Genomic DNA, 57,671 nt, shown 5'->3' on the forward strand with positions numbered 1-57,671 from the left:
CCGACGCCTCGACGACGAACTCAACCAGAAGTAGCCCTCCAGTTACCCAACACTCTCTGAGGGGCCGATGCCGTGCAGCTCCATCAGGGTAGAGCCGCAGGCGGCCACCAGCTCCTTGAGGTCCTTCTCCGCCGCCTTGATCTTCTTGTCGATCCCCTCGAGTTCACTGATCAGCTCGACGGCGAGGCGGCGTTTGGTCTTGCCCACGATGTCGCGGGGTTTGACCGTGGCGATCAACGCGCGGGCCTGTAGCGCGGACAGGAACTTCTTCGCCCCGCCGGGCAACAGTCTCCGATGCGATGTCAGTCCCACCAGCTCCACCAGTTCTCGGGCGCGGGCTCGGCCGCCACTTCGGGTGATGAGCAGTGTCGCGCCACGCCAAGGTCGCCGCTCGCAGCGCAGTTGCGGAACGGCCCGTCGTCGCCGTACAGGATGGGCAGCTGGTGGTCGAGCTCTCGCAGCCAGGGCAGCATGCCGGTCATCTGCAGGCGGGCCTGTTCCCAGCCGTACCAGAGGGCGGTCAGCCGGGTGACCGCTTCGTCGTGGCGCCACCACTGCTCGCACCAGTGCCAGCGAGTCATGCCGACCTCACCGACCGCGCGCGGGAAGGTCGGCAGCAGGTACATGCCCAGCCACTCCTCGACCGTCGAGTACAGCGGCGGCTGGTCGCCGCCGTTACCAGCGTGGCCGCGTTCGGCTTGAGCCTGCTGGAGGTCGGCAACCTGCTTCGTCAGTCTTGCCAACTCAGCGGCAAGCTCGCCGAGTTGGGTTGCCGCGTCGTTGGGGACCTGATGAGACGTGGCGGCGGTCATCGCGCTCTGCCGCGCATCTGCACTGTGGTGGCCGCTGCGGGTCGCTTGGCGGCGACGGCCGCGTCGACCTTGGGCACGCGAAGCTTCGGGAAGGCCTGCGTCCAGGCGGGTGCCGCGACCACCTCAGCGTGGTGGACTGAGGCGGTGACGGTGTTGTGGTCAGCGTTGTCGTCGTGCACCACGCTCGCCGTCTGCCCGATCGCGTGTGCCTCGGCCGACGTACGCGGATTGTCCAGCGTCCCGCCGTTCCGGACTCCCTCACCGCGCTCAGCGGCAGCTCTGCCTTGTATGACGCGGGCAAGGGCTTCCTCCACGTGACTGTGCGCGACGCGGATCCCTTCGACGGGCCGTCCGTCCGTGTCGCCGGTCCTGATGGCCTGGCTCATCTCCGTCGCGAGGTCGCGAAGGAGCTGCACGGGTTCACCGGCGGGGAGTTTGCCAGTGGCACGCCACTGGCGCTGTAGCTCGTCGAGAGTTTCGGGCCGTACGTGTTCCGCCAGCGTCATGGCCTCCTGCCGGACAGCGGCGTCGAAGTCGTCGACCTGCCCGTGGCCGCCCGATAGCAGGGCGGCGGGCCCTTCAGGCGTGATCCCCGCCCGGCCGGGCGTACCTCGGTGGGCGCGAGCGCCGTGCTGGCGGTAGCCCGAGCGGGCGTCGTTCTCCCACACCTCCCGGGCGGCGGCGCGCATGGCTTCAGGGATCGCGCTGCCGGCTTGCCTGTGGCGTGCGTAGGCGGCCATCAGGTCCGGGCGGAACTGGCGTAGCCTTTGCTCGGCGAACTCTGCTGCCCGCCGGGCCACAGGGTCGGTGCTGGCGTGGATCGTCGCGGTCCGCCAGACGGCGGCGGCCTCGGCAAAGGTGGCCTTGTTGACCACCCAGCCGCCGTCGAGCGCCGCTGCCATTCGCTCGCGGTCCACGCGCACCTTGGCGGCCAGTCGGTCGGCCTCACGGCGGGCTGCCGCGGCGGCCTGGTCGCGTTGGGCCTGGCGTTCGCGATCCGCTGCCTTCTTCTGGATGCCGACGGCTGCCCAGCGGGCGCCAGCTTCGCCGACGGTTGCCATGGTGGCCAGCCCTTGCAGGAACTGCTGGCGGGTCTCGGCCATCGGGTCCTCGTGTTGCTGCGGGTGCGGCACGTGCACCTCCTCGCCTGCTCAGCGGCCACGTCCAGCGCGTCGGCCGCCTCCCACTGTCGGTTCGGGTCTGGGCGTGGCAGTTAGCGGTAGCGTTACCGTCGGTTGCCGGCCACCCGCTACCATTCGCAGGGCATCGGCGGCGGCTCGGGCGGCCTCGGCCTGGTGGAGCCGCTGCTGGGCCTTCCGCAGCTGCTCGAGAGTGTCGGCCAGGCGGGCCAGGTCCATCACCAGCGCGAGCGCGGCGATGGTGTCGTCGTCGCCGGAGAGGCGGCCCATCAGCGCCACCAGCCGCGACATGGCGCGCATCTCCTGGCAGCGGCTGGTGGACCGAGGGACCCGCCGGTACAGATCCCGGGCCGCCCGGTCGAAAACCTCGGCTGCCCGGTGCAGCGGCCCGCGCCGGTCACCCTCCATCACGTACGCCAGGCTGGTGAGCAGGTCCGCCGCGGCGACCGCGGTGGCCTGCGCCCGTTCAGGCTCGGTACGGGCGGCACGGCGGATGTCGTCGGCGGCCGCAGTGGCCACCTTGGCGGCTTGACGCATCGCCTCGACACGCTCGCTGCGGCCGACCGTCGGTGTCGCCGGCGGCGGTACCGAAATTTCCCAGCGCAGCCGCAGCTTGGGCAAGGTCATGTCGGGCGCCAACCGGCCCCCGCCGAAGTACACGGGCCGTCCGCTGGCGGTGCCGGCGCCGGGAAGGGCAACCGCGTACCCGGTAATCATCTGGGCGTCGGTGCTGCTGCGTCGAAGTCGGACTAGCACCCCTGCCTCACGTAGCCCGACGAAGAACTCCTCCTCCGAGCCGGCTGCAGCCACTGCCCTACGTACGCGACGGCGTAGCTCGTCCCGTGGCGTTTGGGGGCGGCCGGTACGACGGGCCTTGCTGACCTCGACCGGGTGGGCACGGCGGTGAGCGGTACGGTCAGCCGGCGGGACCCGGCGGTGCAGGTCATAGCGGCGGGCGACGTTGTAGGTGGCCTTGACGCAGCGCGGATAGTCGTTGCGCATCCAGTTGGTGCGGCCGTCCTCCCGCACCAGCGTGGCGACGATGTGCACGTGATCGTCGGCATGTCGCATGGCGATCCACCGCAGTCCCAGATCGGTGGCGGCGGTGGCAACGCCGACCTCGGAGAGCATCTGCTCCGCCATGCTCGCCCAGGTCGAGTCGCTGATAGTGCGGCGCCGGTCCTCGGCGCGAGCCGCATGCTGGCGTGCCAGACGAACTTGCTCGGCGGCCGGTCACCCGCGCGGACCGGTTGCTCCAGCAATGCCGTCAGCGCGCGCAAGTCCCGCTTGCCGCCGGCGGTGACCTTCGGCTCCAAGTCGATCAGAGGACCCGCGCCGTCCCAGGCTGCCACCAGGCGGGGGCTCACATGTTCCTCCGCCTTGCCCGGGCCCCAGAGGTAGCGCAGCAGCCCGCCGACCCGCGAGCCGCGCCGGTGCACCCGGGTAATCACCGCAGCTTCCTGTCAACCAGAGAGATCACCTCGTCGAGCCGGGCCACGGCGCCCGCACACAGCCGGACGGCGTCAGCAGCCCAGTCGGGCAGCTGGCCGGTGGCGTTGAACGTCGCCGCGGCCTGATTGACGTTGTTGCCGAACATCGCTACCGCCCGACGGGCGGCGAACAGCTCGTGTTGCAGGTCGCGCAGGTCACCATTCACGCCATTGGGCACCTGGCCGGCGGACGCGGCGGCGACGGCCGCCTTCGCCGCGTAGCCCGTTGGAGTCAGCTGTGCGGCCGCAGCCGCATCCTCGATCGCGGCCTTCTCCTCATCGGATAGCCGGAGCAACACCGCGTGCGGGCGGGCCGGCCGACGATGGGCACGGTGTCGTACCTTGCTGGGCCGTGCCGGCTGATTGCTGTTCATCGCCGCCACTGTGCACCCTGGGTGTTGCCGATGGCGCGAGCATCCGGGGCTACCAGCGCCGGCCGGGCTGTCGGCGTACGGGTTTCGCATGCCCAGTCGCGTACGAAGGAGCGCGCCCAGTCCGCCGAACCGGCCCACGCCCATCGGGACATTAGGAAGACTTCGACATGGATCAGTTGGGGCGAGGTCTGCCGTCGTGGCCTGGGGAGGCCAAGCTGGCGCTCAAGCGACTTGCCGGCGTCGATGCGGTTCTCGGCGAGCGCGGCGGTAGTGGTTCGGGACCAAGCCGACCCGCACCGCAGCCGCGCAGCGGCGAGGAGCGGAAGCGGCGCGGTAGTAGGGGTAGTCCGGCTGCCTTCACGCCGACGATGCGCGCCGGGCTGAGTCTTGGGTGGGGAGGAGGCTGGCCTCGTTCATCCGTAACTACCTGGCCACGCTCAACCGTACGCCGACACGGCCGACGCGGTGGGCGCGGCCTCGCCTTCATTGCCAATCTGCGACCGCGCCCGGTCGCAGATCGATAAGCAATGGCCATATCTTGCTTCAGCAGTGCGGGTTCGGTCCGATGCAGCACGCCGCGTTCAGCTCTCATGTCAGGGCCAGCGGTGCCGGCTTGCATGGACGCCCGATAGAGGTTTGGAGCTGCGGGTCTCCACGAGTAGTCGCGCTGTCCGTCTCGCGCACGCTGCTTGCCACCACCGTCGGCGTGGCTCGCAGCGCACCAGTCAAATTCAGGTGGCCCTGCCGCCAAGAATACGGGCACGCCCGCACTACACCCGAACAGCGGCAGACCAGCGCACGCGCTGGCAGAGGTCAGACAGCCTAAGCTTGCTCCAGTCCGTCCATCGCCGCATAGGCTTCTCGAAGCCGGTTAGTCACGTCGACTGCTCCATCAAGGCCAGCACGGATCTGACCCACTGTGATCCGGTGGCCCGCGACCCACGGGCTCGCTTGCGCATCGCCCTAACGTGGTCGTCAGGAACCTCGACCGCCTGCTCGATGTCGTAGGTGACGCTGTTCAGTATGACAAAGACGCAGGCGTGGAAGCTCCAGCTCCGAAATGGCGAGTAGACGTGCGTACGCCGGCTGCCGGGCTCGATGACGCGGCACTTCACCTGTAGCAGAGTGCCGTCTGCCGCACGAACGTCCCAGCTCTTCTCCGACTGTGGCGCAAGGCGGCCTCCGTAGGCTATTGCAACGACGGACTCGGCCAGGTCACCAGCAGGGGCGTTGCGCGACCTAACAACGCCACGCTGGATCAGCTCAGTGAGGATCCGAGAGTAGAGCCCGAGCAGTTGCCGGACTCTCATCGAGCCGAGATCAGGGTCGGTAGCCGCTTGCACGGCGCGACGGTACACCCGTGCTGCATACGAGCACACGTCTGAACCCGCTCGGCGGCAAATGAGTGAGCCGGGCACGGAATCAGAGATACGTGAGGCTGGCGCGTCTTCAGGCGCTTGCCCACATGAACGAGGGTAGACCCGTTCGCTCGACGGAGGGATCGCTCGTCGCGCTCGTGTGCCTTATCGAGCTAATGACTGATCACCTGTCCAGCGCGGGGGCTCGCGTCAGATGCGCTGCAACCGGCCCAGGGCCATGCCGAGACCGGCAAGCCGGCGCATGACATTGGACGGGGCGTCCGCCAAACGGTAATGCGGCCCGTCCTGGACGGCGCCGCGGACGAGGTCGTGCGTCAGCAGCTGGAGGCACTCGTCGATCGCGGCTTTTGTGGGTCGGGGGTTCATCGACCTGAGGGCGTACGAGATGTTCTCCCGGCTGATCGCGCCGCCCTTGAGCGGTTCCTCGTCGTTGGCCTCCTTGTACAACAGCTCCATCAGACAGGTAATGAGATCGCTCGATCGTTCGGCGCCGTTGTACTGCTCCTCGATGTCGGTGAGGTCGTCACCGGTCCGCTCGAACAGCACGCGGAGTTCGGTTAGGGTGAGTGGACTGATCTGGTGCCGACTGAGCAGGGCTGCGAGGTCGTCGACGGTCAGCAGCGTGAAGCCGTTGTTGACTGCCCAGTCTCGGATGCGGCCGCCGAAGCCGGGACCGACGACCAACCCGTAGTCGGCGAGGTGCTTACGCTGGTGGTCCTTGAGCGCGTCAAACTTGATGCTGTTTTCCGCGACCATCCCGGCGGCCGAGGACTTCACCTCGACGATGGCTTGGTACCGCTCGGCTGCGGCGAGCTCGGCTGTCAACAGCACGTCCGTCCGGCCGCTGCCGCCGAGATGCTCCGCGCGGAACCCGAGGAAGCGGAACGCGGTCGCCACGGCTGCCTCGAACTCCTCGCTCGCGTCGCTGCGGTAGGCGCATGCGCGTAGTTGACCCGCGAGCGTCTCCGCGGTGGCGGGCGGGTCGTCGGCGTTGACGGCTTCCTCGTCGGGGGCTCCGTCGGCGCGTTCGCCGAGCGGCTCCAACAGTGGCAGCTCAGCGGCCAGCAAGCGACCCAACTCGGTGGTGCGGTATCGCATCCAGTCGATCCGCTCGACTAGGCCCGCGTCACTTAGGAAACCCAGTCGGGTCCGCACCTCGGCGTCGGACAGGGGTTGTCCGTACTGCTCCTTGGCGATGCGGACCAGCTCACCAACCGGCGTCGCGGCGTCGGCGTGGCCGAGCATCTCGGCGACGAACGCGTAGCGGGTGTGCAGGTAGCGGACCAGATCGATCTCGTTGCCCAGCTCGAGGAGGCCGGAGAACTCGGCGGAGACGCCGTAGCGTTGGAACGCGACGAGGTCGATGGCACCGAGATGCCGGAAGCTGTGCAGCGTAGAGCTGAACGAGCTCTTCTTCATCCCGAGCCTGGCGTTGCAGCGTTCGAAGAACTCCTCGGCGGTGGCACCGCCGCCGAGGATGTCGCACACTGCCTTGACCGACTCGATGAGCGACTGGCCGGCGCCCGCTTCGTCGCGGCCCCGAGCGTTGCGTCCGCGCGGGATATATCCGATAAGCGACTTGCGCCCTCGCAGGGCCAAGGGAGTCAGTTCGCGGATCCGCCGGGCGACCCAGTCGGCTGGCTCCGGCAGCTCGGCCTCGTCGAGCCGGGTGAAGGGCGGAGTCTTCGCAGCTTCGTCGGGAGGCGTCAGGATGGCCTCGCCGAGGAACGCTTCGCCGGAGGTGGTCAGCACGTATCTGTTTCCCCAGCGCTCGACCAGCCCGAGGGCGGTGAGCCAGGTAATCCGCCGATGAATTTGATCGGGGCTGGTCCAGAACAGGCCGAAAGATTTCGCCTTTTCGAGCAGATCAGCCCGCGCATGGGTCTCCGGCAGCGCTTGGAGCAGCTCGCCGAAGAATTTCACCCGGCCCTGCAGATAGACCGCGAGCGACCGGGAGGATTCGTCAGCCAGCCATGACGAGGCGGCCGCCGCGGGCACCCAGACGCCGTCCCCACGTCGCGACACCAGGCCCATGGCGGACAGCTGGCGCTTGCAGACCTCATCGAGATCTGCGTCGACGCTCGCTCCGTTCGCCCGCACGAGGCTGACCTGCGTACCGGGACCGGCGGGAAGGCTTTCAAGGACGACGCGGAGAGCGGCGAGGAGGTTGTCGCGCTTGCCCGGCAGTGCGCCGATGGTTTGTGAACGCTCGGCCCACGGCTTCCGCTCCGACGACACGGGATCCATGGGCACGAAGCGTACGGCTGGGGTACGACACAGGGCCGTGTGGTCAGCCGGTCCGAGCATCGGTCAGCACACCGTCCAGCTCTAGCCCTCCCGGCCCGTCCAGACCAGGTTTCCATCGGCTCGCCAGCGGCGTCGCGCAACTCGGCCTCGTCGCCACTGGGCGTGTCGGCTCACCGTCGGCCGGGATGCCCGATGGGCCGCAGATCCGGATGGCCGCCAGTCGGCACAGCAGCCCCTGGAGCAGCTGCGCCGCCAGCCCAGCGGGCAGGAAGCACCAGACCACCCTGCAAGATTTCAGCACTGCTACGAAGTAGCTCCCGCTGGTGGGCCTGAACGTCACAGCCCAGGCCCACCCGCCAGTCGGTACTGGCTCAGGCCAGGGGATGAGGCTCGTTGGTCAAAGCCGCTAGCGCGGCGGCGACCTCCTGCAGACTGGCCCGGACGTACGTTGTGGTGGTGCCGGCATCGCTACCGCTGTCTGTATGCCCGGCGTACGCACGCGCGACGGCGTAGCCGAAGTTCCGCTCGACCCACGTCAGCGTCGTGTGCCGCAGCCAGTGGGTGCTGATCTGCTGGACGTACACCCACGGCAGGTGCTCACCGATGCGCATTCACAGATGGTCGTAGCGCCGGTACGTGATCGGCTGCCCGTTGCGGTAACGCAGCAGCTGCCCCGTTCCCGCCGCCTGGCGTTCCTCGGCATGCTGCTGAAGATGCCTCATCAGCGTCGGTGACACCGGCTGCCACCGCACCGTGTCGCCCTTCTCCCGCAGCAGGATCAGGCACTGGTCCGGGTCCAGGTCGACCGGCCGCAGGGCCAGCGCACCGCCCCGGCGGCACGCCGTCTCGGTGTGCAGCCGCAGCAGCAGGCTGTCCAGCGCCGGGTCGTCGCCCGTGCTGGCGGCGGCGGCGTTGATCTCCGCCAACCTGCTGTCGGCCACCGCTCGCCTGGTGCTCGGGAGGCGCCGCGGCTTGGCCACCTTGAGTGCGGGGTTGTCCGCCGCGGCGACGTACCCGTCGGCCACGGCCCGCTTGTACAGGCACCGCAGTGCGGCGATCAGATGCTCCGCCGCACTTCGTCCGCCCCGCGCGTTACGCCGGGCCATGACGTGCGTCTTGGTGTACTCGGCGAGCTGCTCGATCTCCGACGGTGTCGGCTCGTCGAGCCGCCGCTGCCCCCAGTGCTCCAGGACTCGCTTCCAATACGAGCCGTACGCTCGTCGCGTACCGTCGCTAACCGCCGCCGAGACGACCGGCACGTACTCGGCGAACGTCGGCGCTGGTGGACGGTCCGACGCCGCGTCGACGAGATCGGCCGGCGAGATCCCCATCCGCGCCAGCAACAACCGCGCGGCGTCCAGCTCCGCTCGGCCGACGATGGTGTCACTCATGCCTCACCACCGCGCAGCAGGTCTGCGTGAACCGCCACGACCATCGCGTCGAGGGCGGCAGGTGGATACACCACGAGCAGGCCGTCGACGGGGTTGGCGGACAGGAACACGCGGTCGCCGGCGGTGAGCCCGCACCAGTGCCGGGCAGGCGCCGGTAGGTGGAGATGGCCTTGTCCCGTGACAGTGAAGACGCCCTGCCGGTCCAGCCGCACGACGATGACTCCGGAGCCCTCGCGGATGTGAAGCCGCGTGCCCGGCCCCCATCCGAGGGCCCGAATGATCGCGCGGTCGGCGATCCGGCCACTGTTGTCGAGAGCAGCCAGGCCGTACACCATCCTGCCGGCGCGTGGCGTCGGTAGCACCGGCAGGGGCAATGGCGGGCGGCGAGTGGCTCCACCACGTGGCCGATGCGGGCTCTGCTCCCGATCCGACAGCCTCACGGGAGGGATGACGGGAGCCACAGAACGATCAACCACGACAACCGCCCCCGATCGAGACAGGCTCGGTCGAGGGCGTCGCTGAGATGAGATTTGCGTGGTCAAGCGTGCTTGACCACCAGTACGCGAAACACAGCATGGATGCTGCAATTTGGTGTCCGAGGGGGGACTTGAACCCCCACGCCCTATACGGGCACTAGCACCTCAAGCTAGCGCGTCTGCCATTCCGCCACCCGGACCTACTCGTTCAGCCTACCTCGCCGACCTGGGTGATCTTTCCACCCGTTGGCCGGCCCGGCGGGCCGCACGGGGAGTTACTGTACACGCCGCTGGTGGATCATGCACATCGCCTTCCGGCGCCGCCGCGAAGACGGCAGAGCCCCTGCTCAGGCCGGCTCCGGAGCACCCGGGTGGCTCCGACAGCGGGTGTGTCTGGGTAGCGGCCAACGGCCATCGGACGGCAGCATTGCCACGTGCCCCATCCCTCTCCCCTGGCAGCCGTCCAGCACCGGGCCCTCGCCCTGCGTACCGCGGGCGACCTCACCGCCGCCCGGCAGCTGCTCACGGAGGCCGTCGGATCCGCCCGCCCTCCCTACGGCGCGGATCATCCGGAGGTGCTGCACACCGCACACCTGCTCGCCCGCCTGCACCGCGAGGCGGACGATCCACTCGCCGCCCGGCGGGTGCTCGAGGAGGCTTTCACCGCGGGTGAGCGGCGCTGGGAGCACGCCAACCCGGTAATGCTCGCCATCGCCTTCGAGCTCGCCGAGGTGGCCGAGGAGCTGGGCAACCGGCACGAGGCCCGCCGCAACTACACCCGCGTCGCCACCACCGGGCCCGCCGCGCTCGGCGCGCAACACCCGGCGGTACGCGCCGCACGCCGCTACCTCGGCTACGCCGCTTCCGGCGCGGACGGGCCGGAAGCGCAGCACGGCACCCCCTCGGGTCGAGACACGCGCACCGCCGGGTCCGGCCCGAGGGATGCGGCACCGGCCGTGCAGTCAGCGCTGTCCGGGCCGACGCTTTCCCTGTCGACCCTGGCCGCGATGCGGCCGTCGTCGGACGGGTCACCCCCGGCGGCGTCGCCGTGGGCTCCGCAGGCGCCGGCCGCACCCGTGCCACCCCCTCCCGAGGTACGCCCACCCGCCGCGCCGCCGCCGCCTGCCGTGGACGCCTCGACGGCGCCCGGCCTCTCCCCCGGTGCGCGGACGGCGCAGGCTCAGTCGGTGCCGCCGGCGGCACCGGTGGCGCGACCGCTGCCCGGGCCGCCCGTACCGCCTCGTCGGCGGAGCGGCGGTCAGCCGGCGGACCTGACCCGACCTCCGGCGGGCCCGGCCGGGCCGCCGCGTCAGCGCACGGACGCCGAGCCCGGGGGCCCGTTCCAGTCGGCCGCTGACGCGCCCCCGGTTCCGCCTGCTCCGCAGCGCGCTCCCGCACCGCAGACGTCGGCTCCGCGATGGGACGACCCCACCATTCAGGTGCAGCAGATCGAACCTCTGCTGGCCGAGGAGGCGGCTCGATCCAGGGCCAGCACGGCGGGCCGGACCGGTCCGGCGACGCCGGGCGGTCCGTCGGTGACGGACACCGCGAGCGGTCCGGCGCACCCGGTCGGCGGCCCGCCCCAGCCTGTCAGCGCCCCGCCGGGTCCTGTCCACCCCGTGTCCGCTCCACCGGGCTACCCCGGGTCCGTTCCGGTGCGGCCCGGCCACCCCGAGCCAGTCTCCGGACCACCCAGCCACCTCCAACCCGTCTCCGGCCCGCCCGGCTACCAACAGCCGATCTCAGCGCCCCCCGGCCACACCCAGCCCGTCTCCGGACCACCGGGCTACGGACCACCCGTCTCCGGGCCGCCGGTCGTTCCGCCGCCGGTGAGCGCGCCGCCCGGGCATTCCTGGTACCCGGTGAGCGGTCCACCGGGCACCTTCCCGCCGGTCAGCGGTCCGCCCGGCCCACCGCTGCCGGTCAGCGCGCCGCCGGTCATTCCGCCGCCGATCAGCGCTCCGCCCGTACCCCCGTGGGGGTTGACGGCTCCGCCGTGGAGCAGAACGGCGCCGCCGCGGCCGCTACCGGTCGCGGACCAGGCCGCTGGCGACGAACCGGCGAGCCCGCCGCAGGTCGGCCCCCGACCCGACCGGAACGCCGGGCTCGACGTCGTCGACGCCACGCCGGCGCCGCTTCCAGCCGTGGGCGGGCAGGGCAGCGGCCCGGTGCCGCCCGGTCCCGCCGGCCGGTTGCCGCTCGGCGCGCAGCCGGACGTCGGCTCGGCCCAGCCGGATCAGGCCACGACGACGTTCCCGCCGGTTCGCGAGCCGGCCGCGGATCCGGCTCGCGCGAACCACGCCGGGCCGGTTCCGGGTCCTCGACAGCCGGCCGACAACGCGGCACCGGCCCCGGTCGAGCCGGCGGTGCCGCCCACCTGGCGGCCTGGTGCCGACCCGGCGCCGGCCGGACCACCTCGGGCCGACGCGTACCCGGCGTCGACCGGGGAGGGTAAGGTCGGCCGACAGCCGAATGGGCCCGCCGGGTCGGACCCGTACGGCCCGGGGGTCGGTGTGCCGGTGGTGTACCCGCCGGTCGCTGCGATGCCGGCCGCGCCGGATCCGTACCCCGGTCGGCAGTCGTACCAGCCGTACCCGGCCCAGGTGTATCCGGGCCAGGAGGCGCACCCGCAGGCGTCGGCACCGCCGTACGGGGAGGCGGCTGAGTCACGGTCGGCGGGTCGGAACCGGGCGGCGGTGCTCGGCGCGGTCGCGGCGGCCGGGGTGGCGGTGGTCGCGGTGGCGGGGCTGGGCGTGGTGGTGCTGAACCGCGACGATTCGCCGCCGCCGGCCCCGGCGTCGACCCTCGCCGTGCCGTCGGCCCCGGTGACTGCGGCGGGACCTCCGCCGGGTGACCTGAGGCTGCGGGACGACGCGGCCACGATCACGCTGACCTGGACCGATCCGACCGGAGGGGCGGTGCCGTTCATGGTCGCCGGTGGTCGGGCCGGTCAGGCGCTCGGGGTGATCGCCACGGTGGACCCGGGCCGGACCAGCCACACGGTGAATGGATTGAACTCGCGTGTGGACTACTGCTTCACGGTGCTGGCGGTGTACTCCACCGACAGTTTCGCCACCTCGGGGCAGGTCTGCACCGAGCGGGAACGGGCCACGCCGCCGAGCTGACCTGGGCGTCCACAACGCACACGCTCGGTATCCACAGGGGTGACCGTGCGGGTTTCCCCGCCACTGGGCGGGCCATATGATGGCACCCGGCTCAGGGGAGGGGTCGCCGCCAGGCGTGCCACCTGCCACGACTCAGGGGAGGCAGCCGGCTGTGGCCAGCATCGACGACGCCGTGGGGACTGGCACTCCCCGTTCCCGCTCCCGGTGGCGCGGCGGGCTGGTGACGGTCGGCACGGTTACCGCGCTGCTGGCCGCGATGGGCCTGACCGTCCTCGGCCTGGGCGCCGCGGACAACGCGGTGGCCAACTACGACGCGAGTTCCTGGTTGTGGAGCGCGGCGCGCAGCGAGCTGGCCCGGGTCAACGGCGTCACCGCGCGGGTCGACACCCGCACCGAGGTTCCCGGCGCCCGCCGGCACCCGATGCAGGTAACCCAGACCGACCGTCTTCTCATCCTGCGGGACCTGCAGACCGGGCAGGTCAGCTCGCTCGACCTGGCCACCCTCCAGCTCACCGCGACCACCCGGACCACCCCCGGTCTCGGTGTGAGTGTCGCCCTGCACGAGGACGCCGCGTTCGTCGTGGACGCCGTGCAGGGCATCGTGCGGCAGCTCGACCCCCGCTCGTTGGCCCCGGTCGGCGAGCCGGTCCGCTACCCGCCGGGCATCACCGGGGGCACCTTCGACGGCGAGGGTCGGCTCTGGATCGCGGTGCCCAGCGAGGGCACCGTCTCGGCGGTGACCGCAGCGCGGCTGCCGTCCGCGCCGGCGTCGGCCGCTCCCGCCGGTGGTGGGCTCAGCCCCGAGCGGGTCGAGACGTACGACGTCGCCGAGGCCAGCCACGAGCTGGTCGTCTCCAGTCTGGACGACGGGGTGGCCGTACTCGACCGCACCGCCGGGACGTTGGTGCGGGTGCAGCGGGGCCAGGTCCTCACCACGCCGCTGAGGCTGACCGGCCCGGGCGCGCTGCCGGCTCGCACCAGCGGGCCGCGGGTGCCGGTGACGGTTCCCGGCGAGCGACGGGTGCTGGTGGTGGGTGCCGCCGGCGAGGAGCGGACGTTCACCGTGCCGGGCGACGGCGACCGGCTCAGCCCGGCGGTGGCCTGGGCGGACCGGTTCTACTGCGCCGACGAGGCGACGGGCACCATCTACTCCTTCGACGCCGGTGGTCAACTGGTCGACACCATCCGCGGCAGGGCGAACGGGCCGCTGGAGCTGGAGGTCCGGGAGAACCACCTGTTCATCAACTCGCCCGACGCGGCGACCGCGCGGGTGGTGGACGACAAGCACCAGGTGCGCGAGGTCGACAAGTACGCCAACGACGTGCTCGGCGGCGACCCACCGCCTGCTCCCCCGCCGCCGCCCCCGCCGAAGAAGCCCCGGGTGGGCAAGCCCAGCGCGCCGCGCAGCGTCACCGCCGCCGCCGGCAACGCGCAGGCCCGGGTGAGCTGGCGACCGGCGTCCCCGAACGGCGCCGAGATCATGAAATACGTGGTGGAGGGCGCCGGTCAGCGCCTGGAGGTGGGCGCCAACCAGCGCGCGGTGGAGGTCAAAGGCCTGACCAACGGCGAGACCTACCGGTTCTCGGTGCACGCCGTCAACGCCAAGGGCGACGGTCCGGCACGCACCAGCAACCCGGTGACCCCGACCGCCGCGGTGCCCGACCCGCCGGCCAGCGTCACCGCGCAGGAACGACCCGACGGCACGGTGCTGGTGAAGTGGCCGGCCGCCAACGGGCAGGGCAACACCATCGCGAAGTACGCCGTGACGGCCAGCTCGGCGGGGACGAACGCCCCGGCGGGCGAGTCGACGAAGACCGAGCTGGTGGTGCCGGCCGGCGAGCTGGAGTTCGGCACGCAGTACGCGTTCACCGTGGTGGCGGTCAACGACAGGGGTGCCGGCTCGGCGGCCTCCCCGGTCAGCAACACCGTGGTGCCCTACGCGGCGCCCGGGCGTCCGGTGGACCTGCGGGCCAGCACGGTCGCCAACCAGCCCGGTGCGGTGACGGTGCAGTGGTCGCCGGCCGAGGCGAACGGACGGCCCGTGACCAAGTACCTGGTGGACGTGGGTGGGCGCAGCAGCGAAGTGACCGAAACCCGCACCACCGTCACCGGGCTGGGCAACGGCCAGAACGTCACGGTGAAGGTCAAGGCGGTCAACGAGGCCGGCCCGGGCCCGGAGGCGACCGCCACCGCCCGCACGGTCGCCGAGCCGCGGGTCACGGTGACCGGCTCGTCGGCGACCGCCACGTCGGCGACGGTCACGTTCACCGTGGACGCCGGCGGCGGTCAGGCCACCTGTTCGGTGAGCACGCCGGGCGAGCCGGCGAAGGCCGGGCCGTGCTCCAGCATCACGGTGCCGGGCCTGACGCCGGGCACGAAGTACACGTTCACGGTGACCGCGAGCAACGCCGCCGGCAAGGGCACCGCCACCCGGGCGCAGGCGACCGACGCGCTGTACGGCATCGCCACCTGCAACAACGGCGCCTCCGGCCCGGAGGCGACCTACTGCGACAGGGACGTGTCCGGCCGCAACGGCAACGAGGTCTTCTCGGTGACCCGACAGGACAACGACAAGCAGGTGGGCTGGGCCAAACCCGGCAGGCGGCTGAAGGCGTACTGCAAGAAGTCGGGCGAAGAGGTCTACGCCTACATCTACAACAAGGACAAGCGCAGCACCTGGTGGGTGCAGGTCGAGTTCGAGGGGAAGAACTACATTCCCTGGGCCTGGCTCAACCTGGAGGGCGGCGACAACATCAACGTCCTGCCCACCTGCTGAACCGCGTCAGGCAAGGAGCACCGCCGACCGTGAACACCCACGAGCCGCTCACCCAGCCGGAGGTGCAGGGCTTCGCCGCCATGGCCGCCCGGCTGGCCGAGAACGTCAACGCGGTGGTGCTCGGCAAGCCGCAGGTGGTCCGGCTGGCGCTGACCGCGCTCTTCGCGCAGGGTCACGTGCTGTTGGAGGACGTGCCCGGGGTCGGCAAGACCACGTTGGCCCGGGCCATCGCCGCCACCGTCAAAGGGCAGTGGCGGCGGATCCAGTTCACCCCCGACCTGCTGCCGTCCGATGTGTCCGGGGTGACCATCTTCAACCAGGCGACCCGCGAGTTCGAGTTCCACCCGGGGCCGGTGTTCGCCAACATCGTCATCGCCGACGAGATCAACCGGGCGTCGCCGAAGACCCAGTCGGCGCTGCTGGAGGTGATGGAGGAGCGCACCGTCACCGTCGACGGGGTGCGGCACCCGGTGCCGGCGCCGTTCCTGGTGGTGGCCACCCAGAACCCGGTGGAGATGGACGGCACCTACCGGCTGCCCGAGGCGCAGCTGGACCGCTTCCTGGTCAAGCTCTCCGTCGGCTACCCCGACGAGGCGGTCGAGGTGGAGGTGCTGCGCGGGGCGACGGTTCGCTCCCCCGAGGCGCTCGCCCCGGTCACCGACACCGCCACCGTCGGGGAGATGGTGCGGATGGCCCGCCGGGTGCACATCGCCGAGCCGCTCTACGCGTACGCGGTCCGGCTGGCCGCCGCGACCCGGACCCACCCGCAGGTACGGGTCGGGGTCAGCCCCCGGGGCGTGATCGCGCTGACCCGGGCGGCGTGCGCGTATGCGCTGACCGACGGCCGGGGGTGGATCATGCCGGAGGACCTGAAGGCGCTGGCCGAGCCGGTGTTCGCGCACCGGCTGCTGCTCACCCCCGACGCCCAGGTGCGCGGCGTGACCGCCCCGGAGGTGCTGCGCCAGGCCATCGCCTCGGTGCCGGTACCCCTGCCGTCGGGCCAACCGGCCCCGGTGCAGGGCTGACCGGCAGCACCGGCGTGGGGATCACCGCCCGGGGAATCGGGCTGCTCGTCGCCGCCGTCGTGCTGCTCGGCGTGGGTTTCCGGTTCGCGTACCCCGAGCTGACCCTGCTCGGCGCAGCGGCCGGCGCCGCCGTCTGCTACGCCGCGCTCACCGCCGCCTGGCGGCCCCGACTGACCGTCAGCCGCCGGGCCGACCCGGACCGGGTGGCCCGCGGCGAGGCGGCCAGCATGACGCTGACCGTGCGCAACACCGGCCGGCTGCGCTCGGCGAACCTGCTCGCCGAGGATCGGTGCGGTGACCGGGCGGTGCCGGTGCCGCTGCTGCGTCTGCGGCCCGGGCGGGACACCGAGCTTCGCTACGACGTGCCGACCTACCGTCGCGGGGTGGTGCCGGTCGGGCCGCTGCGGGTCACCCGGCGGGACCCGCTGGGGCTGGTGGCGCTGGCCCGCCCGTACGGCGACACCGTTCCGGTCTGGGTGCATCCGCGCATCCACCCGATGTCGGCCGTCCCCACCGGTGCGGGGCGAAGCCTCGACGGCCGGGTGGACGGGGTGCCGCACGGTTCGATCACCTTCGACTCGTTGCGGGAGTACGTGGTCGGTGACGAGCTGCGCCGGGTGCACTGGCGGACCAGCGCGCGGGTGGGCGAGCTGATGGTGCGGGAGAACGTCGACACCAGCCTGCCCCGGATCGTGGTGCTGCTGGACAACCGGTCCGCCGCCCACCCCGGGCGGGTGGCCGGGACGGCGGAGTCCTTCGAGTCCGGCTGCGAGGCGGCGGCGTCGATCGTCACCGCCGCGCACCGCGACGACCTGCCGGTGCTCCTGCTGCTGGTCGCCCCGGAACCCGTCGACACCGCCGCGTCCTCCGACGTGCCGGGCCGTGGGTCGCGGGCCGGCGGCGCGGCGACGAGCCTGGGCGGCGGCGACCCGGTGGGTGGGTCCGGCGGCGGGCCACTGGACCGACTGGCGGCGGCCGAGTTGTCGGCCGACGACGAGGCGCTGCGCGCGGCCACCACCCGGCTGCGGCAGGAGCGTCTCGGCGACACGTTGATCTTCCTGACCGGGCCCGGTGGCCGGGCCGAGCTGGGGCACGTCGGCGCGCTGCGTGGCGCGTACCAGTCGGTGGTGGTCGGGGTATTTGGCGCGCCGGAGCCGACGCCGGCGGGCGCGGCGGGCCTGGTGGTCATCGACGCGACCGACGGCGCGCAGTTCGCCGCGGAGTGGGACGGGGTACGCCGATGGTGACCGGAGCGAGCCCGGGGTCGCCCGGAGTAGCCGGCGCGACCGCGCAGGTCAGCCCCCCGAGATTGAGCGGCCCGGACGGTTCCGGCGGTCCGGGCGGTCCGGGCGCGGGCGGTGGGGCGGTGGGGCGCACCGGCGGCGGGCTGGTGGGGCGGGTGCTGCGGGCGGTGGTCGTCCCGCTGACGCTGATCGCGCTCACCGGGCTCGCCGGGGTGGTGCTCGGCCGGGTGTACGCCGGTGGGCTGCTGACCCGGCTGGTCCTCGGCGCCGCGGTCGGGTCCGTGCTGGTCAGCGTGGCCGCCCGGCGGCTGCCCTCCTGGCTGGTCGCCCCGGTGTCGGTGGCGGCGATGGCCGGCTGGACCCTGTGGTCGCTACGGCTCGCCGCGACCCGCGCCGAGCTGCCCGGTGGCCTGCTGGAGATCACCGCGGACGCCGCGCGCAACGGCATCCCGCGGCTGCTCACCGCGATGATCCCGGTCGAGCCGACGCCGGACACGGTGCTCGTGCCGGTGGTCGCCGCGTGGCTGGCCGGGCTGGCCGGCGCGGAGGTGGCGCTGCGGGCCGGCCGGGTCCTGCTGGGCTACCTGCCGGCGGCGGGGCTCTACGCCGCCGCCCTCTACGTGGTCGGCCCGAACGCGGAGCCGGCGATCGCGGCCACGCTGGCGTTCGTCGCGGTCGCGGCGGTCGGCCTGGCGGCGCCCACCTGGCCGCCGCCCGCCGGCGGCGATCCGATGAGCGGCCTGGCCCCACGGGTACGCGCCGCGGTGCGGATCCGCCTCGCCGCCACCGCCGCCGTCGGGGTGGCCCTGGTGGTCGGGCTGGTCGCCCTGCTCGGCCCGGTGATCGCCGGCCAGGTCGACGGCCGGCCGGTGGACCCCCGCCGGTACGTGGAGCCGCCGCAGGTCCAGACGCTGGACGAGAACCCGCTGATCCGCATCTCCGGCTGGGCGCTGCACCCGGAGCAGAAGCTGCTCGACGTGACCACCGTCCGCGGCGGCGCCCCGCCGGACGCACCGGCCGCCAGCACCGGCCCGAACGGGCAGCGCGGCGGAAGCGCCGGGCCGGACGGCCGTACCGGCACCGAGCCGGACGGCGGTACCGGCGACGGGCCGGACGGGTCCGGCAGTCCCGGGGCGGCGGATGGCAGCGGTGGGAGCCTGCGGATCCGGCTGGCCGTGCTCAGCGACTACGACGGGGTGACCTGGCGCGTCGGCGCGACGTACCGCAACGCCGGACGGATCCTGCCGGCCTCCGCGCCCGCGCCGAACAGCGCGGTGGAGACGATCCGGCAGCAGATCACCGTGGCCGACCTCAGTGGTCGGCTGCTGCCCGCGGTGGCCACGCCCCGGGAGGTCAGTGGCGCCCGGGTGGCGTACGACCCGGCGACCGGGACGCTGATCCGGCCGGAGGGACTGACCCCGGGGCTGCGGTACACGGTGACGTCGGCCCGGGAACGCCCGGACAGCAACCTGCTGGCCACCGCCAACGTGCCGGCCGGCGACGAGGTGGCCCGGGTGCTGCGGGTGGCCGACGGGGCACCCGACCCGCTGCGCCGGCTCGCCGCGCAACTCGCCGAGAAGAACGGCGCCCCGTACGCGCGGGCCACGGCGATCGAGCAGTTCCTGGCCGAGCACTACCGGGTGGTGGCGGACGCGCCGAGCGGCCACGCGTACCCGAATCTCGGGTTCTTCCTCTTCGGACCGCGCAACGCCGGTGGGCAGCGTGGCACCTCGGAGCAGTTCGCCGCGGCGTTCGCGGTGCTCGGCCGGCTCTCCGGGCTGCCGACCCGGGTGGTGGTGGGCTTCGAGTCCACCGGGCAGGGTCCGGTGCGGGCCGGCGACGCGTACGCATGGCCGGAGGTGCTCTTCGACGGCCTGGGTTGGGTGTCGTTCGACCCGCTGCCCCGCCCCGACAACGAGCCAAGGCCGGTGGAGGAGGACTTCCGTCCCACGCCGGACGACCCGCCGCCGTCGGAGGCGCCGGAACCGACCGTGGAGCCGACCGCGTCGCCGGAGCCGGTGGCCGCGCCCGCCGGTCCGGCCGACGCCGACGGCGTACCGACCCCGGTGCTGGTGGCCGGGGGCAGCGGTGGGCTGCTGCTACTGGTGGGGGCGCTGCTGCTGACCCTGCTGGCGATGCGCCGGTCACTCACCCGTGCCCGGTTGGAGCGGGGCGACCCCGGTCAGCGCATCGCCGGCGCCTGGCGGGAGGTCACCGACGCGCTGCGGCTGGCCGGGCGGCCGGTCGGCGGTGATCTGGCGGCCACCGAGGTGGCCCGGCACGCCCGGCAGGCCCTCGCCGACGCCCGCGCCCGCACCGGGCCTGGACCGGCCGCTGACCGGTCCACGCCGGACGACCTCGGCGACGGTGTCGGCGAACTGGCGGACCTGCTCAACCAGGTGGCCTTCGCGCCCGGCGCCACCACGCCCACCCAGGCGGACCACGCCGCCGCGCTCGCCAGCGCCTACACGGGCACGTTACGCGCCGCCCGCCCCTGGTGGCGCCGCCTGCTCTGGTCCACCCACCCCGCGCCGCTGCGCAACCGCCGCTCCTGACCCAACCAAGCCCACCCCGCGAGCCGCGACCGCGACGATCAGTGGGTTCGCGCCCACGAAAGGTCCACGCAGCGCGTCGCCGCCGTCGTCAAGCAGCTCGACGTCACGGAACGCACCGCGCTGCAGGCCTGTCACCCCTCGACAGCCTGCGTCAGATGACGCCCGCCATGATGGCGGCGAGGGCGGAGCGCGAGGAGACGCCGAGCTTGGGGTAGATCCGGTACAGGTGGGTGCTGACAGTCCGTGGGGACAGGAAGAGCCGGCTGGCGATCTCCCGGTTGCTCAGACCCTGCGCCACCAGTCGGGAGACCTGCAGCTCCTGCGGGGTGAGCTGGTCGATCCCGTCGGCGGGCCGGCGCCGGGTCTCGCCCGATGCCCGCAGTTCCCGCTGGGCACGGTCGGCCCAGGGGCGGGCGCCGAGCGCGTCGAAGGTGTCGGCGGCGGCGCGCAGCATCGGCCGGGCGGCGGCCGGCTGGCGCCGCCGGAGCCGGGTGCCGTAGGCGAGCTGGAGGCGGGCTCGTTCGAACGGCCATGCGGTGAAATCGGTCCCGAGGGTCGCCCGCAGCGTCGCCTCGGACTGGTCGTCCGGCGTCAGCAGGGCCCGCGCGCAGCGCAGGGTCACCCGCAGCAGTGGCGACGGGCCGGCCGCGTCGATCGGCTCCAGCTCGCGGATCCTGGCCGCCACCTGCTCGTGCCGGTCGCAATGCGCACCCGCCTCGGCGAGGTGGGCGATGACGGAGAACCGGACATACGGGTGGTAGGACGCCGAGGACGGATCGAAGATGGCGTCCAACTCGTCGTGGGCTTCGGTGTACCTTCCGTCAGCCAGCGCAGCGACGCCTCGGATGACCCGCACCAGGGCGAGCATGCTGTGCGCGCCATTCGACAACAGCGCCCGCTCACACTCGTCGGCCATGGCGCGCGCGGTGTCGCTGTTACCGCGCAGCGCCTCCGCGTGCCCGTGGTGGAGCATGTTGGGCACCCGGTAGTTGCGCTGGCCGGTCTCGGCCGCAAGCGCGTCGGCCTCGGCCGCCGCCGCGCGAGCGAGAGAGGCGTCGCCGAGCGCGACAGCGTTCCATGCCTGGTAGGTCAGTGCCCAGGTGAGCGAGATGAGGTTCCCCTGCTGGCGGTTCAGTGCAACCGCCTCGGCGGCCAGTCGGGTGGCCGCCCCGAGCGCACCGACCGCGGTCGCACCTGCCGCGAGCTCGGTCAGATCGATCCCGGACAGGTCCGGCCGCTCCAGCAGGGCAGCCAACCGCTCGACGACCACGGCGCCCCTTTCGACCGGCGCGATCACGCCGAGCGTGGCGACCAGCCGCGGGGTCAGCGCGGGCAGGTCGAGGCGGTCGAGCAGGGCGAGCCACTCGTCCCGCAGCTCCTGGTCGAGGTTGGAGAAGTACCCGCGCAGCGCGACGCGGAACAGGACGTCCAGCGCGCAGTCGGGGTGACCGGACCGGTGCAACCCTTCGGCGGCGGCGATATGGGTCGGCAGCCGGGCGGAACCCGACCAACCGCCGTCGGCGACCTCCCGGAGCAGATGCAGGACCATCTGGTCCTCGACCGACAGATCCCCGGGGACGATTGCCCGCAGGAGCTGGGCCGCACCCTCGTGGTCCGCGACCTCCAGCGTCATCTCCAAGGCCCGCAGCAACAGGCTCGCGCGCCGACGGACGTCGCCGGTCAGCTGGGCGGCCCGGGCCCACAGCGGCGCTGCGGCACCGGCCGCGCCGCGCTGACCCAGCCGGGCGGCGAGCTGGTCCACCTCGTCGGCGACCCGTTCGTCGATGCCGACGGTGGCCGCCGCGCGGTGCCGGACCGCGCGTTCCGGGTCGCTGGTCACCCGGGCGAGCGCGGTATGCGCCTGCTGCCGCTGGGTGAAGGTCGCCTCCTGCCGGATCGCGGAGCGCACCAGTGGGTGGCGGAACCGGATCTGGAAGCTGTCGTTGACGTCCACCAGGCGGGCGGCGATGGCCGGTTCCACGTCCTCGACGGTCAGTGGAACGCCAGCCACCAGGGTCGCGGCGGCCATGATTTCGCCGAGCCGGTCGCCGTCGTCGAGCGCGGCGACCAGCAGCAGCGCGCGGGTCGGGACCGGCATCTCGGCGATCGACGAGCCGAAGGTCCGTTCCAGGCGGGTGGTCAGCGGCAACGAGGAGGGCGGCAGCCCGGTTTCGCCAGCGCGCGTGACGGCCGCGGCCAGTTCGCCAAGGGCGAGCGGGTTGCCGGCCGCCTCGGCGAGGATCCGTGCGCGCAGCCGGGGTTCCAGATGCGGAGCCGACTCGTCCAGCAGGGCCAGCGAGTGCTCCTCCGACAACGGCTCCACCTGTAGTTCCGCCACGGACATCTGGGCCAGCCGGACCTCGGTCTCCGGGCCGTCGCGCATTGCCAGGATCAGCGCGACCGGGTCGGTGGCCAGGCGTCGGCCGACGAACGCGAGGGCTTCCCAGCTCGGGGTGTCCAGCCACTGAGCGTCGTCCACGAGGATCAGCAGCGGTCTGTGCGCGGAGCGTGTGGTCAGCGCGTCGAGCAGCACCAGTGAGAGCTGGAACTGGTAGTGGCCAAGGTTCGCTCCCACGGCCGGCGGCTGGCCGACACCGAGCATTCCCAGCAGCGTGTGCGCGGCGGCGAACGGCAGGCGCCACTCTGCCTGCACGCCTTCCAGCGTCAACGTCTCGATCCCGCGGCCGGTCGCTTCCTCCCCGATCCCGGTCAGCAGTGCGGACTTGCCGATTCCCGCCCCGCCGCGAACGACGAGCACACCACCGTGGTCTGGCAGGCCCGTCACGAACTGACGGAGGACAGCGAGCTCGGGCTCCCGTCCCCACATGATCCGTCGCACTTCTAGCAGGCTACGTCGGTCGCCGCCCGGCCCGTTCTCTCCGCGGCACGGAGTGTGACCCCCCATACCCTGAGGGTACGCCCCGGCCCGCCCCACACCATCACCGGCGATGCCGCCGGGTTGACCGACGTCGAGTGACGCACGTCATGCCGACCAGGCTTCACAACTGCGTCAAACGACTTATGCAAGCCGGCCCCGCAGGTTCGTATCCTCCTCAACGGTTGGGGGGATCTGAGAGCTGCGGCGACCTCGCGCGTGGCGGCCCCCTGGCTGTGAAAGGACGTGTCATGACGATCGAGCGCGAACACCCCCAGTCCACGAGGCGCCGAACTCTGCTGAAAGGGGCGGTGGTTGGTGCCGTGCCGGTGGTGACGGGGCTGCTCGGTGGAGGTCTGGCGTTCTCCGGTAGCGCGAGTGCGGCCGACACGCTGCCGGAGTACGCGCCGGTGCCCGCGGCCTCGGTCGGGCCGGCGCTGAACGCCGCCGGGTACTACGTGGGCCAGATCCGCGGAAACCTCTACTGGGTGACCGACTCCTATTACCAGGCGATGTTCCTGACGACGACAGAAGGCGTCGTGCTCGTCGACGCACCGCCCACGATCGGGCACAACCTGCTGCGGGCCATCGACGACGTCACCCGGGCCAACGGCATGCCCAACAAGGTCACGCACCTGATCTACTCCCACTCGCACGCCGACCACATCGGCGCTTCGGGCATCTTCGGCAAGAACGTGGTACGCATCGGGCATACGGAGACCCGCCGACTGCTCCTCCTCGATCGGGACCCCAACAGGCCGGTGCCGACGGAGACGTTCGACCACCGGTACGTGCTGAAGGTGGGCGGTGAGCGGCTGGAGCTCGCCTACCACGGCCCGAACCACTCGCCCGACAACATCTTCATCTACGCTCCCGCGCAGCGGACCCTCATGGTCGTGGACGTGGTCTTCCCGGGCTGGGTACCGTTCAAGAGCCTCGCCGTCTCCCAGGACATCCCCGCGTGGGTGAAGGCGCACGACGTGGTGCTGGAGTACCCGTGGCAGACCTTGGTCGGCGGCCACCTCGGGCGCTTGGGCGTCCGTGCAGACGGCGACATCCAGAAGCAGTACATGGCCGATCTCGACGCAGCGGTCCGGAACGCCTCGGCGACGGTGGACCCCACGCCCTACTTCCAGAAGTACGGGCCGAGCGGCAACTCTTGGGCGATCTTCAAGACCTACCTTGACGCCGTCGCCCGTCAGGCCGCCGAGCCGGTCGTCGCCAAGTACACGGGAACGCTGGCCGCCGTCGATGTCTTCACCGTGGACAACGCCTTCGCACTGCTGGAGTCCCACCGGATCGACGGCGGACTCCTCGGCCCCTTCGGCATCCATCCGTAGCGGTACGACGCTCCTCCAGCTCCACGATGCGCCGGCCGGCTCGACGGACATGGGCGGATACGGGCGTCCTCGGTTGCCATCACGGCTGGTACAACTTGCACGGCTGCACAGCAGCCTGGGCCACCGCAGTCCCGCCGACTACGAGGCCGCCCCGGCGGTCTGGCCACCACATCGATGGTGTCCGGTCGAAGCGGAACATGCTCAGACCACAGGAGTATCGGAACGTATGGACGGAACTGCGGGCAGCCCGTGGGCGGTAACCGGTCTGGATCCACTGGCCGGGCGGGTGTTGGAGCACCTGGTGGCCGTGCCGTCGGCGGGCGTCAGCGAGGTGGCGACGGCGGTCGAGGTGTCCCCGGCGGAGGCGGAACGAGCACTGCGGCACCTTGCGGACTCCGGACTGGTGCTGCAGATCGACGGCACGGCGCCGCGATGGGCGGCCGGCCCCCCGCGGTCGTCACTCAGCGCCCTGCTGGCGCGGCGGCGGGCCGAACTGGCCCACGTGGAGGGCCTCGTGGAGCGGCTGCACGAGATGTATGAGGCGGTGTCCGGGCCGCGCGCTGCGCACCTGGTGGAACTGCTGGAGCGCGAGGATGAGGTGCCAGCGCGCTACGGTCAGCTGCTGAAGGGGAGTTCGGTCGAGGTACTGCATCTGGCCAAGCCGCCGTATGTGACGGCCACGCAGGCGTCCGTCGGGGAATCGGGAGTGGCGCCCGGGGTGCGCATGCGGTCGGTGTACGAGACGGAGGGCTTTACCGACGCGGTGTCCCTCAAGACGGCGCTGCGCGGTACGGGTCAGGGCGGGGAACTGCGGCTGGCGTCACGGCTGCCGGTGAAGTTGGTGGTGTTCGACCGGGCGGCGGCTCTGCTGCCGGTACGCGGGGACCGCCCGACGGCGGGTTCAATGGTGGTGCACTCGCCCGCGCTGGTGGTGGCGCTGGTGGCGCTGTTCGAGAGCGTGTGGGAGCGCGCCGACCCGGTGTCGCTGACGAGCTGGCACGACGGTCCGGCCCCGAAGGGCAGTCTGACGACCGTGGGGCCGGACCGGCGAACACGCGAGATCCTGCACATGATGGCAACCGGGATGAAGGACGAGGCGATCGCCCGCGTCCTCAAGGTGAGCCGCCGTACCGTGCAGAAACATGTCAGCGATGCGGGTTCCCTGCTCGGCGCCCGGACCCGGTTCCAGATCGCGCTGCTGGCGGCGGAGCGGGGGTGGCTGAAGGAGTCGGTGGGGACCTGATGCCGCACCGGGCCTGCCGGTCCGGCACCCACACAGCGCCAAGGCTCACGGCCACCGCATGATCTCCAAGGGTCACGACCCGTGGTGACCAAGCGGTGGCCGTTACGCCCTCTACCGGGCGCCGTCGTGCATCGCGCTTTCCTAGCGGGGACTCACTCGCAGGACTTGGCTCCCTTCGCGTACGCCAGGCCGAAACCGCCTGCCGACGAGTCCATGAAGATCACCTCGCGCCCCGCGCCCGCGGTCGCGAACATCTGCGCGCCCGGACTGCACGACGCCGGGCCGAGGTACGCCCCGCCGAACGTGTACTGCTTGAGCTTGGGGTTGAGCGAGTTGTCCGGGTAGCCGCCGGTCGCGAGCCAGAGCTCCGCGGGGGCCTCCTCCGTGACCGTGAGGGTCGTGTCGGACAGCGTGAGGACGTCGGCACGGATCGCCTGCGGGGAGTTCTCCTCGAAGAGCAGGTGGCTGGTGCCCGTGGCGAAGTCGAAGAGCCGCACCGAGTCGTTGAACGTCCCCTTGCTCCACTCGCCGTCGACGTAGCGGCCGTAGTCGCGGTTGATCACCCAGGCGACGCCGGTGCCGGACACCTGCGGGTAGCTCATCGTCTCGGCGCCGGGGTCGCCGCCGGCGAAGGTCGTCTTCCCCGTCGCGACGTCGTACACCTCGACGCCCAGCGACCACCGGTTGCCGTTGACGTCGGGCTGCGCGTACTCCTCGTAGCGCACGTACGAGATCTTCCCGTTCTTGACACTCGGCGCTGTCGCGTTCCCGAGCCAGTCGGGGTGTGCGAGGGTGTGGACGGTCGGTGAGCTGCCCTGCAGGTAGCGCACGACATCGCGGTACCCCTGCGTCGGCTCGTACTGGCTCCACGCGACGACGGTGCCGTCGAAGCCCAGGCCGTCGATCCGGTACGGGGAGCTGTAGAGCTCCTCGACGTCGCCGCCGCCGACGGGCGCCGACAGGATGCGGTCGATCTCCCACGTCGGCGAGTCGGGGTTGTTCTCAATCGACAGCCACACGACCCGCTTGCCGTCGGTGTGCGGGAAGCTGTGGGTGTTCCCGTCGTTCGGGGAGATCCGGTACGGGGCGACCTTGCCGTCGGTGCGGCCCACCCAGATCGACGGCGGCTGGGTGCGGTTCGCGTCCGACCGCGGCACGGTGAACCAGCCGCCGGCCATGCTCGCCGTCATGTCGACGTACAGCCCGGTGTTGAGCCGGTCGACCAGCAGGTCTGTGTTCTTGCCGTACAGATTCGCCTTCCACTTCGCGGTGATCCCGCGCGAGTCGAACGCCGCCTGCACCGCCTTGAAGTCCTTGGTGTTCAGGCCGAAGGACTTGGCGGAGGCGAGCACCGCGTCGCGGGCGTCGACGAAGTCGGACATGGGCGTGAGGTAGTCGGTGAGCGCCCGGTAGACGATCTTGTCGGCGACCGCACCACCGAACGCCTGACGCAGGTCCCACAGCGCCCCAGACACGATCGTCGAGTTGAGGTGCACGCCGCCGTCGTCCATCTGCGGCGTGTCCATGAGGTGCTGGAAGTCCGCCGTGGTAGCGCCGTCGTCGAGGTTGCGCAGGGCGCACTTCGCGGGCGCCAGGGTGCGGCAGAGGTCGCCGCCGATCAGGCTCGCCTCCGGGTCGGACATCGACGTGCCCGCCGCGTCGAGGTCGATGGCGTTGCCGAAGTAGTCGGCGATCGCCTCGTTGAGGGCGCCCGGCTGGCCGGCGTAGACGAGGCTGGCGGAGTTCTCCACCACACCGTGCGTCATCTCGTGGCCCACGACGTCCGGGTCGGCGGCCAGCGGCAGGTACTCGTCGTCGCCGCTGCCGTACACCATGCGGGTGCCGTCCCAGTACGCGTTGACGAACGGGTAGCCACCGTAGGTGATGCCGACGATCGAGTTGATCGGCATGCCGTCGTCGTCCAGGCTGTTGCGCCCGAGCTTCGTCTGGAACCACTCGAACACCTTCGCGGCGTCCCAGGCCGCGTCCACGGCGCCGGCGTCGGTCAGGTCGGCGCCGAGCGTGCTCGACGGCGACGCGAACGGGCCCACGCCCTCGGGCAGCTGGCCGTCGAGCAACTCGTAGTAGTCCCGGCCCCGAGCGTCCCAGGTGGTGATCGGCACCGTCCGGCCGTCCGCGACGGTGTGGGTCTGGTCGATCATGAGGTAGGAGCTGGCGTCGCCGGTCCGGACGAGCGGGACCGGCACCGTGGCGCCGTGCAGGCTCGTGCCCTCGCCGACGACCGGCGTCGTGCCGTTGCCCGCCGGGGTCGACTTCGTCGCGGTCCGCGGCGCGACGGCGCTTCCGCCGGCGGCCAGGGCGGCGGCCTGCTGGGCGGTGGCGAACGTCTTGATCCGGCTGATGCTGAGCAGCGTCACCCCGTTCGTCGCGCCCACGTACACGTCGCGGAGCACGGGCTGGCCCGTGACGACGTCCTTGCCCTTGACGAGCACGCGCCGCGCGAGCAGGCCGGTGCCGGTCGGCATGACCACGAGCCCCTGGTCGGTACCGCTGAGGTCGGCGTGGGCCGCGTCGGGGGTCGTGCCGGGCCGCGGGGCGCCGGCCACCACGGCCGCGCCGGGGTGCAGGCTCCTGCGCACGTCCTCGACCGCGCGGGAGATCGCGACGTTCGCGGGCATCGTGGTGCCCGTCGTGTCGACGTCGAGGTCCGTGAAGTAGCTGCCAGACGTGCCGGTCACCGTGCGCTTGCCGGCCTTCTTCTCCATCCGCACCACGTACTGGGCGCCGAACACGGGCAGGCCCTTGTACTTCTGGTTCAGCCGGACCGTCTCCCGCGCCCCCTGTGCGTCGACGCTCGCTGTGGTGAGCGTGCCGGCCGGGTCGGCGATCTTGTAGCGGTCCTTGTGGCCCGCGAGGTGGGCCTTGGCCGCCTTGTCCGGTGCGGTCGTGGCGTCAACCGGGTCGGCCAGGTCGTCCACGAGCGCGGGGGTGTCCGTAGCGGGCGCCACGCTGGCCGGGACGGACGCCTCCGCGGCCGTCGTCGTGCCCGTTGCCGCGTTCGCGGCCTGGGCGGTGGTTCCAAGGAGGGCGGCCGCCGCCAGGATGGCGAGGGCGGGTGGTGCCTTGGGTCTACGCATCTGTTGCTCCTGCAAGGTGGTCCAGCGCCCGGCCGACTCCTTGCGGCACGGGTTGCGCTCACCCTCACCGCGGTGTGGCCACCGCCACAAGGACCACTTTGCGCAGCTGCACAAGTCGGAAGCTCACCGAGGGAGCGCCGATCCGAACGGCATACCTGGTCGGGGCCGATGGTGGGCGCAGTGCCATCCGCAAGGCGTCCGACATCGTCTTCGTCGGAGCGTAGGCGACCCGAAGCCACCCGACTGGTCGATGACCGTTGCCATCACGCAACGTGAGTCGCCGCGATGCTACTTGCGCCCGAGCAGCGAAGAGCGAGATCATCACGCATGCTCGACCCCTTGCCCGCCGCCAGGACTTCACCGACGGTTTCCACGCCGGATTTCGTGGGTCGTGATCGGGAGCTGGCGGCGCTCAGGAGCGCCTTGGCCCGGCCACCGGCGATCGTGCTGGTGGAGGGCGAGGCGGGGATCGGGAAGAGCCGACTGCTGCGGGAGTGGTTGGCCGCGCCGGACCAGCGCAACGCCTTGGTGTCGGTGTGCCCACCGCTTCGCGAGTCGCTGACGTTGGGGCCGATCGTCGACGCGTTCCGTGCGATCGACCGCCCGGTGTCGCGATTGCGGCTCAGCGAGCTGGCGGGTGCGTTACGGCCCCTGTTCCCTGAATGGTCCTCGGACCTGCCGCCCGCATTGCCGCCCTTGGACGACGCGAAGGCGGCACGGCATCGCCTGTTCCGCGCCCTGGACGAGCTGCTGCGGGCTCTGCGTGTCGACGTTCTCGTGCTCGAGGACGCTCACTGGGCCGACGAGGTGACCTTGGAGTTTCTGCTGTTCGTCACCTCCCGACAGCAGTCGGACGGGCCAAGCCTCGTGATCTCCTATCGGCCGGAGGAGGTGGACGTCGGGTCGCTGTTGCTGCGGCTGACGTCTCGGTTGCCCGCTGGCGTGACCCAGCTGAGGATCGCCCTGGCGCCGATGCGACCCGACGACACGGCAGCACTGGTGTCCTCGATGCTGGACGGCAACCCGATATCGCAGGAGTTCACGACGTTCATGCACGAGCGGACCGGTGGCGTTCCGCTGGCGCTGGAGGAGTCGGTTCGCCTCATGTGCGACCGTGCCGACCTCGTCTTCCGCGACGGGCAGTGGGTCCGGCTGAAGCTGCGCGAGCTACAGGTGCCGCCAACGGTGCGCGACTCCACCCGGGAGCGGGTGGGCCGTCTGTCGCCGACGGCGCAGCAGGTGCTGCGAGCCGCGGCCACGTTAGCTGAACGGTCGTCGCTGGCCACGATCGCGAGGACCGCCGGTCTGTCACCAACTGCGTGTCGAGTCGCTGTCGCGGAAGCTGCCGACGCCGGCGTCCTGGACGGAGACGACCGCGGCCGGTGGCGATTCCGTCACGTGCTGGCCGCCACGGCTGTGTACGAAGCGATCCCGTTGACCGACCGCAGACACTTGCACCTGCTGGCCGGCCGGGCCTTGGAGGACATCCATCCGCCGCCTGTCGCACGCCTTGCCCACCACTTCCGTGAGGCGGGCGAGACGCGGTCCTGGGCGCGGTACGCCGAGCAGGGCGCCGAGCTGGCCATGGCCTCGGGTGATCACACCAAGGCAGTCGACTTGCTGGTCGATCTGTTGTCGTGGTCCGAGCTGCCGCCGGCGGATCGGGCACGAGTCGCGCGCATCGCCGGAGTTGCCGCACTGGGCCGTCGTGAGCGGGTCGACGAGGTCCACCACCGCGTGATCCGTACCTTGCGCTCGGTCCTGCACACCCCCGGTCTGTCCGCCCGTCAGCAGGCCGAAATCCGCAACCCGCTGGGCCGACTCCTGATCACCGGGGGTGAGGCACAGGCCGCACTCAGTGAGCTGGAGCAGGCGGTGGCCAACCTTGACCATGACCCGGTCGAGGCGGCTCGGGCAATGACCTATCTGGGATGGGCCTATGCGGGGCCGTGGCCGGCGTCGACCCACCGGCGTTGGCTGGATCGCGCCGCCGAGCTCGCCGCCGAATTCGATTCTCCCGCGGAGCGGCTGAACCTGGCCGGCAACCGAGCCGCGGCGTTGCTCATGCTCGGCGAAGAGGAGGCCTGGGACGTCGTCGCCGGCCTGCCCACCGACGGCGCGAGCTCGGCGGAGCGTCTCGACGTGGCCCGCATCCACGCGAATGTCGGAACCGGCGCACTGATCTGGGGCCGGTACGCCGATGCGGAGAAACACCTCGCCGTGGCCCTGCGCCTTGCCGAGGCCGAGCGGGCGTCCCGGTTGCAGCACAACGTCCGGCTCGAAGGGGCCAACCTGGCGTGGCTGACCGGCCGGTGGGAGGGTCTCGCGGAGCGAAGCGCGGCACTCGCCGATGCCGACCGGGACCGGCCGGCGCACTACCTCGGCAGCGTTCGCCTCGCGGCCCGGTTGGCAGCCGCAGCCGGACGGCGGCGCGCCGCGGAGGAGCAGTTCCGGCTCGTCCTCGAGGAGTCTGCCCGTCTCGGCGCAGCCGACGACACGATGGAGGCCGCCGCTGCGCTGGCCAGACTGTGGCTGACGGACGGAAACAGCGGCCGGGCGCTGCAGGTCACGAACGAGCCGATCGACACGGTCCGGAGAAAGGGCATCTGGGTCTGGGCGACGGACCTCGTCCCGGCCCGGGTCGAGGCGCACCTCGCCGCGGGCGACCTGAAGGCTGCGACACGCCTGGGCGACCAGTTCGCCAGAGGACTGCGTGGCCGTACGGCGCCTGCGCCTCGCGCCGCGCTCACCCTATGCCGCGCCCTGCTGCTCGCCGCAGCCGGAGACCATGCCCGCGCGGCGACGGCATACGATCGGGCGGCGCGCGCCTGGAGCGCGTTGCCGCGCCCCTACGACGTCCTGCTCGCCCGCGAGCGTCAAGCCGAGGCGCTCATCGCGCAAGGCCAGCTCGAGCAAGGCCGAGAGCTGCTGGCCGCGCAGTACGAGCAACTGTTCAGGCTCGGAGCCCGCGGCGATGCGGACCGTGTCGCACAACGGCTTCGCGAACACGGCGCCGAGGTTCCGCGACTGTGGCGCGGCGGCCGACGAGGGTACGGCGACCAGCTCTCACCTCGCGAGCTCGATGTGGTCCAACTGGTTGTCGGCGGTAGGACGAACCGGGAGATCAGCCGGATCCTGGCCAAGTCGCCAGCCACGGTGGATCAACAGCTACGTGCGGCGATGCGCAAGTTGAAGGTGACCTCCCGGACCGCGCTCGCGGTCAAGGCAGTGGAGGCCGGAGTGTTCGCAGAAGAGGACTCCCTCGGCGACGCGTCGTGAAAATTGACGTATCCGCTGGATAGCGAGCGGTCACTCGTGCGTCGAGCATGACTGCATGATCCATAGCCGTAGGCGAATGCATGGCTGAGCAACCTGTCGCGCGTGACGACTCCGCCAGCGAGCACCAGCCACCACCCGAGCTGTCGCGCGAGCCGCGCGTCAGCGCCCGCGACGCCTCCGACGCCCACGACGCCGATGGTGCCGACGAGCACGAGAGCCACGACCCCTACCAACCCCTGTAGGCGAAGGACCCCCATGAGACTCAAAGCCCTCGCGGCTTCGCTGGCCGTAGCGGTCGGCCTGAGCATGATCCAGCCACCACCGGCGTCCGCCGCTGAGCCGGATCCCGGCGCGGCCGCCAACAAGATCGAGTCGAGCCTGAAGGACCGTTTCCGCGCGCAGCCAACTTCCGACTTCTGGATCACGTTCGACACCAAGGCCGATCTCGCCCCCGCCAAGAAGATCGCGAACTGGAGCGCTCGGGGTCAGTTCGTCTACGACGCGCTGAAAGGGGCAGCGAAGAGCTCCGCGGCGTCCGTCTCCGCCGAGCTCGACGCGGCGGGCGTGAAGTACACGTCCTACCCACTCGTCAACGCCGTGCTCGTCAAGGGCGGCACGCAGAAGCTCGCGCTCGACGTGGCCTCGGTCGGGCAGGTCGCCGAGATCCACGCGACGCCGCAGGTCGCGCTGGTCGAGCCCGTGGACGAAAAGACGCCGGCCGACAAGGCCGCCCGCCCCGCCGCCCCGAAGGCCGCTGCCGAGGCAGGCACCGCCACGTGGGGTCTGGACGCCATTCACGCCCCCCAGGCGTGGGCCATGGGCGCCACCGGTGCGGGCATCACCGTGTCCAACCTCGACTCGGGCGTCCAGTTCGACCACCCCGCCCTGATGCACCAGTACCGCGGCACGAAGCCGGATGGCACCGTCGACCACAACTACAACTGGATGGCCGCCCGGGGCACGTGCACGGGCGCGCCGTGCGACGACAACGGACACGGCACGCACACCATGGGCACCATGGTCGGCGACGACGGCACCAACCACGTCGGCGTCGCCCCGGGGGCGCAGTGGATCGCGACGAACGGCTGCTGCGACAGCAGCGGCGTCGAGTCGCTGCTCAAGTCCGGCTGGTGGCTGCTCGCCCCGACCGACGTCCAGGGACACAACCCTGACCCGTCCAGGCGCCCCCACGTCATCAACAACTCGTGGGGTCAGACCGTCGAACACAACTTCGACGGCTTCTTCCAGGCCATCGACGAGGCCTGGAGCGCGGCAGGCATCTTCAGCGTCTGGTCATCGGGCAACACCGCGCCGTACGCGGCCTGCGACACCGTCTCCTCGCCCGGCTCCGCCGAGAGTGCCTACTCCGTCGGCGCGTACGACTCGGACGGCACGCTCGCGTCGTTCTCCCGCAAGGGTGAGGGTGAGGGTGGCCGGATCAAGCCCGAGATCTCCGCTCCGGGCGTCGCCGTCCGATCGTCCTACCCGAACAACAGTTACGTCGAGATGGCCGGCACGTCGATGGCGGCTCCCCACGTCGCCGGCGCCGTCGCCGACCTGTGGAGCTACGACCCGACGCTCATCGGGCAGGTTGAGCAGACCCGCCGCCTGCTCGCCGACTCGGCCGTCGATGTCGACGACACCGAGTGCGGCGGCACCGCCGACGTCAACAACAAGTACGGCGAAGGCCGGCTCGACCTCGTCCGCCTGCTCGAGCTCGCGCCCCGGCAGGGCGGCACCCTCACGGGTGTCGTCACCGCCGACGGCGCCCCGGTCCCCGCCGCCGACGTGACGATCAGCGGACCGTTCAGCCGGTCCATCGGCATCGACAAGGACGGCCGGTTCAAGATCAACCTGCCGGCCGGTGACTACCAGGTCAGCACCAAGGTCTTCGGCTACCTGACCGCGACCGCCAACGTCACGATCTCCCTCGGCCAGGACACCTCCGTCAAGCTGCCGCTCACGGCCGCCGCGCGCCACGACATCAGCGGCAAGGTCGTCGACGACAAGAAGCAGCCGGTCCCGAACGCCGACGTCTCCGTCAAGGACACGCCGCTGAAGCCGGTACGCACGGATGCCAACGGCGCGTTCACGATCGCCGGTGTGCCGGAGGGCCAGTACGGGCTCGCCGTCACGCCCAACGCCTGCTTGTCGCCCACGACGGTCCCGCTGACCGTCGGCGCGCAGAACGAGTCGCGCGAGATCCCGGTCGGGCTCGTCGTCGACAAGGGCGGCTACAGCTGCGCCGTCTCCGAAGGCGAGTACCTGCGCGGCACCGACCAGGTCGCGTTCACCAACGGCGTGTGGGCGACGGTGAAGCTGCCGTTCCCGATCGCGCTCTACAACGGCAGCCACGACACCCTCGGTATCAGCCTGCGCGGCGTGATCACTCCGGACGAGGGCACCGGACCCGGCAGCGGCGGTGCGGGCGTCTTCCCGTTCTACGTCCAGACCCCCGTCGAGTTCGCCCCCGGCGGTGGCGTCTTCACGGCGGCCACCAAGGTCGATGGCGAGGACGCGTTCGTCGTCGAGTTCCGCAACGCCAAGATCTGGGCCTACCCGATCCGGTCGGAGTACACGGAGCCGGTCAACTTCTCGGCCGCGCTCACCCGCTCGGGCAAGGTGATCTTCGGGTACGGCGACGGCATCGGCACCGACGACCCGGTGACCGCCGGCGCCAAAACCATCACCGGGATCCAGGGTTGGGCCGGCGTCGACGGCATCCGGTTTTCCGACAGCGCCCCGGTGCTGCACGACGGGATGATCGTCACCTACGACCTTCCGGACTGGGGCTACCTCGACGCGACCGTCGTCGACAAGAACGACGGGCTGCCGGTGTCCGGGGCCAAGGTCTCGTTCACGAACAAGAACGGGCTCGTCGAGGCGGTCACGACCAACGGGACGGGCATCGTGCACCGTCAGCTTCCGGTCGGCGACTACACCATGACGGTCGACGCGCCGAACTACACGACCGCGGCATACCCCTTCTCCCTCGACAAGCTCTACGCGAACGCCAAGATCGACGCGCGTCTGACCACGGGCGTCGCCGGTCTGAAGGCGAGCGGCCTCGACGCCGTGTTGGGCACCGACCAGAACGGTGTGGGCTCGCTGACGCTGACCAACACCGGTTCCGCCCCGCTGACGTATGACCTGGGTGAGGCCGCGCGCCACCCGGAGCTTGACGCCGCCGGCGCCACCGCACGCACCGGGACGGGTGCGGCCAGCACGATCGACCTCACCGCGTGGAAGGCCGGCGCGAGCGGCATGAAGTCGTCGAACGCCGACGGCAAGGCTGCGACGGCGAGCAAGGCGGAAGCACAGGCGGCCGCCAAGGTCGGCCCCACCTCCGGCGGCGACGTCATCACCCGGATCCCCATCCCGGGCACGATCCAGGAGAAGGAGCCCACCGGCATCGGGTACGACGGTGACGTCTGGGTCCACGACTACATCGAGCGGACCAACACCGCCTACACGGTGACGGGCAAGCCGACCGGCAAGGTCTTCGACGCGTCGTGGAACCCCGCGTACCGCGCGTTCGACATGGCGCTCGACACCAAGACCGGTGACATGTGCCAGATGGAGGACAGCCCGGCCAGCTACATCCACTGCTTCGACCGCAAGACCGGCAAGGAGACCCGGCAGATCAAGGGTGACTGGTCCACGCTGCAGCTGACCGGACTCGCCTACAACCCGGCGGAGGACGTGTTCTACGTCGGCGGCCGGGCGAACGGCATGATCGGCACCGTCGCCGGCACGTCGCACGACAACGCCGGTGCACTGCTGTCGTTCTGCGCGCCGCCGCTGCCCGAGGTGATGGGCCTGGCCTACAACCAGGCGTCCGACACCATCTGGTACACCGACCTCACCTCGAACCGGCCCACTCGCCTGCTGCAGGTCGACCCCGACGACTGCTCGCTGGTGAACGCGTGGTGGTTCCCGGGCCAGAAGGCGACCCAGGGCGGCGGCCTCGAGACCGACTCGACCGGGGCGCTGTGGGCGGCGGACCAGGTCGCCGACGACGTCGTGCTGGTCGACGTCGAGGACGACCTGCTCACCGACCTGCCGTGGCTGTCGCTCTCCTCGACCGGCGGCACCCTCGCCCCGGGCGAGTCGACGACCGTCAAGGTCTCGATCTCCTCGAAGGACGCCAAGCCAGGGGTCCTCGGCGCGAACATCGTGGTGAGGTCCGACTCCGGACGCCAGTCCAAGACCTACGTCCCGGTGACGCTCACGACCACGAAGTACCAGGTCGGCGTCAACGCCGGCGGCTCGAAGTTCACCGACGGCTCCGGCTACACCTGGTCGGGCGACCAGGCCGCCGGCAAGGCGGCGTGGGGCTACGACGGGAAGACGAAGGTCGCCTCCACGCCGGCCGGGATCGAAGGCACGACGGACGACGCCCTGTTCCAGTCCCAGCGCACCACGCCACTCAAGGACCTGACCTACAGCTTCCCCGACGCGCCCAAGGGGACCTACGCGATCGATCTCGGGTTCGCCGAGATCGAGAACGTGGCCAAGGGGAAGCGGGTGTTCGACGTCCTCGTGGACGGCTCGCTGACGGAGTACGCGTACGACGCAGCCGCAGCCGTGGGGCCGAACGCCGCCGACTGGCGCACCGCCGTCGTGAAGCACGAGGGCGGTCCGCTGACCGTGGAGTTGCGGGGTTCGAAGGGACTACGGGCCCCGACCATCGCCGCGCTGCGTGTGACGCTCGACCCGCGCGCAGACACGGCGGAGCCGGAGCCCCAGCCCGAACAGCCGGAGCCGGGCCCCGTGCCGGTGGCCCCCGCCGGTCGCTCGTACTCGATGAAGGTGACCGACGGGCTCTACCGCCAGGGTACGGAGGAGTCCGGGTGGCACGGCGATGACGTCTGCGGCGTGCTGTGGTTCGACTCCAGCTTCCTGTTCCCGTTCTACGACACGGCCTGGGACGGCGTGTGCGTGACGACGAACGGCCAGCTGATCTTCGACCAGGCCAGCGCCGTGGGAAACAACACGGAGCTGCCGTCGCCATACGGCTTCGACGCGATCTATCCGCTCTGGGACGACCTGGTCGTCGACGACGAGGCGGGCATCTACTTCGGCAAGACCGAGGTGGACGGCCTGGCTGCTGAGGTCATCGAGTGGCGCAACGCCACCTTCTACAACGACCAGACGGCTCGCGTGAGCTTCTCGGTCACGCTGATCGCGGACGGCCGCATCCAGATCGGGTACGGCGACGGTGTCGGCGGCGACAACCCCCTCACCCGGGGGTCGTCGGCGACGGTCGGTGTGGAGAGCCTGACGCGTAACCCCGCGGGCCAGTACTCCTTCGACCAGCCCATCCTGAAGGCCGGCCTGGGCCTGGAGTACACCCTCCCGGCCGCGGGCACGATCGAGGGCACCGTCACCGACAAGAACGACGGCAAGCCGATCGAGGGCGCGATCGTCACGCTCAAGGGGCCCGGCGGTGAGCGGGTCATCACGGCCGACGCGAAGGGCCGGTGGAAGGCCCAGGCGCTCGTCGGCGAGAACACCGTGGAGGTGTCGGCGCCGAACTACGTCACCGCCAGCCACCCCGTGACCATCGCCAAGAAGGATCAGGCCGAGGTGGTCGACACGGCGTTGACCACGGGCATCGCCACCGTCACGGGAGGTGACCTCGACTGGCTCCTCGACAAGGGCCAGAAGGCGACGGCCGGCGTGACCGTGACCAACACCGGCTCCGCCCCGCTCGAGGTGCGGCTCAGCGAACAGAAGCGGACCAGCGACGGTGGGCACGAGGCCGCCGACCTTCCGTGGCTGACTCTCACGGGCGCGGCCGCAACCGGCACGGTCACGCTGGCGGCCGGGGAGTCCACCACGGTCACGGCGACGGCCGACAACGCCGGCGTCGAGCCCGGTGTGCTCGTCGGGGACGTGCTCGTAGCGTCGAACGCCGGCAAGCGCGAGGCCCAGCTCAAGCCGGTCCGAATGGCGACCTCGGCCTACTGGAAGGGCGTCGACGTGGGCGGATCCGGGTACGTCGGCACCGACGGCTTCGTCTGGTCGCCCGACCAGGAGCTCGGTTCGCGGCCGTGGGGCTACGTCGGCGGCACGGCGCGTGCCACCAAGGCCGACATCGGCGGCACGGAAGACGATGACCTGTTCCGCACCCAGCGGACCGGCAAGACGTTCACCTACGTGTTCAAGAATGCGCCCGCCGGGACGTACCGGCTCGGCTTCGACTTCGCGGAGATCGAGAAGGTCAAGGCCGGCATGCGTACCTTCGATGTTCTGGTCGACGGCAAGGCCGTGCTCCACGACCACGACGTGCAGGCGAAGGCGGGTGCGCTGACCGCGGACGTGAACGCGGTCACCATCGAGCACGCCGGTGGCGATCTGACGGTCGAGCTCCGCAGCGAGATCGGCGAGCGCGACCCGATCCTCAACGCCCTGAAGGTCCAGCAGGACCCGCGCCTGTGAGATAGCCAAACCGGTCCGTCAGCAGTGGTCAGAGCCTCCTCGGGAAGGATCGCCGGGGAGGCTCTGACCGCGACTACCAGGTTTGCAGCTTTGGCCCGTATCCACATTCGCACGAACGGCGAAGGCTAGGTGGCGTGCAGCCCTTGACGCATCCGCGTCGGGTGCGAGTGGATAGGGCATACACCTCTGGTGGCAGGCGCTGCCGTGGCAGTCCAATGGGGAGGATTCACATGACAATCCCACGCCCGCGCGGTGCCGCGCTCGCTATGGTCGCTCTGGTGGCCCTCGGTCCGGTGGTGGCACCGGACGCGGCCGGCGCAGCGCCTGGCAACCCTGGAGCCCCCCGCTACTCGGCCGGTGCGGCGAGCGCCGGCGACCCGTACTTCCCGGATCAGGGCAACGGCGGATACGACGTCCAGCACTACGACATCAACTTCTCCTACGACCCGGCGACAAGATTCATTGATGCCACCGCCACCATCATCGCGATCGCGACTCAGGACCTCAATCGGTTCAACCTGGACTTTCGCGGTCCGGAAGTTTCCGCCGTGACGGTCAACGGGCATGCGCACGACTTCATCCGAGACGGTCAGGAACTGATCGTCACCCCGCGTCCGAAGCTCAAGACCGGGCACACGTTCACCGTGGTGGTGAGGTACGCCGGCGTACCGGGCCCGATCACCGACCCCGACGGGTCGATCGAAGGGTGGGTGCCCACCGACGACGGCGCCTTCGTCGTCGGGGAGCCCCAGGGCACGCCCGCCTGGCTGCCCACCAACGACCATCCGACCGACAAGGCCACCTTCCGGTTCACCGCGAAGGTGCCGGCGGGGCTCACCGCCGTCGGCAACGGCCAGATCCTGTCCCGGGATACCCGGGACGGTTGGACCACCTTCACCTGGGACTCGACCGAGCCGATGGCCACCTACCTGGCGACGATCACCATCGGCAACTTCCTGGTCACCGAATCGACCACGCCGAGCGGGATCCCCGTGTACGTCGCGATCGACCCTCGGCAGGTCGCCGGGTCCTCCGCCGCGGTCGCGCAGATTCCAAAGATGATTGACTTCTTCTCCTCGAAGTTCGGCCCGTACCCGTTCGCCTCGACCGGTGCGATCATCGACCGGGCCCCCGACGTCGGCTACGCCCTGGAGACCCAGACCAAGCCGATCTTCTCCAGCCCGGCGAGCGTCGGCACCATGGCGCACGAGCTGGCACACCAGTGGTACGGCGACAGCGTCTCCCCGCGGCGTTGGTCGGACATCTGGCTCAACGAGGGCTTCGCCACCTACGCCCAGTGGATGTACACCGAGTACAACGGTGGCGCGTCGGTCAGCCAGACCTTCAACAGCAGCAGCAACTACGGTCGGGCCCCGTCGTCGCCGTTCTGGCAGATCGTCCTCGCCGACCCGGGCCCCGAGGACATGTTCAGCAACATCCCGTACAACCGGGGCGCGATGACCCTGCACGCGCTGCGCGGCAAGATCGGTGACGGCACCTTCTTCCGCATCCTGCGGGAGTGGGCGGCCAGCAACCGGTACAGCCACGCCGCAACGGCCGACTTCATCGCCCTCTCCGAGCGCGAATCCGGGCAGAACCTCAGCACCTTCTTCGATACGTGGCTGTTCCAAAAGGGCAAGCCCACGACCTGGTGAAAGTAGGGCCGGGGCCCGCGACCGTCCCGGTCGCGGTGCGCCCCACCCATGCTTTGAAGGGCGGACTGAACCGCCCGGGCTGCGCCCGTCCGCGCCACGACAACTGCGCCGAAACGCGAACGGCCACGATCGCGAGGTCCGCCTATCGCTGGTCGTGGGTGATGGTGACGCAGCACTGATCGGGGCCGGGATTGAGCCGGGCACACCGGCCGCGTGCGCCGTCGGCCGCCAGGAGGCCGTCGATGAGGTCGAGGTTCATGCCGCAGACCAGCTCCGTGTACTGCGCGGCGAGGCTGTGGAAGGGACAGTTGGCCAGGAAGACCTCACCGTCGATCGTGCGTGGCTCATAGCCGTTGCGGGCCAGCACGGCGGTCACCACGTCTTCGTCGCCGTCGCGCTGCGCCTCGGCGGGGTGGTTCTTTAGGAGGGTTCGCCCGGTCGTGCGTGCAGCCGTCCGCAGCGCCTGGTCGACGGGTACACCGTCCCGGGTGGCCACGGTGACGGCTTCGGCCAGCACCCGCCCCGCCAGGTCGTACCGGCGCGCGGGCAGGCTGACGGAGACATCGCGGTCGGAGCGCCGGTAGAGCTTCGCCGGCCGGCCGGCGCCGGGCCCGCTGCGGCCGGGCGGGCGGCTGTACTCGACGTCGAGCAGCCCCTCGGCGACGAGCCGGTCGAGGTTGAACTTCGCGACGTGGTGCGCGACGCCGGTCGCGGCCGCCGCGGCCTCGCGGCTGACCGGCTCGTCCTGCGCGACCACGTAGCAGTACAGCTCCCTGCGGACGGGTTCGCCGAGCGCCGCGACGCGGGCTACGTCGGCCGCGAAGTTCTCGGACATCGTCACCTCCCTTGGGGATCGCGCCTTCCACTCTATCGGACACACGGGTTGACGAAAGAGATGCGGGAGTTCTAACGTCGAGCAGACCTTCCGTTAGAAGGAGCTCGCATGACCAGCACAGCATGCCGGAGTACGCGCGAGTTCGGCCCGGTCGGCGGCGCGGCGCACCCGCGGCTGGCCCGGGCCGTGGCGCCCATCGACCTCGACGCGGCCACCGACGCCGTCCGGGCGCTGCTCGTGGCGCTCGGGCAGGATGTCGACTCCGAGCATCTGCTCGACACGCCGCGGCGCGTCGCCGCCGCGTACGCCGAGCTGCTGACCCCCGAGCCGTTCGTCCTCACGACGTTCCCCAACGACGACCGGTACGACGAGCTGGTGCTGGTGCGCGACGTGCCGTTCCGGTCGTTGTGTGAGCACCACCTGCTGCCCTTCCACGGGGTCGCCCACATCGGCTACCTGCCCGAGCAGCGGATCGTCGGCCTGTCCAAACTCGCCCGCGTCGTCGAGCACTACGCCCGCGGCCTGCAGGTGCAGGAGCGCCTCACCCAGCAGATCGCGAACTGCCTCCAGCACAACCTGCACGCAAAGGGCGTCGCCGTCGTCCTGGAGGCCGAGCACCTGTGCATGTCGCTGCGCGGCGTACGCGTCGCCGGCGCGAAGACGACCACCTCGGCGCTGCTCGGACTGCACCGCGACCACCCGGCGACCCGCGCCGAATTCTTCGCCCTCACCGGCCTGCGCCGTTGACCGCCGGCGCCGACAACCTCGGCGCACCGATTCGAGGAGAACCATGAGCACCAGCCAGCAGACGTTCGTCATCGTCGGGGGCGGACTCGCCGGCGCCAAGGCCGCCGAGGCGCTGCGCGAGCGCGGCTTCGGCGGTCGGGTCGTGCTGATCGGTGCGGAGCTCACCCGCCCGTACGAGCGGCCACCACTGTCCAAGGGCTACCTCACCGGTAAGGCAAAGCTCGCGTCGGTGTTCGTCCACGACGAGACGTTCTACGCCGAACGCTCCGTCGAGCTGCTCACCTCCACCACCGTCACCGGGCTGGGCCTCGCCGACCAGACCGTCCACCTGTCCGACGGCAGCACGCTGCGGTTCGACAAGGCGCTGCTGGCGACCGGCGCGCAGCCGCGCCAGCTGACCGTCCCCGGTGCCGAGCTGGCTGGGGTGCACTACCTGCGAACGGTCGCCGACGCCGATGCGTTGATCGCCGCCGCCGGATCGGCGACCTCCGTGGCCGTCATCGGGGCCGGCTGGATCGGCTCCGAGATCGCCGCGTCCCTGCGCACCCGAGGGCTCGCGGTCACGCTCATCGAACCGTCGGCCGTACCCCTGGAGCGGGTCCTCGGTCGGGAGGTTGGCGAGGTCTACCGGGACCTGCACGCTCGGCACGGCGTCGACCTGCGTCTGGGCGAGGGCGTCGCCGCGCTGCACGGCGGCCGGCGGGTCGAGGAGGTGCTCACCACCGCGGGCACCCGCGTCGGCGCGGATCTCGTCGTCGCCGGCGTCGGCGCCACTCCCCGCACGCGGCTCGCCGCCGAGGCCGGCCTGAGCGTCGACGACGGCGTCGTCACGGACGAGTACCTGCGCACCAGCCACCCCAACGTCTACGCCGCGGGCGACGTCGCCCGCGCCTGGCACCCGGTGTTCGGCGCTCGGGTGCGTGTCGAGCACTGGGCCAACGCCCTCAACCAGGGCCCCGCGGCCGCCGCGAACATGCTCGATGCCCGGGAGCCCTACACGCGCGTGCCGTACTTCTTCTCCGACCAGTACGACCTCGGTATGGAGTACAGCGGCTACTGCCCCGACTGGGACCAGGTCGTCTTCCGCGGCGACCCCGGCGCTGGCGGGTTCATCGCGTTCTGGCTGCGCGACGGTGTCGTCGCGGCAGCCATGAACGCGAACGTCTGGGACGTCAGCGAACACCTTCGGCAGCTGGTCCGCGACCGTCTGCGGGTCCCCGTCGAACACCTGGCCGACCCCGGCGTTCCGGTGGAGACGCTGCTGGCCGCGCCGTCCGGCGCCATGACCGAGGAGTGAGTGGTGGAAATCTGGATCAACCCGGACTGCTCCAAGTGCCGCTCGGCGCTGTCCGTTCTCGACGCCGAGCGCGCGGAGTACACCGTGCGGCACTACCTCCAGCAGCCACCGACCGCCGCCGAGCTGCGCGAGGTGCTGTGCCGCCTCGACCTGGCCCCCTGGCACCTCGCCCGGCTCGGTGAGCCGGTGGCGGTCGAACTCGGCATCGCCGACTGGCCCCGCGACGAACCGAGCCGGGACCGCTGGATCGAGGCGATGGCCGCTCACCCCGCGCTCATCCAGCGTCCGATCATCACCGCCGACGACGGCACAGCCACCATCGCGCGCACCCCCGAGGCGGTCCGTCAGGCCCTGTCGCGCCTCAGCGAAGAGAAGTGAGACACCCGGAGTCGTACCGGCGGGGTCAGGCGGTCAGGCGGCGGACCAGTTTGCGCAGGCCGGACTGCCAGCCGTCGGGGTCCTCGGCGCGGCGGCGGGCGTAGTCGGCGACCTCCGGGTGCGGCAGGATGAGGAACCGCTCCTCGGCCAGCCCGGCGATGGCCGCGTCGGCGACCTGGTCCGGGGTGAGCACCGCGCCGGACGCGGCGATCACCCGGGCGCCCAGGTGGCCCTCGGTCAGCCCGTCGGCGAGCATCGGGGTGTCGACTCCCTGGGGGCAGAGCGCGCTGACCCGGATGCCCCGGTCCCGGTAGGTGATCGACAGCCACTCGGCGAAGCCGACCGCGGCGTGCTTGGTGGCCGTGTAGGGCGCGTCGCCCACCGCGGTCAGCACCCCCGCCGCCGAGCAGGTGTGCAGCAGGTGCCCGGAGCCACGGGCGAGCATCCCGGGCAGCACCGCCCGGGCGGAGTAGACGTGAGCGAGCACGTTGACCCGCCAGGCCCGGTCCCAACCCGCGTCGTCGACCTCCACTCCCCCGCCGGTGGCGACGCCCGCGTTGGCGCAGAACAGGTCGATGCGCCCGTACCGCTGCTCGGTGTCGGCGACCAGCGCGCGGACCTGCTCCTCGTCGGTGACGTCGAGCCCGACGGCGTGCGCCACCGGGCCGATGTCGGCGGCGACCGCCCGGGCCGCGTCGGCGTCCAGGTCGGCCACCACCACGGCGGCGGCGCCCTCGACGGCGAAGCGGCGTGACAGCGCCGCCCCGATGCCGCCCGCGCCACCGGTGACCACCACGATCCGGTCGGTGAGGTTCACGTCAGCGCTCCCTGCGGGTCTGTGCCCAACCGGGCGATGAGGGTGGTCAGCGCCGCCGCACCGCCGGCGGCCAGCTCCGGGGTGGGCAGCAGCGCCAGGACCGGCACGTCCACCCCGGCGTCGGCGTAGCGGCGCACCTCGGCGCGGCAGTGCTCGGGTGAGCCGTGCAGTACCAGCGCGTCGACCACCTCGTCGGGCACGGCCGCGCCCGCGCCGCGCCGGTCGCCTGCGGCCCAGGCCTGCCACATCGGCGCCAGTGTCTCGTCGCGGCCCAGCCAGCGGTGGAACTCGGCGTACGCCGGGACGGTGAGGTAGCTGGTGATCAGCCGGCGGCCCAGCGCCCGGGCGTGCGCGGCGTCCTCGGTGGGGCAGACGAAGATCCGGGCGGCGACCTCGAAGCCGGGGCGGCGCTCGCCCAGTTCGGCGACGGCGCGCGGCACGTCCTCGGCGCTGAGCCAGTTGAGGATCACCCCGTCGGCTTCGGCGCCGGCCAGCCGCAGCATGCCGGGACGCAGCGCGGCGAGCAGGATGGGCGGCGGCACCGTCGGCGGGCGTTCCAGGGTGAACCGGCGCACGGTGAAGGTGTCGTAGGCCTCGTCCACCGTGTCGCCGCGCAGCGCGGCACGCAGGAAGCGCAGGGTGTCGCGGGTACGCCGGAACGGCTCGGTGAACGGCGCCGCGTTCCAGTCCCGGACCAGCACCGGCGACGACGCGCCGATGCCGAGTGAGAACCGGCCCGGCGCGGCCTCGGCGAGCGCCGCGGCGCTCATCGCCAGCAGGCCGGGCCCCCGGGTGAAGACCGGGGTGATCGCGGTGCCCAGTCGCAGCCGGGGCTGCCAGGCCGCGGCGAGCGCCAGCGGCGTGAACGCGTCGGTCCCGGCGACCTCGGAGGACCAGACGTCGGTGAACCCGGCCCGTTCCAGGGTCGCGTAGACCGCGGCGTGGTCGGCGAGCGGAACCCCGCTCAGCGGTACCGTCATGCCCCATCGCTTCGTCACCGGTCGATCGTGCCCGCTGACCGCACTCCGCAGCAAGATCCCCAAAGCGGGCGGATTCCCTGGCAACCGGACGCCCGGCGGCGGCGGTGGTGCTACGACTTGGCGGTGGAGCGGAGCGACGGCGGGGGCCGCTGACCGTGGCGTCCAGGGGGGTGGGACGCCTGGAGCCGGCGGCTCGCGACCCGGGCCGGGCCACCTTCCTGGAACTCTTCTTCGACCTGGTCTACGTCTTCGCGCTGACCCGGATCTCCGCGCGCGCCGTCGAGGACCTGGTCGAGCCGGGTGGCGTGGGTGCCGGGATGGCGTTCACCGGCGGTGGCAAGACGCTGCTGCTGCTCTTCGCGCTCTGGGCGGTCTGGCAGGGCACCGCGTGGACCACCAGCCGGTACGACCCGCACCACGTCTGGTTGCAGACCGTGGTGATCACCGCCCTGGTGTGCAGCATGGTGATGGGCGTGGCGATCCCCCGGGCGTTCAGCCAGACCGGGCTGATGTTCGCGGTGGCGTACGTGGTGGCGCAACTGTCCCGGCCGCTGATCCTGCTGATCGCGTTGGGGCCGCATCCGTACCGGCGGTTGAAGCTGCGCATGGCGGTGGTCTTCGCCGCCACCGGGGTGCTCTGGATCGTCGGGGCGCTGCTGCCGACGAACGCCCAGGTGGTGCTCTGGGCCGTGGCGCTGGGCGCCGAGTACCTGGCCGCACGGTGCGGCTGGCCGGTGCCCGGACTGGGCCGCGCCACCATCTCCCGGTGGGACATCGCCGGGGAGCACCTGGCGGAGCGCTACCAGCAGTTCTTCCTCGTCGCGCTCGGCGAGACGATCCTGGTGGCCGGCTTCGCGTACAGCAAGGGGCCCTACGGCTTCGGGCACGCCACGGCGTTCGTGCTGGCCCTGGCGACCTCGATCATGCTGTGGCGGATCTACATCCAGCGGGCCGGGCAGATCCTCGGCGAGGCCGTCGTCAAGGCCCGGCAGCCGGCCACCATCGGCCGGTCGGCGGCGGACACCCACCTGGTGATGGTGGTCGGTCTCGCCGCCGTCGCGGTCGGCCACGAACTGGTCGTCGACCATCCCCTGGAGCACCCTCCGATGGCGTGGCTGGCCGTGGTGCTCGGCGGGCCGGCGCTCTTCCTGGCCGGCCGGGCCCGCTTCGAGTACGAGGTCTTCGGGCGGGTGTCGCGGTCGCGGTGGATCGCGATCCTGGTGCTGCTGGTCCTGTCGGCGCCGCTGCTGCTCCTGCCGGCGCTGGCCGCGGCCGCCACCGCCGTGCTGGTCCTGCTGGCCGTGGCGGTGGCCGACGCCCGTCGGGCGTGGGGCAGCCCGCCGGAGGTCGCCGCCCCACCGTTCTGATCCATCGACGGGGGCCGGTGCGTACCGGCCGTGGGGCGCTAATCTCGGCGGGTGACCTTCTCCCTCGTCGCCCGCTCCCCCGACGGCCGGCTGCACGGCGTCGTCGTGGCCAGCAAGTTCCTCTCCGTCGGCGCGGTGGTGCCCGCCGCCGAGGCCGAGGTCGGCGCGCTGGCCACCCAGGCGAACGCCAACCTCGCCTACCGCCCGCAGGGGCTGACCCTGCTGCGCACCGGGGTGGCCGCCGCCGACGCGGTGGCCGGCCTGGTCACGGCCGACCCCGGGCGGGAGCACCGCCAGCTCGGCGTGGTGGCCGCGACCGGCCCGGGCGCCAGCTGGACGGGCCCGGCCTGCCACCCCTGGGCCGGAGGGCAGGCCGGCGACGGCTGGGCCGCGCAGGGCAACATCCTCACCGGCCCGGAGGTGGTCGACGCGCTGCGCGACGCCTGGCTCGGCGGCTCGGCGCTGCCGTTCGCGGAGCGGATGATCGCGGCGCTGCGCGCCGGCGACGAGGCCGGCGGTGACCGGCGGGGGCGGCAGAGCGCCGCCCTGCTGGTGGTGCAGCGCGGCGGCGGGTACGGGGGCGGCAGCGACGTGCTGGTCGACCTGCGGGTCGACGATCACCCCGACCCGGTCACCGAGCTGGGTCGGCTGCTCGCCGTGCACACCCTGCTGTTCAGCCGGCCCGACCCGGCCACGCTGCTGGATCTGACCGGCGCGGTGGCCGACGAGGTGGCGGCGCTGTTGACCGCGCTGGGCCACCCGGTCGCCGACGACGGCCCGGAGGCGGCGCTGGTCTCCTGGGCGGGCGTGGAGAACCTGGAGGAGCGGCTGGTGCCGGGGCGGATCGACCCGGTGGTGCTCACGCACCTGCGCGGCGTCGCCCCGCACGTCCCCGCCCCCCGCTCCGGCAGCTGAGCCGGCCGGGGCCGCCCCCGGCCGGGACCGGTCAGCCGCCGAAGGAGAGCCAGCGGAAGCCGGCGGCCTCGATCGCGGCCCGTTCGACGTCGGTCAGCGCCGCCCGGCCGGTGGTCTTGCGGATCAGGGTGAGCCGGTCCCAGCCCAGCCCGGCCGGCGCGGGCCGCTCGCCGGTGAGCAGGTCGGCGACGACCGTCGCCGCCTCGGCCGTCAGCCACGGGGGCCGGTCGAGCGCCGCGGCCAGGTCCAGGCCGTGCACACCGACCTCCACCACCCGGGTACGCAGGAACTCGGTAAGGCTCATCGCGTCGCCGTGCCTGGTACGGACCACGCGATCGGCAGGGGCGGCGGCGACCGCCGCGTCGGCGGCCCGCCAGGCCCGCTCGAAGTCGACCGCCGGCGGCACTCCGTCGGGCCGTCGGGCCTCGCGGCGACCGCTGTCGATGCGGGCGGCGTCCACCTGCGGGGTGAACTTCGCGGCGCCGAAGTAGCCGGCGGCGTCCACCTCGGCGCGGGGCGGGGCCGGCGCGGCGAGCATGTCGGTGAGCCGGCCGGCGCCGGTGCGTACGTGCGCGAGCAGCTCCCGCACGGTCCACGGCGGGCAGCCGGTGGGCCGGTCGAGTTCGGCGTCGGTGAGCCCGCCGAGGATCGTGGTCAGCCGCGCGCACTCGGCGCGGAACGCCGCCCGTACCGGATGCATCAGCTCAGCCCTTGACCCGGGGCACCAGGCGGTGCACGACGGTGAGCACCAGCGCCATCACCACCGCCATCGTCCCGGCGATGCCGGCGGCGCTGCCCGCGTACCCGACGAAGAGCGGCCGGCGGGACAGCTCGGCGGGCAGGGTGCCGCGCAGGTCGACCAGCCAGGACAGGGCCAGCCCGGAGGCGATCAGGGCGAGGATGCCGGCCGCGGCGAGGACCAGCACGGCGATCCGGTGCGCGTCGCCCGGTGCGACCTGCGCCTGCTCGCGCTGGGTGATCAGCAGCAGCAGCCCGGCCAGCGCCGCCCAGACGCCCACCACCAGGTACGCGGCGACGGCGTCGCTGGGGCGGTGCCAGCTGGCGGAGAGGGTGCCGACCCCCGCCGCGGCGGCGTAGCCGGCACCGACGAAGGCGCCCAGCGCCCGTACCTTCGGCGGGAGCACGAGCACCAGGGCCACCGCCACCGACGCGGCGATCGTCGTGTGCCCGCTGGGCAGGCTGTTGCCCACCTCCGCGCGTTCCGGGTCGATGCCGAATTCCGGCCGGTCGAGCCCGTACTTCAGCAGTTGGGTGGAGACGTTGGCGCCGGCGATGAGCAGGGTGGCGGTGATGGCCAGGGCGATCCGGCCGCGGATCAGCGCGATGAACCCGATCACCGCGGTGGCGGCGATCAGGGAGACCACCGACATGGCGTTGAGGACCTTGTTGACCGGGCCGTCGATGCGGTCCTGGCCGATCTGGTTGCCGGTGAGCGCCACCGTGTCGATCCACTGGCCGATCTCGGTGTGCACCGAGACCCGCCAGACGGCGAGGAAGGCGGCCGCCTGGACGAGGGCCAGTACGACCAACCAGACCGCAGTCCAACCACGTGCCGTCGCGCGCATCCGCACACCGTAGCGGCCGGCACGTGACGGTCGGGCGCTGGCCCACCGGGCGCCGCCCGTTAGGTTGGGACGGAGGTGGAGGAGGTGGCGGTGGGGGGCACAGCGGGCGGCCCGGACCGTTCCGGCGCGGGGCGGCCGGAGTCCCTGGCGGATCTGCTGGGCGGGCGCGGCGGCGCGGTGGACGCCACCCTGCCGCCGGTGGCGTTCGCGGTCGGCTGGCTGCTCGGCGGCGAGTCACTGTGGGCCGGGGTCGGTGCCGCGCTCGCCGTCGGCGCGGTGGTGGCGGGGGTACGGCTGCGTCGCGGCGACCGGCCGCGTTCGGTGCTCATCGGGCTGCTGGCCGTCTGCGTTGCCGCGCTGATCGCGCTGCGCACCGGTCGGGCCGAGAACTTCTTCCTGATCCAGTTGCTCTCCAACGCGGCCAGCGCGCTGGCCTGGGCGGTCAGCATCGTGGTGCGCTGGCCGCTGCTCGGGGTGCTGGTCGGCGCGGCGCTGGGCCAACGCGGCCGGTGGCGGCGCGACCCGGCGCTGCTGCGCGGTTACGCCCGGGGCAGTTGGGTGTGGACGGCGACCTACCTGCTGCGGGTGGCGGTGTTCGTGCCGCTCTACCTGGGCGGGCAGGTGGTCGCGTTGGTGGTGGCCCGGGTGGCGCTGACGTGGCCGCTGGTGGCGGCGGCGCTGGCGGTGAGCTGGGTGGTGCTGCGCCGGTCGCTGCCGCCCGGCCACCCGGGTCTGCGGCACCCGGCGACCGACAGCGCCGAGGCCGGTGTCGCGGACCGGTGAGTCGCCGGCCGGCCCGGCCGGCAACCGAAGGCCGACACAATAAAGGAGAGGCCGCCACGGGGGGAGCGGCCTCTCCGGTGACGTACGTTACTCCGTCGCGGTCCAGCGTGTGATCCCGAGACGGCCTGAATTTCTGGGCTTTTTTGCGGCTGTCTCCAGTCCGGACGGTGGGGCGGGCCGGCCGACTCGCCACGTCGGCCGGATCGCCGGCCCGAGCCGGGTGCCCTGTCAGCCGTGTTGCGGTGGGGACGGGGATTGCCCTCCCCCGTCCCCACACCAGACCCCCGCACACGATGGGAAAGAGGCCGACCGAAGAGGCGCGCCGCCCGGTCGGCCTCGATCGCTGTCCGGGGTCTGTTCCGCCGCCGCCCGCCGCGCCGGCCCGTCGCCCCCTGCTCTATCCTGGGAGCGCTCCCGATCTCGCCGGTGGCCCTGTATCCACGAGGAGAACAATGTCGATGCCCACCGGCCCGGTCGGCCCGCTGCGCTTCCCCCCGGACTTCGGCTGGGGCGCCGCCACCTCCGCCTACCAGATCGAGGGCGCCGCCAAGGACGACGGCCGCGGCGAGTCGATCTGGGACACCTTCAGCCGCACCCCCGGTCGCACCCGCAACGGCGACACCGGCGACCTGGCCGCCGACCACTACCACCGGTACGGCGAGGACCTCGACCTCATGCGCGACCTGGGGCTGCGCAGCTACCGCTTCTCCATCTCCTGGCCGCGCATCCAGCCCGACGGCACCGGCGCACCCAACCAGCGCGGCCTGGACTTCTACCGCCGCCTAGTGGACGGCCTGCATGAGCGCGGCATCGCACCGATGGCCACCCTGTTCCACTGGGACCTGCCGCAGACGTTGCAGGACGCCGGCGGCTGGGAGACGCGCGACACCGCCTCCCGCTTCGCCGACTACGCCGACGCGGTCTTCCGCGCCCTCGGCGACCGGGTGCCGGTCTGGCTGACCATCAACGAGCCCAAGACCGTGGTCCAGAACGGCTACCTCACCGGCCACCACGCCCCCGGCCGGCAGGATCGCGACGCCGCGTACCTCGTCGCCCACCACCTCCAGCTCGCGCACGGGCTCGCGGTACGGGCGCTGCGCGCCACCGGCGGCACCGGCCGGATCGGCCCGGCGTTCAACCTGCACCCCTGCTACCCGGCCGACGACTCACCCGAGGCGGCCGCGGCCACCCGGCTCTACGACGGCTACGAGAACCGCCTCTACCTCGACTCCGTGCTCAAGGGCAGCTACCCCGAGGACGTGCTGGCCGACCTGGGACCGGACAGCCGGATGGCACGCGGCATCCGCGACGGTGACCTCGACGTGATCGCCTCGCCGATCGACCTGCTCGCCGTGCAGTACTACACGCCGATCTACGTCACCGCCGCCGGCGGCACCGAGCGGCGCTGGCCCACCTCAGAGGCCGAGTGGCAGCAGATCCACCCCGACGGCATGTACGACATCCTGACCCGGGTCACCCGCGACTACGGCCCGATCCCGCTCACCGTCACGGAGAACGGACTGCCCACCCCCGACACCCTGGCCGCCGACGGCACCGTGGACGACGCCGGCCGGATCGCCTTCCTGCGCGACCACTTCGCCGCCGCCCACCGGGCGCTGGTCGCCGGCGTACCGCTGGAGAGCTTCCACGTCTGGTCCCTGCTCGACAACTTCGAGTGGGCCGAGGGCTACGAGCAGCGCTGGGGTCTGGTCTACGTGGACTACCCGACCCAGCGGCGAGTGCTCAAGGGCAGCGCGCACTGGTACCGCTCGGTCATCGCCGACGGCGGCTTCTGACCCGACGTACCCGGACGGCCGGGCCCGGACGGCCGGGCCCGGACGGCCCGGCTCGGTGAGCCGGTGACCGTCCGGGACACGGCCGGTCAGCGGGGCAGCGCCTGCTGGAGCTCCGCGCGCAGCGCCGGGGTGAGCATCTCCCCCGCCTGCTTGGCCAGACGCGCCATCTCGTAACCCACCACGCCGATGTCGGCGTCCGCGGCGGCCAGGGTGGCCAGGATCGACCCGTCGCGCACCTGCATCACCAGGAAGTACCCGCGGCCCATCTCGACCACCGTCTGCTTGACGACGTCGCCGTCGAACATCTGCGCCGCGCCCGCGGTGATGCTCATCAGCCCGGAGGTCACCGCGGCGAGCTTGTCGGCGTTGTCGCGGGGCAGGTGGTCGGAGATCGCCACCAGCAGCCCGTCGGAGGAGACCACCACCGCGTGCGCCACCCCCGGCACCCGCTCCGCGAACGCGCTCACCAGCCAGCTGAGATCCCGCGCCTCCTGGCTCAACGTCGTCACTGTCGTCGTCCCCCTTCGTCATGCCTCCCGGACGGTGGCACGGGTATCTCGGTGGTGTCCTCGGCCTCGGCCTGCCGCACCCCGCTGTAGAGCCGGGAGAGCATGCCGCCGACGGCCTCCGGGTCCGGGTCGTCGCGCGTCGGCACCGCATCCGGCCGGGCCGGGCGGGTGACCGCGGAAAGCTGTGCCATGGGTACCCGCACCGGTAGGTCGCGCTCGTTCGTGCCGGCGGTCACCGGAGTCGCCGGCGGCGTCACCGGTCGCTGCGGCGCCGGCCCGACCGGCCCCTGCCGGGACCACCAGCCGCCGCCGGCGTCCGGGGTCGCCGGAGCCAGCACGTCCTCGGCGCGCACCGGCACCGGGCGGGCCTGGCGGGGCAGGGTGGCCGCCGGCGGGCGGCCGGCCACCGGCAGGTCCAGCGGCGTCTGCGGCGCCGGCCGGGCGGCCGCCGGCGCGCGGCCCGCCCCGGGCGGCCCGGCCACGCCAGAGGCGAGCATCCGGGCCGGCGCCGGCGGGTCCAGCTCGGGCGCGGAAGCCGGCGCCAGCAGGGCGGCCGGTACGAGCAGCCGGGCGACCAGGCCGTCCTGGCCGCCCTCCAGCCACACCCGGACGCCGAGCCGGTCGGCCAGGTGGCTGACCACGAACAGGCCCATCCGTTCCACCGCCGCGACGTCGGCGGCCGGCGGCGTGGCGAGCACCGCGTTCGCCTCGGCCAGCGCCGTCGGGCTCATGCCCAGGCCGCGGTCGGCGATCTCGATCTGCGCACCTGCGCCCTCGGTTCGGGCGGTCACCACCACGACGGTGTCCGGGCGGGAGAACGCGGTGGCGTTCTCCAGCAGCTCGGCCAGCAGGTGCACCAGCTCACCGACGGCGTGCCCGACCACGTGCACCTCGGCCACCGACTCGTGGCGGACCCGCTGGTACTGCTCGATCTCGGCGGCGGCGGCGAGCAGCACCGCGCCCAGCCCGACCGGCCGGTTCCACCGGCGGGTGGAGTCGGTACCCGCCAGCACCAGCAGGCTCTCGTCGTTACGGCGCATGCGGGCGGCCAGGTGGTCGAGCTTGAACAGGTTCTCCAGCTGGTCCGGGTCGCTCTCCTCGCGTTCCAGCTCGTCCAGCAGTTCGAGCTGGCGTTCCACCAGCACCTGGCTGCGCCGGGCCAGGTTGACGAACATGGCGTTGACGTTGCGCCGCATCAGCGCCTGCTCGACGGCCACGGTTACCGCGCTGCGGTGCACCGCGACGAACGCCTCGGCCAGCTCACCGATCTCGTCGAGCGACCGGACCACCGCGGGCGCGACCTCGATGCCCGGCACACCGCCCCGGACGGTACGCAGCCGGTCCAGGGCGTCCGGCAGCTCGATCTGTGCGATCCGCAGGGCCTGGCTGCGTAGCAGCCGCATCGACCGGGCGACCGACCGCCCGACGAGCAGGGAGATCAGCAGGGCGACCAGCAGCACGGCGACGATCCCGCCGACCACCAGCAGCGTGGTGCGCAGCTGCCCGGAGCGGGCGCCGTCGGCCTGGCGCACCGCGTCGTCGAGCACCCCCGCCTCGAGCTGCCGCAGCAGCTCCTGGCGTTGCTGGCTGGCTGACCACCACTGTTCGGAGGGGAGCACCTCGGGTGCCGCGTCACCGGCCGGCAGGCTGCGCTCCTCCAGCCGGGTGGCGGCCAGGAACGTCGGGTCCACCGAGGTCTCGTCGTAGCGGCGGATCTGCTCGGAGGTGGCGGCCACCCGGAACGCGCCGAGCGCGGTCAGTTGCTGGCTGCGCAGGTCGCTGAGGAGCACGCGGTCCTCGGTGCCGTACCGCCCGCCCCGGGCGGCGGCGTAGAGCTGGGCCCGTACCCGCGAGGAGAGTTCCTTGACCCGGGCCAGCTGGACGTAGCGCAGCACCGCGTCGCTCAGCGCCGGACGCTCCTGCCCCGGCGTCGGCTCGGCCAGCAGGTCGAGCAGCGCGTCGACGGCCCGGTGGTAGTTGCTCAGGATGGTGTCGTTGCTGAGTACCGCCGGTGGGATCGCCGGTCGGATGTAGACCACCTGGTCGTACGCCTCCAGCGCCTCGGAGAAGGCGACCCGCCAGGACGCGTCGGCGTCAGCCAGCGGCTCGGCGGCCTTGCGCAGGTCCACGATGGCCCGGTCGGTGGCCGCCTGCAGCGGCTTCAGCGCGGCGACGGCGCCCTCCCGGTCGCCCCCGCCGCCGGCCCGGCGCAGCTCGCCCAGCTCCCCCGCGGACCGGTCCCGCTCCTGCTGCAACTCGTGCACCACCGCGGTGATCTCGCGGCCGATGCCCACCTGGCGGGCGAAGTCGTTCAAGGCGGTGGTCCGCCCCACCAGCGCGCTGGTCTGCACGCCGGCGAGGACCAGGAAGGCGACCGACGGCACCACCAGCACGGTGGCCAGCTTGGTGCTCATTCGCCAGTCGCGCAGCCGGAAGGGCGAGCGACGGCGGTGTGGTACGACCCGGACGTCGAACCGGCGCCGACGGTGGTGGGACACCGTTCCGTGCGCCGGGTCGGGACCTACCCCCACGCCTGCCTCCTCGTCCTGCCGCGTCCACCGCGGTCCGGGGAGCCCAGTCCATCCAACCAGGCCCGGGAGCGCTGTCAACGGTCCGGGCGCGGCGGGAGTTCAGGAAGGATACTGCGGGTGGGAACGTCCTGTCGTGGTCGGCAGGACCAGTTCGTCCGTCCGGCCGATGTCGGCGAGTTCGACGGCGGCGCCCAGGCGTCCCAGCGCGACCAGCGCCGCCCCGGTGGCCCCGATCTCGGGGTTGCGTTGGTGCGAGACCGGCCGCGGTGCGAGCGCGGTGGCGAACGCCTGCCGCCACCAGACCGAGGCGGCCACCGCGCCCCCGCCCAGCACCACCTGCACCGATCTGTCGACCGTGGACTCCAGCACCGCGAGGTCGGCGGCGACCATCTCACACAGCCCCTGCATGAGCCCGGCCAGGATGTCCACGGCGGTGGTGCCGAAGCTGAGCCCACGCAGCTCGCCGGTGCCGGCCGGCGCCAGCCCGGGCGCCCGGTCGCCGCCGAAGCGGGGGTCCGCCGGACGGCCCCCGCCGGCCGGGACCAGCGCCAGCGCCGCGTCCAGCTCGGCGCCCTTGGGCAACCGCAGCTCCCGCTCGGCCCAGGCGAAGAGGTTGCCGCCGCTGGAGTACGCGGCTCCGGTCACCACGTGGTCGTGGTCGACCCGGTAACGCCAGAGCTGGTCGGGCAGCCGGGGCAGCGGCTCGCCGGCCGGAATGCGCTGCATCAGCCGGACCGCCGCGGAGGTGCCGACGGTGACCGCCGCCCGGCTCGGGTCGACGCAGCCGGAGCCGACGTTGGAGGCGGCGCCGTCACCCACCGGCGGACACCAGTGGGCCTGGGCCAGCTGGGGCCAGCGGCGGGCCAGGTCCGGCCGCAGCCGGCCGCGCCAGTCCACCCCGGCCAGCGGCGGCAGCTCCTGCGTGCGGGCCCCGGCCAGCGCCAGTGCCTCCTCGTCCCAGCGCAGGGTGGCCAGGTCCAGCAGGCCGGTCCCGGAGGCCTGGGAGATCGACATGGGCACGTGGTCGAGCAGTTCGCCGAGCACGTACTCGGGCAGGCCGACGAACCGGGCGATCGGGGTACCGCTGCGCTCGCGCAGCCAGGGCAGGCGTACCGACCAGTAGGAGCGGTGCCACCAGGAGCCGGTGCGCTGGTGGTAGTCGGCCGGGTCGGCCGGGCCGGTCGCCCCGCCGACCGGCGTCGGCCGGGTGTCCAGCCAGGTCAGCACCGGGCCCAGCGGGGTGCCGTCCTGGTCCAGCGGGACCACCGAGTGCCACTGTGCGGACACCGCCACCAGGTCGATGTCGCGCAGGTGCCCGCCGTCGGCCAACTCGTCGAGGCACTCGACCAGGCAGGCGAGGTAGCCCGGACCGGAGAGGGTGCCGGTGCCGTCGTCGCCGATGGCGAGGCTGACCCTCCGCCGGGCCAGGGCGCCCGGCAGTGGTTCGGTGTCCCCGTCGAGCACCAGCCCGCGTACCGAGGAGGTGCCCAGGTCGAGCGCGAGAATGTTCATCGCCGGTCAAGTTACCCGTTGTGAGCGGCAGCGACGCGGAGGTCCGGCCGGGTGGATCAGTCCGGCGGATCGGCTACCCCGGCCGGCGCCCGACGCGTAGTGTGGTCGCATGCTCGCGCACCCGACCTGCTGGTGGCCCGCCGACCCGGCGGCCCCTTCCCGCGCGTAGCTTCACCCACGCGGCCGCCATCGAGGCGGTCGCCGGATCTCTCCCGGCCCCGGGGCCGCCCCGCCGGCGGCGCCCGGCCTGACGGAGACTCCGATGACCCACCTGCAGGATCTGCTCGCCACCGTGGCCCGCGGAGGCGATCCCGGCCCCTTCGCGTTGCTGCGCCGCGAGGGCGCCGACGAGCTGGAACTCTTCACCGGCGTGGTCCGCACCGTCGACCGGTTGGCCGACATCCCCCTGCCGCCCGGCGAGCCCGGGCCACGGACGCTGGCCCTGGTGCCGTTCCGGCAGATCACCGAGCGGGGCTTCGCCTGCCGGGACGACGGTGCGCCGCTGGAGTGCCTCCAGGTACGGGGGCACCAGCGGATCGACCTGACCGAGGCGCTCGCGGCGCTGCCCGACCAACCGGTACGCGCCGTGGACGCCGCGTTCGACATCGGCGACGAGGAGTACGCGGCGATCGTGCAGCGGGTGCTCGCCGAGGAGATCGGACGCGGCGAGGGGGCGAACTTCGTCATCCACCGCGCCCTGCACGCCACCGTGCAGGGCCCGCCACTGGTGGCCGCGCTGGCCGCGCTGCGCCGGCTGCTGGTCGCGGAGCGTGGCGCGTACTGGACGTTCGTGGTGCACACCGGCGAGCGGATCCTGGTCGGCGCCAGCCCGGAGCGGCACGTCAGCGTCGACGACGGGCTGGTGATGATGAACCCGATCAGCGGCACCTTCCGGCACGGCGCCGGCGAGCCGGATCGGGCGGCACTGCTGCGCTTCCTCGCCGACCCCAAGGAGGTCGAGGAGCTGTACATGGTGCTCGACGAGGAGCTGAAGATGATGGCCACCGTGGCCGAGCACGGGGGGCAGGTGATCGGGCCGTACCTCAAGGAGATGTCGCACCTGGCGCACACCGAGTACCTGCTCGCCGGGCGCGGCTCGCACGACGTGCGGGAGGTGCTGCGGGAGACGATGTTCGCTCCGACCGTCACCGGCAGTCCGATGGAGAACGCCTGCCGGGTGATCGCCCGGCACGAACGCACCGGGCGGCGCTACTACGCCGGGGTGCTGGCCCTGCTCGGCCACGACCGGGCCGGTCGGCAGACGCTCGACGCGCCGATCCTCATCCGTACCGCGGAGATCTCTTCCGACGGCCGGCTGCGGGTGCCGGTGGGCGCCACCCTGGTCCGGCACTCCACGGCGGCCGGCGAGGTGGCCGAGACGCACGCCAAGGCGGCCGGGGTGCTGGCCGCGCTGGGCCTCGGGCCGGCGGCGCCCGTCGGCGACGGCCGGCCGGTCGCGCGGCTGGCCGACGATCCGGCGGTACGCGAGGCGCTGGCCGCCCGCAACGCGCCGCTGGCCCGGTTCTGGCTGGACCAGCGGGCACAGCACGCGCCGGGGCGGCCCGGGCTGGCCGGTCGTCGGGCGCTGATCGTCGACGCGGAGGACACCTTCACCGGCATGCTCGCCCACCAGTTGGGCGCGCTCGGGCTC

At 72.3% G+C, this 57,671-nt stretch carries 39 protein-coding genes and 1 tRNA gene (1 of these 40 running past the window's edge); 19 read left to right on the forward strand and 21 right to left on the reverse strand.

The genetic code is table 11. The annotated features are described in order from the left end of the window. Positions 1 to 42: 42 nt before the first annotated feature. The 11 genes from ACFOW4_RS06125 to ACFOW4_RS06175 all read right to left on the reverse strand — a co-directional run bounded on the left by ACFOW4_RS06125 (position 43) and on the right by ACFOW4_RS06175 (position 9,508). Positions 43 to 321: a hypothetical protein gene (locus ACFOW4_RS06125; protein ID WP_377525285.1), complete on the reverse strand. Its 279-nt coding sequence runs from the start codon at positions 319 to 321 to the stop codon at positions 43 to 45. Then, positions 303 to 812 carry a DUF4913 domain-containing protein gene (locus ACFOW4_RS06130; RefSeq protein WP_377525286.1) on the reverse strand — a complete coding sequence of 170 codons (510 nt, stop codon included), beginning with the start codon at positions 810 to 812 and terminating at the stop codon, positions 303 to 305. Before ACFOW4_RS06130 ends, ACFOW4_RS06125 begins: the two co-directional genes overlap by 19 nt. Then, complete coding sequence (locus ACFOW4_RS06135) at positions 809 to 1,945, reverse strand: hypothetical protein (RefSeq protein ID WP_377525288.1); 1,137 nt, start codon at positions 1,943 to 1,945, stop codon at positions 809 to 811. The genes ACFOW4_RS06130 and ACFOW4_RS06135 overlap by 4 nt, the downstream gene beginning before the upstream one ends. Before the next feature lie 18 nt (positions 1,946 to 1,963). Beyond that, positions 1,964 to 3,094: a relaxase gene (locus tag ACFOW4_RS06140; protein ID WP_377525289.1), complete on the reverse strand. Its 1,131-nt coding sequence runs from the start codon at positions 3,092 to 3,094 to the stop codon at positions 1,964 to 1,966. A gap of 304 nt (positions 3,095 to 3,398) precedes the next feature. Beyond that, positions 3,399 to 3,824, reverse strand: a complete 426-nt coding sequence (locus tag ACFOW4_RS06145; protein ID WP_377525291.1) for a hypothetical protein — start codon at positions 3,822 to 3,824, stop codon at positions 3,399 to 3,401. A gap of 866 nt (positions 3,825 to 4,690) precedes the next feature. Further along, positions 4,691 to 5,158 (reverse strand): hypothetical protein, encoded by a 468-nt coding sequence (locus ACFOW4_RS06150; protein ID WP_377525292.1) that lies wholly within the window; start codon positions 5,156 to 5,158, stop codon positions 4,691 to 4,693. A gap of 225 nt (positions 5,159 to 5,383) precedes the next feature. Beyond that, positions 5,384 to 7,441, reverse strand: a complete 2,058-nt coding sequence (locus tag ACFOW4_RS06155; protein ID WP_377525294.1) for a hypothetical protein — start codon at positions 7,439 to 7,441, stop codon at positions 5,384 to 5,386. Between the two features lie 371 nt (positions 7,442 to 7,812). Next, positions 7,813 to 8,052 (reverse strand): hypothetical protein, encoded by a 240-nt coding sequence (locus tag ACFOW4_RS06160; protein ID WP_377525295.1) that lies wholly within the window; start codon positions 8,050 to 8,052, stop codon positions 7,813 to 7,815. Then, the gene (locus ACFOW4_RS06165; protein WP_377525297.1) at positions 8,053 to 8,832 is read right to left on the reverse strand and encodes a tyrosine-type recombinase/integrase; all 780 of its coding nucleotides are present in this window, start codon (positions 8,830 to 8,832) and stop codon (positions 8,053 to 8,055) included. After that, a complete protein-coding gene (locus ACFOW4_RS06170) occupies positions 8,829 to 9,167 on the reverse strand; it encodes an AbrB/MazE/SpoVT family DNA-binding domain-containing protein (protein WP_377525299.1) in 339 nt (112 codons plus the stop codon). Before ACFOW4_RS06170 ends, ACFOW4_RS06165 begins: the two co-directional genes overlap by 4 nt. Before the next feature lie 254 nt (positions 9,168 to 9,421). Continuing rightward, a tRNA-Leu gene (locus tag ACFOW4_RS06175) sits at positions 9,422 to 9,508 on the reverse strand. A 234-nt stretch (positions 9,509 to 9,742) separates the two neighbouring features. Here ACFOW4_RS06175 and ACFOW4_RS06180 point away from each other — a divergent pair. The 5 genes from ACFOW4_RS06180 to ACFOW4_RS06200 all read left to right on the forward strand — a co-directional run bounded on the left by ACFOW4_RS06180 (position 9,743) and on the right by ACFOW4_RS06200 (position 20,033). Continuing rightward, on the forward strand, positions 9,743 to 12,433 hold the full coding sequence (locus ACFOW4_RS06180; RefSeq protein ID WP_377525301.1) for a tetratricopeptide repeat protein: 2,691 nt from the start codon (positions 9,743 to 9,745) through the stop codon (positions 12,431 to 12,433). Between the two features lie 151 nt (positions 12,434 to 12,584). After that, positions 12,585 to 15,209 carry a fibronectin type III domain-containing protein gene (locus tag ACFOW4_RS06185; RefSeq protein ID WP_377525302.1) on the forward strand — a complete coding sequence of 875 codons (2,625 nt, stop codon included), beginning with the start codon at positions 12,585 to 12,587 and terminating at the stop codon, positions 15,207 to 15,209. A gap of 29 nt (positions 15,210 to 15,238) precedes the next feature. Then, positions 15,239 to 16,234 (forward strand): AAA family ATPase, encoded by a 996-nt coding sequence (locus ACFOW4_RS06190; protein WP_377525304.1) that lies wholly within the window; start codon positions 15,239 to 15,241, stop codon positions 16,232 to 16,234. 14 nt (positions 16,235 to 16,248) lie between these two features. Further along, positions 16,249 to 17,481, forward strand: a complete 1,233-nt coding sequence (locus tag ACFOW4_RS06195) for a DUF58 domain-containing protein (protein WP_377525306.1) — start codon at positions 16,249 to 16,251, stop codon at positions 17,479 to 17,481. A gap of 62 nt (positions 17,482 to 17,543) precedes the next feature. Further along, positions 17,544 to 20,033 (forward strand): transglutaminaseTgpA domain-containing protein, encoded by a 2,490-nt coding sequence (locus ACFOW4_RS06200; protein ID WP_377525308.1) that lies wholly within the window; start codon positions 17,544 to 17,546, stop codon positions 20,031 to 20,033. A gap of 151 nt (positions 20,034 to 20,184) precedes the next feature. Here the strand turns inward: ACFOW4_RS06200 and ACFOW4_RS06205 are convergent, their stop codons facing one another. Continuing rightward, on the reverse strand, positions 20,185 to 22,938 hold the full coding sequence (locus ACFOW4_RS06205) for a LuxR C-terminal-related transcriptional regulator (protein WP_377525309.1): 2,754 nt from the start codon (positions 22,936 to 22,938) through the stop codon (positions 20,185 to 20,187). 221 nt (positions 22,939 to 23,159) lie between these two features. Here ACFOW4_RS06205 and ACFOW4_RS06210 point away from each other — a divergent pair, with 221 nt between their 5' ends. Beyond that, positions 23,160 to 24,248: an MBL fold metallo-hydrolase gene (locus ACFOW4_RS06210; RefSeq protein ID WP_377525311.1), complete on the forward strand. Its 1,089-nt coding sequence runs from the start codon at positions 23,160 to 23,162 to the stop codon at positions 24,246 to 24,248. Between the two features lie 301 nt (positions 24,249 to 24,549). Further along, entirely contained in the window at positions 24,550 to 25,491 is a 942-nt protein-coding gene (locus tag ACFOW4_RS06215) for a LuxR C-terminal-related transcriptional regulator (protein WP_377525312.1), read from the forward strand. Positions 25,492 to 25,643: 152 nt separating this feature from the next. Here ACFOW4_RS06215 and ACFOW4_RS06220 read toward each other — a convergent pair whose 3' ends face one another. Continuing rightward, on the reverse strand, positions 25,644 to 28,589 hold the full coding sequence (locus ACFOW4_RS06220; RefSeq protein WP_377525313.1) for a M4 family metallopeptidase: 2,946 nt from the start codon (positions 28,587 to 28,589) through the stop codon (positions 25,644 to 25,646). Between the two features lie 327 nt (positions 28,590 to 28,916). Between ACFOW4_RS06220 and ACFOW4_RS06225 the strand changes: the two genes are divergently transcribed. The 4 genes from ACFOW4_RS06225 to ACFOW4_RS06240 all read left to right on the forward strand — a co-directional run bounded on the left by ACFOW4_RS06225 (position 28,917) and on the right by ACFOW4_RS06240 (position 39,967). Beyond that, positions 28,917 to 31,868 (forward strand): helix-turn-helix transcriptional regulator, encoded by a 2,952-nt coding sequence (locus ACFOW4_RS06225; RefSeq protein WP_377525315.1) that lies wholly within the window; start codon positions 28,917 to 28,919, stop codon positions 31,866 to 31,868. A gap of 80 nt (positions 31,869 to 31,948) precedes the next feature. Continuing rightward, a complete protein-coding gene (locus tag ACFOW4_RS06230; protein ID WP_377525317.1) occupies positions 31,949 to 32,110 on the forward strand; it encodes a hypothetical protein in 162 nt (53 codons plus the stop codon). A 13-nt stretch (positions 32,111 to 32,123) separates the two neighbouring features. After that, positions 32,124 to 38,312: a S8 family serine peptidase gene (locus tag ACFOW4_RS06235; protein ID WP_377525319.1), complete on the forward strand. Its 6,189-nt coding sequence runs from the start codon at positions 32,124 to 32,126 to the stop codon at positions 38,310 to 38,312. Positions 38,313 to 38,542: 230 nt separating this feature from the next. Further along, positions 38,543 to 39,967: a M1 family metallopeptidase gene (locus tag ACFOW4_RS06240; RefSeq protein WP_377525320.1), complete on the forward strand. Its 1,425-nt coding sequence runs from the start codon at positions 38,543 to 38,545 to the stop codon at positions 39,965 to 39,967. Between the two features lie 142 nt (positions 39,968 to 40,109). Here the strand turns inward: ACFOW4_RS06240 and ACFOW4_RS06245 are convergent, their stop codons facing one another. Beyond that, complete coding sequence (locus ACFOW4_RS06245) at positions 40,110 to 40,802, reverse strand: helix-turn-helix transcriptional regulator (protein ID WP_377525323.1); 693 nt, start codon at positions 40,800 to 40,802, stop codon at positions 40,110 to 40,112. A 108-nt stretch (positions 40,803 to 40,910) separates the two neighbouring features. Here ACFOW4_RS06245 and folE point away from each other — a divergent pair, with 108 nt between their 5' ends. From folE to ACFOW4_RS06260, 3 genes are read left to right on the forward strand one after another with little or no spacing between them, the layout of a single operon-like run. Then, positions 40,911 to 41,549 carry a GTP cyclohydrolase I FolE gene (folE, locus tag ACFOW4_RS06250; protein ID WP_377525324.1) on the forward strand — a complete coding sequence of 213 codons (639 nt, stop codon included), beginning with the start codon at positions 40,911 to 40,913 and terminating at the stop codon, positions 41,547 to 41,549. 43 nt (positions 41,550 to 41,592) lie between these two features. Further along, a complete protein-coding gene (locus ACFOW4_RS06255) occupies positions 41,593 to 42,846 on the forward strand; it encodes an NAD(P)/FAD-dependent oxidoreductase (protein WP_377525326.1) in 1,254 nt (417 codons plus the stop codon). A 3-nt stretch (positions 42,847 to 42,849) separates the two neighbouring features. Beyond that, positions 42,850 to 43,224 carry an ArsC/Spx/MgsR family protein gene (locus tag ACFOW4_RS06260; RefSeq protein WP_377525327.1) on the forward strand — a complete coding sequence of 125 codons (375 nt, stop codon included), beginning with the start codon at positions 42,850 to 42,852 and terminating at the stop codon, positions 43,222 to 43,224. A gap of 25 nt (positions 43,225 to 43,249) precedes the next feature. Here ACFOW4_RS06260 and ACFOW4_RS06265 read toward each other — a convergent pair whose 3' ends face one another. Continuing rightward, positions 43,250 to 44,041: an SDR family oxidoreductase gene (locus ACFOW4_RS06265; protein WP_377525329.1), complete on the reverse strand. Its 792-nt coding sequence runs from the start codon at positions 44,039 to 44,041 to the stop codon at positions 43,250 to 43,252. Beyond that, positions 44,038 to 45,021: an LLM class F420-dependent oxidoreductase gene (locus ACFOW4_RS06270; protein ID WP_377525499.1), complete on the reverse strand. Its 984-nt coding sequence runs from the start codon at positions 45,019 to 45,021 to the stop codon at positions 44,038 to 44,040. The genes ACFOW4_RS06265 and ACFOW4_RS06270 overlap by 4 nt, the downstream gene beginning before the upstream one ends. A gap of 170 nt (positions 45,022 to 45,191) precedes the next feature. Here ACFOW4_RS06270 and ACFOW4_RS06275 point away from each other — a divergent pair, with 170 nt between their 5' ends. Continuing rightward, on the forward strand, positions 45,192 to 46,388 hold the full coding sequence (locus ACFOW4_RS06275; protein ID WP_377525330.1) for a low temperature requirement protein A: 1,197 nt from the start codon (positions 45,192 to 45,194) through the stop codon (positions 46,386 to 46,388). 51 nt (positions 46,389 to 46,439) lie between these two features. After that, positions 46,440 to 47,303, forward strand: a complete 864-nt coding sequence (locus ACFOW4_RS06280; RefSeq protein WP_377525332.1) for a DUF1028 domain-containing protein — start codon at positions 46,440 to 46,442, stop codon at positions 47,301 to 47,303. Positions 47,304 to 47,334: 31 nt separating this feature from the next. Here the strand turns inward: ACFOW4_RS06280 and ACFOW4_RS06285 are convergent, their stop codons facing one another. Next, a complete protein-coding gene (locus ACFOW4_RS06285; RefSeq protein ID WP_377525333.1) occupies positions 47,335 to 48,003 on the reverse strand; it encodes a maleylpyruvate isomerase N-terminal domain-containing protein in 669 nt (222 codons plus the stop codon). A 4-nt stretch (positions 48,004 to 48,007) separates the two neighbouring features. Next, positions 48,008 to 48,895 (reverse strand): phosphatase PAP2 family protein, encoded by an 888-nt coding sequence (locus tag ACFOW4_RS06290; RefSeq protein WP_377525335.1) that lies wholly within the window; start codon positions 48,893 to 48,895, stop codon positions 48,008 to 48,010. Positions 48,896 to 48,979: 84 nt separating this feature from the next. Between ACFOW4_RS06290 and ACFOW4_RS06295 the strand changes: the two genes are divergently transcribed. Both ACFOW4_RS06295 and ACFOW4_RS06300 read left to right on the forward strand, forming a co-directional pair. Beyond that, positions 48,980 to 49,672, forward strand: a complete 693-nt coding sequence (locus tag ACFOW4_RS06295) for a DUF3159 domain-containing protein (RefSeq protein ID WP_377525337.1) — start codon at positions 48,980 to 48,982, stop codon at positions 49,670 to 49,672. A gap of 452 nt (positions 49,673 to 50,124) precedes the next feature. Then, complete coding sequence (locus ACFOW4_RS06300) at positions 50,125 to 51,468, forward strand: GH1 family beta-glucosidase (protein WP_377525340.1); 1,344 nt, start codon at positions 50,125 to 50,127, stop codon at positions 51,466 to 51,468. Between the two features lie 86 nt (positions 51,469 to 51,554). On the opposite strand, the gene ACFOW4_RS06305 is transcribed toward ACFOW4_RS06300, so the two are convergent. From ACFOW4_RS06305 to ACFOW4_RS06315, 3 genes are all read right to left on the reverse strand, one after another. Further along, a complete protein-coding gene (locus ACFOW4_RS06305; protein ID WP_377525500.1) occupies positions 51,555 to 51,968 on the reverse strand; it encodes a roadblock/LC7 domain-containing protein in 414 nt (137 codons plus the stop codon). A gap of 5 nt (positions 51,969 to 51,973) precedes the next feature. Then, the gene (locus tag ACFOW4_RS06310; protein ID WP_377525342.1) at positions 51,974 to 54,508 is read right to left on the reverse strand and encodes a nitrate- and nitrite sensing domain-containing protein; all 2,535 of its coding nucleotides are present in this window, start codon (positions 54,506 to 54,508) and stop codon (positions 51,974 to 51,976) included. 99 nt (positions 54,509 to 54,607) lie between these two features. Beyond that, entirely contained in the window at positions 54,608 to 56,020 is a 1,413-nt protein-coding gene (locus ACFOW4_RS06315; protein ID WP_377525344.1) for an FGGY family carbohydrate kinase, read from the reverse strand. A 262-nt stretch (positions 56,021 to 56,282) separates the two neighbouring features. Between ACFOW4_RS06315 and ACFOW4_RS06320 the strand changes: the two genes are divergently transcribed. After that, positions 56,283 to 57,671, forward strand: partial view of an anthranilate synthase family protein gene (locus ACFOW4_RS06320; RefSeq protein ID WP_377525346.1) — the 5' portion only. It continues 531 nt past the right edge of the window; only the first 1,389 of its 1,920 coding nucleotides appear in the window; it begins with the start codon at positions 56,283 to 56,285; its stop codon lies off the right edge, out of view.

Source organism: Micromonospora sp. GCM10011542, assembly GCF_042650685.1.
Taxonomy (GTDB): Bacteria; Actinomycetota; Actinomycetes; order Mycobacteriales; family Micromonosporaceae; genus Micromonospora.

What these genes read in the sequence shown, in the direction of transcription:
- ACFOW4_RS06130 (WP_377525286.1), bottom strand. Translation starts at nt 812, where the DNA reads ATGACCGCCGCCACGTCTCATCAGGTCCCCAACGACGCGGCAACCCAA.
- ACFOW4_RS06140 (WP_377525289.1), bottom strand. Translation starts at nt 3,094, where the DNA reads ATGGCGGAGCAGATGCTCTCCGAGGTCGGCGTTGCCACCGCCGCCACC.
- ACFOW4_RS06155 (WP_377525294.1), bottom strand. Translation starts at nt 7,441, where the DNA reads ATGGATCCCGTGTCGTCGGAGCGGAAGCCGTGGGCCGAGCGTTCACAA.
- ACFOW4_RS06160 (WP_377525295.1), bottom strand. Translation starts at nt 8,052, where the DNA reads ATGCGCATCGGTGAGCACCTGCCGTGGGTGTACGTCCAGCAGATCAGC.
- ACFOW4_RS06165 (WP_377525297.1), bottom strand. Translation starts at nt 8,832, where the DNA reads ATGAGTGACACCATCGTCGGCCGAGCGGAGCTGGACGCCGCGCGGTTG.
- ACFOW4_RS06170 (WP_377525299.1), bottom strand. Translation starts at nt 9,167, where the DNA reads ATGGTGTACGGCCTGGCTGCTCTCGACAACAGTGGCCGGATCGCCGAC.
- ACFOW4_RS06205 (WP_377525309.1), bottom strand. Translation starts at nt 22,938, where the DNA reads ATGGGGGGTCACACTCCGTGCCGCGGAGAGAACGGGCCGGGCGGCGAC.
- ACFOW4_RS06210 (WP_377525311.1), top strand. Translation starts at nt 23,160, where the DNA reads ATGACGATCGAGCGCGAACACCCCCAGTCCACGAGGCGCCGAACTCTG.
- ACFOW4_RS06220 (WP_377525313.1), bottom strand. Translation starts at nt 28,589, where the DNA reads ATGCGTAGACCCAAGGCACCACCCGCCCTCGCCATCCTGGCGGCGGCC.
- ACFOW4_RS06225 (WP_377525315.1), top strand. Translation starts at nt 28,917, where the DNA reads ATGCTCGACCCCTTGCCCGCCGCCAGGACTTCACCGACGGTTTCCACG.
- ACFOW4_RS06230 (WP_377525317.1), top strand. Translation starts at nt 31,949, where the DNA reads ATGGCTGAGCAACCTGTCGCGCGTGACGACTCCGCCAGCGAGCACCAG.
- ACFOW4_RS06235 (WP_377525319.1), top strand. Translation starts at nt 32,124, where the DNA reads ATGAGACTCAAAGCCCTCGCGGCTTCGCTGGCCGTAGCGGTCGGCCTG.
- ACFOW4_RS06240 (WP_377525320.1), top strand. Translation starts at nt 38,543, where the DNA reads ATGACAATCCCACGCCCGCGCGGTGCCGCGCTCGCTATGGTCGCTCTG.
- ACFOW4_RS06245 (WP_377525323.1), bottom strand. Translation starts at nt 40,802, where the DNA reads ATGTCCGAGAACTTCGCGGCCGACGTAGCCCGCGTCGCGGCGCTCGGC.
- folE (WP_377525324.1), top strand. Translation starts at nt 40,911, where the DNA reads ATGACCAGCACAGCATGCCGGAGTACGCGCGAGTTCGGCCCGGTCGGC.
- ACFOW4_RS06255 (WP_377525326.1), top strand. Translation starts at nt 41,593, where the DNA reads ATGAGCACCAGCCAGCAGACGTTCGTCATCGTCGGGGGCGGACTCGCC.
- ACFOW4_RS06270 (WP_377525499.1), bottom strand. Translation starts at nt 45,021, where the DNA reads ATGACGGTACCGCTGAGCGGGGTTCCGCTCGCCGACCACGCCGCGGTC.
- ACFOW4_RS06285 (WP_377525333.1), bottom strand. Translation starts at nt 48,003, where the DNA reads ATGCATCCGGTACGGGCGGCGTTCCGCGCCGAGTGCGCGCGGCTGACC.
- ACFOW4_RS06300 (WP_377525340.1), top strand. Translation starts at nt 50,125, where the DNA reads ATGTCGATGCCCACCGGCCCGGTCGGCCCGCTGCGCTTCCCCCCGGAC.
- ACFOW4_RS06315 (WP_377525344.1), bottom strand. Translation starts at nt 56,020, where the DNA reads ATGAACATTCTCGCGCTCGACCTGGGCACCTCCTCGGTACGCGGGCTG.